This is a genomic window from Paenibacillus algorifonticola (genome assembly GCF_050481745.1).
In the GTDB taxonomy this organism is placed as follows: domain Bacteria; phylum Bacillota; class Bacilli; order Paenibacillales; family Paenibacillaceae; genus Pristimantibacillus; species Pristimantibacillus algorifonticola_A.
This window is the reverse complement of record NZ_JBCNGR010000045.1, coordinates 1-57671: the sequence shown is the minus strand read 5'-3', so window position 1 is coordinate 57671 and position 57671 is coordinate 1. Positions and strand designations below refer to the sequence as shown.

General features: G+C 47.4%; 43 protein-coding genes (1 of these 43 running past the window's edge). 5 read left to right on the top strand and 38 right to left on the bottom strand.

What is annotated here, in order from left to right; genetic code table 11:
- On the top strand, positions 1 to 83 hold the 3' portion of the coding sequence (locus tag ABEW34_RS29055; RefSeq protein WP_430164409.1) for an MraY family glycosyltransferase. The gene continues 853 nt to the left of window position 1, outside the view; 83 of the gene's 936 nt are visible here — the last part of the coding sequence; the start codon falls outside the window, past its left edge; its stop codon occupies positions 81 to 83.
- A 66-nt stretch (positions 84 to 149) separates the two neighbouring features.
- Here ABEW34_RS29055 and ABEW34_RS29050 read toward each other — a convergent pair whose 3' ends face one another.
- The 5 genes from ABEW34_RS29050 to ABEW34_RS29030 all read right to left on the bottom strand — a co-directional run bounded on the left by ABEW34_RS29050 (position 150) and on the right by ABEW34_RS29030 (position 8700).
- Positions 150 to 1460, bottom strand: coding sequence for an S-layer homology domain-containing protein (locus ABEW34_RS29050; protein WP_430164604.1), 1311 nt, complete (start codon positions 1458 to 1460; stop codon positions 150 to 152).
- Between the two features lie 30 nt (positions 1461 to 1490).
- Positions 1491 to 2108: a GNAT family N-acetyltransferase gene (locus ABEW34_RS29045; protein ID WP_430164406.1), complete on the bottom strand. Its 618-nt coding sequence runs from the start codon at positions 2106 to 2108 to the stop codon at positions 1491 to 1493.
- A gap of 281 nt (positions 2109 to 2389) precedes the next feature.
- The gene (locus ABEW34_RS29040; RefSeq protein ID WP_430164403.1) at positions 2390 to 6352 is read right to left on the bottom strand and encodes a S8 family serine peptidase; all 3963 of its coding nucleotides are present in this window, start codon (positions 6350 to 6352) and stop codon (positions 2390 to 2392) included.
- Between the two features lie 398 nt (positions 6353 to 6750).
- Positions 6751 to 7833: an LLM class flavin-dependent oxidoreductase gene (locus ABEW34_RS29035; protein WP_430164400.1), complete on the bottom strand. Its 1083-nt coding sequence runs from the start codon at positions 7831 to 7833 to the stop codon at positions 6751 to 6753.
- Positions 7834 to 7839: 6 nt separating this feature from the next.
- Positions 7840 to 8700 carry a VOC family protein gene (locus ABEW34_RS29030; RefSeq protein ID WP_430164397.1) on the bottom strand — a complete coding sequence of 287 codons (861 nt, stop codon included), beginning with the start codon at positions 8698 to 8700 and terminating at the stop codon, positions 7840 to 7842.
- Positions 8701 to 8900: 200 nt separating this feature from the next.
- Here ABEW34_RS29030 and ABEW34_RS29025 point away from each other — a divergent pair, with 200 nt between their 5' ends.
- Positions 8901 to 9437, top strand: a complete 537-nt coding sequence (locus ABEW34_RS29025; RefSeq protein WP_056042834.1) for a helix-turn-helix domain-containing protein — start codon at positions 8901 to 8903, stop codon at positions 9435 to 9437.
- 102 nt (positions 9438 to 9539) lie between these two features.
- Here ABEW34_RS29025 and ABEW34_RS29020 read toward each other — a convergent pair whose 3' ends face one another.
- From ABEW34_RS29020 to ABEW34_RS28980, 9 genes are all read right to left on the bottom strand, one after another.
- The gene (locus tag ABEW34_RS29020; protein ID WP_430164394.1) at positions 9540 to 11111 is read right to left on the bottom strand and encodes an ABC transporter substrate-binding protein; all 1572 of its coding nucleotides are present in this window, start codon (positions 11109 to 11111) and stop codon (positions 9540 to 9542) included.
- 69 nt (positions 11112 to 11180) lie between these two features.
- Entirely contained in the window at positions 11181 to 12113 is a 933-nt protein-coding gene (locus ABEW34_RS29015) for a carbohydrate ABC transporter permease (RefSeq protein WP_341281308.1), read from the bottom strand.
- A gap of 15 nt (positions 12114 to 12128) precedes the next feature.
- Positions 12129 to 13049: an ABC transporter permease gene (locus ABEW34_RS29010; RefSeq protein WP_430164391.1), complete on the bottom strand. Its 921-nt coding sequence runs from the start codon at positions 13047 to 13049 to the stop codon at positions 12129 to 12131.
- Between the two features lie 178 nt (positions 13050 to 13227).
- Positions 13228 to 14802, bottom strand: coding sequence for a response regulator (locus ABEW34_RS29005; RefSeq protein WP_430164388.1), 1575 nt, complete (start codon positions 14800 to 14802; stop codon positions 13228 to 13230).
- Between the two features lie 25 nt (positions 14803 to 14827).
- The gene (locus ABEW34_RS29000; protein ID WP_430164385.1) at positions 14828 to 16621 is read right to left on the bottom strand and encodes a sensor histidine kinase; all 1794 of its coding nucleotides are present in this window, start codon (positions 16619 to 16621) and stop codon (positions 14828 to 14830) included.
- A 177-nt stretch (positions 16622 to 16798) separates the two neighbouring features.
- Positions 16799 to 18760, bottom strand: a complete 1962-nt coding sequence (locus ABEW34_RS28995) for an ABC transporter substrate-binding protein (RefSeq protein WP_430164382.1) — start codon at positions 18758 to 18760, stop codon at positions 16799 to 16801.
- A gap of 28 nt (positions 18761 to 18788) precedes the next feature.
- Positions 18789 to 20846, bottom strand: coding sequence for an iron ABC transporter permease (locus tag ABEW34_RS28990; protein WP_430164380.1), 2058 nt, complete (start codon positions 20844 to 20846; stop codon positions 18789 to 18791).
- Between the two features lie 8 nt (positions 20847 to 20854).
- Entirely contained in the window at positions 20855 to 21880 is a 1026-nt protein-coding gene (locus ABEW34_RS28985) for an ABC transporter substrate-binding protein (protein ID WP_430164377.1), read from the bottom strand.
- A 278-nt stretch (positions 21881 to 22158) separates the two neighbouring features.
- Entirely contained in the window at positions 22159 to 24096 is a 1938-nt protein-coding gene (locus ABEW34_RS28980) for a glycoside hydrolase family 127 protein (protein ID WP_430164374.1), read from the bottom strand.
- A 130-nt stretch (positions 24097 to 24226) separates the two neighbouring features.
- On the opposite strand from ABEW34_RS28980, the gene ABEW34_RS28975 reads away from it, so the two are divergent.
- Positions 24227 to 25072 carry a helix-turn-helix transcriptional regulator gene (locus ABEW34_RS28975; RefSeq protein ID WP_430164371.1) on the top strand — a complete coding sequence of 282 codons (846 nt, stop codon included), beginning with the start codon at positions 24227 to 24229 and terminating at the stop codon, positions 25070 to 25072.
- A gap of 71 nt (positions 25073 to 25143) precedes the next feature.
- Here ABEW34_RS28975 and ABEW34_RS28970 read toward each other — a convergent pair whose 3' ends face one another.
- The 7 genes from ABEW34_RS28970 to ABEW34_RS28940 form a co-directional block, all read right to left on the bottom strand.
- Positions 25144 to 25614: a heme-degrading domain-containing protein gene (locus tag ABEW34_RS28970; protein ID WP_430164368.1), complete on the bottom strand. Its 471-nt coding sequence runs from the start codon at positions 25612 to 25614 to the stop codon at positions 25144 to 25146.
- A 42-nt stretch (positions 25615 to 25656) separates the two neighbouring features.
- Complete coding sequence (locus tag ABEW34_RS28965) at positions 25657 to 26685, bottom strand: Gfo/Idh/MocA family protein (RefSeq protein ID WP_430164365.1); 1029 nt, start codon at positions 26683 to 26685, stop codon at positions 25657 to 25659.
- Positions 26686 to 26761: 76 nt separating this feature from the next.
- Positions 26762 to 28381: a response regulator transcription factor gene (locus ABEW34_RS28960; protein ID WP_430164601.1), complete on the bottom strand. Its 1620-nt coding sequence runs from the start codon at positions 28379 to 28381 to the stop codon at positions 26762 to 26764.
- 7 nt (positions 28382 to 28388) lie between these two features.
- Entirely contained in the window at positions 28389 to 30119 is a 1731-nt protein-coding gene (locus ABEW34_RS28955; protein ID WP_430164362.1) for a sensor histidine kinase, read from the bottom strand.
- A 91-nt stretch (positions 30120 to 30210) separates the two neighbouring features.
- Positions 30211 to 31089, bottom strand: coding sequence for a carbohydrate ABC transporter permease (locus tag ABEW34_RS28950; RefSeq protein ID WP_430164359.1), 879 nt, complete (start codon positions 31087 to 31089; stop codon positions 30211 to 30213).
- Positions 31090 to 31200: 111 nt separating this feature from the next.
- The gene (locus ABEW34_RS28945; protein ID WP_430164598.1) at positions 31201 to 32091 is read right to left on the bottom strand and encodes an ABC transporter permease; all 891 of its coding nucleotides are present in this window, start codon (positions 32089 to 32091) and stop codon (positions 31201 to 31203) included.
- A gap of 98 nt (positions 32092 to 32189) precedes the next feature.
- Entirely contained in the window at positions 32190 to 33959 is a 1770-nt protein-coding gene (locus ABEW34_RS28940) for an extracellular solute-binding protein (protein WP_430164356.1), read from the bottom strand.
- A gap of 494 nt (positions 33960 to 34453) precedes the next feature.
- Between ABEW34_RS28940 and ABEW34_RS28935 the strand changes: the two genes are divergently transcribed.
- Positions 34454 to 36460 (top strand): M6 family metalloprotease domain-containing protein, encoded by a 2007-nt coding sequence (locus ABEW34_RS28935; protein WP_430164353.1) that lies wholly within the window; start codon positions 34454 to 34456, stop codon positions 36458 to 36460.
- A 213-nt stretch (positions 36461 to 36673) separates the two neighbouring features.
- Here ABEW34_RS28935 and ABEW34_RS28930 read toward each other — a convergent pair whose 3' ends face one another.
- The 9 genes from ABEW34_RS28930 to ABEW34_RS28890 form a co-directional block, all read right to left on the bottom strand.
- Complete coding sequence (locus ABEW34_RS28930) at positions 36674 to 37114, bottom strand: MarR family winged helix-turn-helix transcriptional regulator (RefSeq protein WP_056042866.1); 441 nt, start codon at positions 37112 to 37114, stop codon at positions 36674 to 36676.
- 258 nt (positions 37115 to 37372) lie between these two features.
- Entirely contained in the window at positions 37373 to 38395 is a 1023-nt protein-coding gene (locus ABEW34_RS28925; protein WP_430164350.1) for an NADH:flavin oxidoreductase/NADH oxidase, read from the bottom strand.
- 17 nt (positions 38396 to 38412) lie between these two features.
- Positions 38413 to 38757, bottom strand: a complete 345-nt coding sequence (locus ABEW34_RS28920; protein WP_430164347.1) for a rhodanese-like domain-containing protein — start codon at positions 38755 to 38757, stop codon at positions 38413 to 38415.
- A 47-nt stretch (positions 38758 to 38804) separates the two neighbouring features.
- Positions 38805 to 39449, bottom strand: coding sequence for an SDR family oxidoreductase (locus ABEW34_RS28915; protein WP_430164344.1), 645 nt, complete (start codon positions 39447 to 39449; stop codon positions 38805 to 38807).
- A 417-nt stretch (positions 39450 to 39866) separates the two neighbouring features.
- Positions 39867 to 41069, bottom strand: coding sequence for an S-layer homology domain-containing protein (locus ABEW34_RS28910; protein WP_430164341.1), 1203 nt, complete (start codon positions 41067 to 41069; stop codon positions 39867 to 39869).
- Between the two features lie 56 nt (positions 41070 to 41125).
- On the bottom strand, positions 41126 to 42475 hold the full coding sequence (locus ABEW34_RS28905) for a cohesin domain-containing protein (RefSeq protein ID WP_430164338.1): 1350 nt from the start codon (positions 42473 to 42475) through the stop codon (positions 41126 to 41128).
- A gap of 20 nt (positions 42476 to 42495) precedes the next feature.
- Complete coding sequence (locus ABEW34_RS28900; RefSeq protein WP_430164335.1) at positions 42496 to 42741, bottom strand: dockerin type I repeat-containing protein; 246 nt, start codon at positions 42739 to 42741, stop codon at positions 42496 to 42498.
- A 549-nt stretch (positions 42742 to 43290) separates the two neighbouring features.
- On the bottom strand, positions 43291 to 43509 hold the full coding sequence (locus tag ABEW34_RS28895) for a hypothetical protein (RefSeq protein WP_430164333.1): 219 nt from the start codon (positions 43507 to 43509) through the stop codon (positions 43291 to 43293).
- A gap of 56 nt (positions 43510 to 43565) precedes the next feature.
- The gene (locus ABEW34_RS28890; protein ID WP_056042876.1) at positions 43566 to 44009 is read right to left on the bottom strand and encodes a nuclear transport factor 2 family protein; all 444 of its coding nucleotides are present in this window, start codon (positions 44007 to 44009) and stop codon (positions 43566 to 43568) included.
- A 178-nt stretch (positions 44010 to 44187) separates the two neighbouring features.
- Here ABEW34_RS28890 and ABEW34_RS28885 point away from each other — a divergent pair, with 178 nt between their 5' ends.
- Positions 44188 to 44757: a TetR/AcrR family transcriptional regulator gene (locus ABEW34_RS28885; RefSeq protein WP_430164330.1), complete on the top strand. Its 570-nt coding sequence runs from the start codon at positions 44188 to 44190 to the stop codon at positions 44755 to 44757.
- A 121-nt stretch (positions 44758 to 44878) separates the two neighbouring features.
- Here ABEW34_RS28885 and ABEW34_RS28880 read toward each other — a convergent pair whose 3' ends face one another.
- The 8 genes from ABEW34_RS28880 to istB form a co-directional block, all read right to left on the bottom strand.
- The gene (locus tag ABEW34_RS28880) at positions 44879 to 46489 is read right to left on the bottom strand and encodes a glycoside hydrolase family 43 protein (RefSeq protein WP_430164327.1); all 1611 of its coding nucleotides are present in this window, start codon (positions 46487 to 46489) and stop codon (positions 44879 to 44881) included.
- Positions 46490 to 46511: 22 nt separating this feature from the next.
- Entirely contained in the window at positions 46512 to 48092 is a 1581-nt protein-coding gene (locus ABEW34_RS28875; RefSeq protein WP_430164324.1) for a response regulator transcription factor, read from the bottom strand.
- Positions 48080 to 49789: a sensor histidine kinase gene (locus ABEW34_RS28870; RefSeq protein WP_430164322.1), complete on the bottom strand. Its 1710-nt coding sequence runs from the start codon at positions 49787 to 49789 to the stop codon at positions 48080 to 48082. Before ABEW34_RS28870 ends, ABEW34_RS28875 begins: the two co-directional genes overlap by 13 nt.
- A 149-nt stretch (positions 49790 to 49938) precedes the next feature.
- Positions 49939 to 51294: an ABC transporter substrate-binding protein gene (locus tag ABEW34_RS28865; RefSeq protein ID WP_430164320.1), complete on the bottom strand. Its 1356-nt coding sequence runs from the start codon at positions 51292 to 51294 to the stop codon at positions 49939 to 49941.
- Positions 51295 to 51416: 122 nt separating this feature from the next.
- Positions 51417 to 52253 carry a carbohydrate ABC transporter permease gene (locus ABEW34_RS28860; RefSeq protein WP_430164318.1) on the bottom strand — a complete coding sequence of 279 codons (837 nt, stop codon included), beginning with the start codon at positions 52251 to 52253 and terminating at the stop codon, positions 51417 to 51419.
- A gap of 16 nt (positions 52254 to 52269) precedes the next feature.
- The gene (locus ABEW34_RS28855; protein WP_430164315.1) at positions 52270 to 53202 is read right to left on the bottom strand and encodes a carbohydrate ABC transporter permease; all 933 of its coding nucleotides are present in this window, start codon (positions 53200 to 53202) and stop codon (positions 52270 to 52272) included.
- 312 nt (positions 53203 to 53514) lie between these two features.
- Complete coding sequence (locus ABEW34_RS28850) at positions 53515 to 55830, bottom strand: glycoside hydrolase family 95 protein (RefSeq protein WP_430164312.1); 2316 nt, start codon at positions 55828 to 55830, stop codon at positions 53515 to 53517.
- A gap of 607 nt (positions 55831 to 56437) precedes the next feature.
- Positions 56438 to 57163, bottom strand: a complete 726-nt coding sequence (istB, locus tag ABEW34_RS28845; RefSeq protein ID WP_430164595.1) for an IS21-like element helper ATPase IstB — start codon at positions 57161 to 57163, stop codon at positions 56438 to 56440.
- Between the last annotated feature and the right edge of the window lie 508 nt (positions 57164 to 57671).

Sequence of the window (57671 nt, the reverse complement as noted above, 5' to 3'; positions counted from 1 at the left end):
CTACGCAAGTATTGTCGTTTCTGTTCCTGATTAGCGTATGCTTCTCGCTATTTTCGATTATTTTACTTATGATTCCGGTATAGCGCGCGTTATACAAAATCCCCCTGCCGCGTGGCAGGGGGATTTTTCATGGCTGCGTTGAATAGTGGCTATTCATTCAAGCGCTGCATTACGCGGTGCAGCAGCACGCTGACTTCTGCACGAATCGCATGGTCTCCTGGAGCAAAAAGCTTATCCGTTCTTCCTTGCAGCAGCTCCTGCTCGTACAAATACGCAATATCCTGCTCTGCCCAGTGACCGCTAATATCGCTGAACGGATGCCCGGCGGATGAGGCTTCTCCCTGCGCATCTGCTGGCTTGGGCTCATTTGACGGCGAGGCTTCGGCTGCTTCCCCAGTTGCAGGCTTTGCAGCTGCTGCGGAAGCAGCGGCCTCCGCAGCGCCGAGCGTCTTAAGCTGCCGCGACAGCACGGCAGCAATTTCCGCCCTTGTAATCGGCTGGTTCGGCAGAAAAGCGCTGCCTTGCGGCCGCTCTACACCTTGCAGCAGGCCACTTGCCGCAGCTGTCTCCACATAGTCGTATGACCAATCGCTTTTGCCCACATCGGTAAAAGCAGGGATAGACTGCTGCTTCATATCCAGCTCAAATGCCAGCACAGCAGCCTTCGCGAACTCTGCCCGCGTCATTAGGCGCCCCGGCTCAAAACCGCCAGCGGCCGTGCCTTGCATCACCTGCTCCAGCGCCAGCTCTCCGACAGCTGCGGAAGCCCATTTCAGCTTCGCAACCGCTTCATAATCCTTGAATTGCTTAAGGCGCTGCTCCACGGTCAATTGCGCGGCAGCTTTCGCAGGCGCTTGTCCAACGATTTTCGCTGCACCTTCCTTTATTGATCCGCCGCCAATGCTGACGACCGGTTCATTCACGCTATGCTGAATATTCAGCCCCGGATTATCCGGCAAAATAATAATCGATTTCGCCAAGCTGAAGCTCGCTGCTCCATCCTTCACCGCTTTGAAGGTCACACTGCCAAGCTTTCCATAGCCTGAAAATAATGCCGGGCCGCGCTGGGCCGTCGCCTCGGCAATCTGGATCAAGCCTGCAGCCGCATCAAGCTTGTTCAGCAGCTGCATGGGGCTCGCCGAAGCGGCAAATACCGCGGGCCGCAGCAGCGCCACTTCCCCTTTTTCAACTACAGGCGCTATTCGCTCAGAATCGTATTTCATATGTACCTCATAGCCTTGAACTCCGCCGTAGCTCCCCTTAAAGCCTTGCAGCCAGATGGCGACCTCGAACTCGTCACCAGCCTTCACCTGGCCCGCAGAAGGGACAATGCGAATTTGCGGCAGCTTGCCTGCCTCCACCTTCTCGGCTCCCGCGGCTGCAACCGTGCCAAGCCCAAGCCATGCCGCGGCCAGCAGGCTTGCCGCCATTAATGACAACCATTTTGAATGCAGACTCACTCTCAAATCTCATCTCTCCTGTCTCCTGTCTCAGCTTTTTACGCCATGTCCATCGCCTGCCCAATCTTTTTTATCAAGTTTATAATAGTTATATTTTTCGTCATCAATCTCGATCATACTCTGAAAGTTAAAACCACATTTATCTATTACTCTATTCGACGGAACGTTGTCTAATAAAGCAATAGCACTAAGCACCTCAACGTTCGTATTCTCAAATAAATAATTAGTCATTCCTTGTGAGGCTTGGGTTGTATAACCTTGACCTCTATGATCTTTCGAAATGGCATACATGATTTCTCGGTTTGGCGGTGGTAATTCGTCTTTCATTCCTGAACAACACCAACCGATAAATTCTCCTGTCTCTTTCAAAATAATCCCTAATCTAAGACGGAGATCACCAATGTCTTCACCTTTCGATACAGTATTGAAAAACTGTTTGTTCTCTGGAATTTCATAGTTGATAAACCAATCTTTCCGTTGCTCTTTAGATACGTTCCAGCCTGGCAAATATTCATGTATTTCAGGTTGCCAAGTGAGTGAATGAAAATGATCTAAATCAGTAGCCAAGAATTCTCTTAGAATTACATCCTTGCAGTCAATCGTAAAAACGTTTTCCTCTGGAACGGAACGAGTATTAGTGTCCATCATGTCTCTCCCTCTATAAACTGTACTACTGTCTATAATAACTCTCTAAGAGGATCTATTGCGAGGTTAAAATCACTATAATTGTTTTTTATTTAGCAACCATACCTATGCTGCATCCTGAAAATAAGGAGGGGAGCCGATGGCGCTCCCCTTCTATTTTTTCACGACCGTTTCATGATCGGCCACTTATTTCTTGTTTCTTCTCTCTTGTTTCTTGTTTCTTGTTTCTTGTTTCTTCTCTCTTGTATCTTGTATCTTGGCTTTTTCCTTTCACCTCTTGCCGCTTACAGCTTGAAGTTGCCTAAAACGAAGGAAATATCGAGCAGATCAATCGCGTTATCCCGGTTAATGTCCGCTGCGCTTGCTTGCGCATTTGCCCAGCTTGTGCTCCGCGACTTGCCGAACTGCTTGGCAACAAGCTGGAGATCGGCCAGATCGACTTTGCCGTCGCCATTCACGTCGCCCGCCAGAAGCGGTCCGACATTATGCGTCGTATCCTCGTCTGCCACCGTCACCGAAGCAGCCGAAGCCACATGGCCTGGCGCTACGACGCGCACCGTGTAATTGCCCGCAGGAACAAGCAGCGTATAGCTTCCATCCGCCTTCACTTCACCTACAGCTGCAACCTCTTTGCTTGCTGTAATGGCCTCTACCACAACTTTATGCACGCCATCGGCACCCTGGTACCAAGTCTCGCTGTAATTCACACCGCTGCCGAAAGCTTCCGCTGTTATTTTGCCTGTAATCCGATGTTCTGGCTCAGTTGGCCCCGCCGTCACCGTAACAGATGCGTCACTCACGCTGCTGTAGGAAATTTCTTGCGTATCGCTGTTTAATGCCCGTACATTGGACAATTTAAAATCCCGTTTTCCGGTGCTGCCACTGGAAAAATGGAACGTTGCCAGCGTCCCGGAGCCACTGTAGCCGCTATGATCTCCGGTCAAGGATACGACATAATCGCTCCTTGCAATGCCGTTGCCGAGATCGACAATCGCCTCATCTACGATGAGCGATCCGCCAGGATTCGCCTGCTGCTGATAGGTCGACAACGTAACGCTTGGCTCCACTGAGCCTTTCACCAGCGAGCTGTCATACGTCAAGCTGAATTGCGCCGCATATAAGCCCTTAACATGAGCAAAATTCACATCAATGTCAAAGGTTTCTCCTGTGCGTACACTAGACTTTGAAGCAACAGCCGCTAATGTGGCAGGCTGCTGAGCCGTGCTCTCATAACGGACAACAAAGGCTGGCTCAATGACGCCATTATCGGCGGCATCATACACATACACGTCAAACGTATTGCTTCCTTGGACAATTGGCACCGGAATCTCAAAACGCCCGTCTGCTGCAATCGTCGCATCATACTGCTGCAAATCGCCGTTTGCATCCTCAGCCATCGCAGCAGCGCCAACTGCCGAATAATCGCCGAACAAAGTAATGAGGCGGTCGCTAATAATTCGCCCGCTAATCACGCCCTCGCTGCCCGTAACGGCAATCGGCGGATCCGAGAGCTCCGCAACTGGAGCCTGCACATCCACGATAAATTCGGCCAGCTGGTCAAGCAAATAATCATCATTGCCAAGACCAACCCAAGGCACGACGACATATTGACCTTCACCAAGCTGCTGAGGGCCAAGTGCCGTCAATATTTCCCCGTCCCAGCCTTCAACAATGTAGCTGCCCGGGCTAATGCCTTGCGCGCTTTCCACAATGACCCCTTTCCAGGACAAATTGCTTCCCGAAACCGCATAAACATCTAGTGAAAAATACGGCAGCGTTGCATTTACTCGGAACGTCAGGTCGGTCGTATCCGCTGCACCGTCACCATTTGGCGAAAAGAGGAACGGATCAAGCGTGATTTCCGATACTTTTGCCGGAAGCTCCACGTCGCCCACATAGACAGCGAGTGGAAGCTGTATCGTCTGTCCTGCACCTTGAATGACGACCTCGCCCTCATAACGGCCAGCCGCTGCTGCTTCAGCTACATGCAGCGCTACATCGAAGGAAGCAGTACCTCCTGCCGCCACCGCGAACTGTTCCTCGCTAACGCTCAGCTCACCCGCGGCCTCGCCATACCATATCGTCGATACCGCATACGAGCTTCCTGCTCCGGAAATATCCTTCACTTGGATGGTTTTTGCCGAATCATTCCCGGCGGCCAGCGCTCCGAAAGATAAGCTGCCCGTCAAATAGGACGTAGCGGCCGCGCCTGCTACCGCAACCGTCGTTTCTTCCACGAGCGCTATCGCTTTGGCATTGGAGATTTGCTCCAAGTCAATCCGTCCAGCCCCTTGATCCATATGCGAATAGCGCTCGCCGCTGCGATCCGCCAGCTTCTTCGCATTGTTCATCAGCAGCCCTTTTACCTCAAACGGAGTAAGCCCCCGCTTCTTTTGAAGCAGCAGCGCCGCAGCGCCTGCAATATGCGGGCTTGCCATGCTCGTGCCCTGCTTGTTTTCATAAGCATCCGAATAATCGCCGCCATAAGCGGGTATGGATGAACGAATGGCTACACCTGGCGCCGTTATATCCGGCTTAATAGCCAGCCCCGGCAGCGATGGGCCGCGCGAGCTGAAATCTCCCATCATATCCTGCTCTACTACTGTACTGAAGTCGACCGTATACCCGCCTGCTTCAGCAGCCGAATCAACCTTCGCTTTGAGCGCAAGTCCATCCTCCTGCGAGATGCTAAGCGTTGGGACATAATCGACTCCAGCATTGAGCGTTCCGCTAAATTCGCCTGTCGCATTGTTATAAATAATAACAGCCGCAGCTCCGGCATTTAAGGCATTCAGCGCCTTTTCGCCAAAAGTAATGGAGCCGCGTGAAATGAGCGCCGCTTTCCCGGTTACCTCTTTGCCAATGAAATCTGCCGCTGTTCCAAAGCCAGCATAAACAAGCTCCAGTGCACTATTTTCCAAATGGCCCAGTTCCGGGGAATAGGCCATGTACGCACCATAAACGCGGCCTGCTCCAGCCCCTGTCAGCACTGGCACCGATAGTGGCGGCGAAGATGCACCGACGGAAATCGCCAGTTCCGCAGTAGCTGGAACACCAACCGTATACGGTTCTGGTCCGTCATTGCCGTTCGCCGCAACCGCCACGACGCCTGCCAGCATCACATTATTCAGCGCGACGGCGCTAGCCTCGAACTGATCATTAAAGTCATCACCCAGCGAAAGATTAATGACATCCATGCCATCAATAACCGATCGTTCCATCGCGGCAATGACGTTTTCGGTCGAGCCTTTGCCTTTCGGCCCCAGTACGCGGTAAGCATAAATATCTGCACCGTATGCGACGCCTTTCACCCAGCCGTTTTCGCTATCCGGGTTTCCCGGATCTCCGCGCCCTGCCACGGTACCTGCCACATGCGTGCCGTGGGAGGTTGCCGCTTCGGCATCATTCGGATCGGGAAGCGTCTCGTACGGATCATTGTCATTGTCGACAAAATCATAGCCGCCCTTATAAGCATCCTTCAAGCTTGGATGCAGATAGTCTATGCCAGTGTCAATAACTCCTACCTTAATGCCTTCTCCCGTTAGGCCGCTGTCCCAATAAGTCGGAGCGCCAATAAATGGAGCGCTCTCGTCCATTTTCGCCTCCATGCTTGGCAGCGGCTCTATAATGATTTCCGTATTCGGATAGATCGCCTTCACGCCAGGCAGCGCAAGCAGCTTGTCCACCTGATTGGCCGGAACCTGTAACGAGTAGCCATTGAAAATTTGCTGGTACTGGCGCCCGAGCTTCACATTCAACTTCCTCGCAGCAGCGGCAAAGCTGGATTGCTCCTGCTTCACAATCGTCTGATAGCTGGCAATGGACTTAGCCTGCCCTTGCTGCGCCTTGACGCTCTGTACGGCAATGGGATCAGAAACCAGCTCAACGATGACGCTGATCGTCTGGCCACTGTTCGAATGCGGTACATAATTTTTGAGCAATGGCGTTGTTCCCTCTGCTGTAGATCCCGCGGTTTCGGAGCCGCTCGCCGCTTCCAGCTTGAAGCGCTGCTCCCCCTGTGCGCCAAGCGAGCCTGCCAACTCCTTCTTGCCAGCTGAATCTATTTGCTGATAGGCCGATTTAGGCAGCTTCAGCTGCTGTGACAAAATGGAAGATTTAATGCTTTGCGGCGCTGTTTCCGCCCCCATAGCCCCTGCGGGGAACAATAAGGTGAGCAAAAGCGCCATTACGACTAAAATAGATAATGGCTTATTCCGACTTGTTTTGCGTTTGAACCACTGCTGCATGAAATCCCTCCTATTTTTCTTTGCCCTCTACTAAACTGCTAGCCGATCCTCCTTTCTATTTCACATCACAAATTTCCTTTTCATCCATAAATATGTATTTCTAAGTTCGCTAAAACCTATTGTAAAGGATCGTTTGCGAGAAAATTGTAGAATCGTCTGATTATTGAAAATGTTTTGGAGCACACAAGGTGAAACGGCTGTCGCCGTCCTTCGGCGGCGCGCTTCATTCCGAGAAATATAAGCCGATTATAAGTGTGAAACTTATAATCGGCTTATATTAAAAAAATCTGGAAAACGCTGTAAAGCAGCGTCTGCCAGATTGTCTATGAATCTATGAATGGCATACCGTTAAGTGCCAGCTTTCGGCAAAATCAGCACGGATGCGGATACAGTTCAAACTATGATTTCGTTTTTGTCGCTGCACGCACAATAGGTGCGACCTTCCCGGCTAAAAGCTCGATGCTTTCGGCAACTTTGGCATAAGGAATGCCGCCAATATCGAGTTGGGCAATAAAACGCTGATGCCCGAACAGCTCATGCTGACGAATCATTTTCTCAGCTATTTCCTCAGGGCTGCCGACGAACAAGGCCTGATCCGGCGCCGTCATATCGGCGAATTCCTCCTGTGTAATGCGGAAGTCGCTGCCGCGCTGGCGGTTCATATGCGACCAATAATTCGTGTAATAGGGGAAATATTCCGCACGCGCCTGCTGGCTATCCTTCGCGATATAACTGTGACCAGTGACGCCAACCTTCAAGCTCGCCGCATCAAAGCCCGACGCGATTCCCGTTTCGCGATAAAGATCGACGAGCGGCTTGAACCTGTCCGGTGAACCGCCAAGAATCGCCATGATCATACCGAGGCCAAACTCCCCTGCGCGCACGGCGCTCTGCGGCGATCCGCCAACGCCAACCCATACCGGAATTTGCGGCTGAATGGGACGCGGAGCAATCGCAGCGGCCCGAAGGGCAGGGCGATGCTTGCCATTCCAGGTTACCGTATCCTGGCGGCTGAGCTCGCCGAACAGCTCCAGATTTTCGCTAAACAGCTCATCATAATCGCTCAATTCATAGCCAAACAGCGGGAACGATTCGACGAAGGCTCCGCGTCCTGCAATAATTTCCGCGCGTCCATCAGATACTAAATCAAGCGTCGCATAATCCTCAAACAAGCGCACTGGATCAACCGTACTTAGCACGGTAGTCGCACTCGTCAGCCTGATGCGCTCCGTTTCCCGGGCAATAGCTGCCAGCATAACCGGCGTTGCCGAAACAACAAAATCATGGCGATGATGCTCTCCCAAGCCGAATATGTCGAGGCCTCCCTCATCCGCCAGCTTTGCCGCAGCAATAATGTCCTGAATCCGCTGCTTCGCACTTATCGTGTCCGATGTGTGGGGATCAGGCAATATATCGCCTAGTGTATAAATGCCAATTTCAATAGCGGCCTGCTCCTGTTGACCATCCGTCTGCTTCTCCATCTCCACTTACCTACCAATCGTCAGCAAACTGGATATGCCAGAAGGATCTGTGACCATCCAGCCATCTGCCTGCTTGCGGAATTGTATTTGCTTTTGCCCCAGTCTGGCCAGCACTTCGTCCATCGCTGCTTGATCAGGAAGCACAATCGTGTAGTAGTCCAGACCTGCTGCATTCGCTGGAGCCGCCGGAACACCGACGCCTGCCCATGTATTCAGGCCCAGGTGATGATGATAGCCGCCCGCCGAAATGAACAATGCGGAGCCGCCCATATTGAAAATAATATCAAAGCCTAATGTGTCGCAATAAAACTGCTGGGCTTGCGGCAGATGGCTTACATGCAAATGCACATGCCCGATGACCGTGTCCTCCGGCAGTCCGTTCCATACTTTGCCTTCGGAAGCATCCAGAAGCCCTTTAATGTCAACGGGATCAGTCGCCATCTTATAGCCGCCGCCCTCCAGCTTCTCCCATTGCTCACGCGGGCGATCGCGGTAAATCTCAATGCCATTGTTGTCTGGATCATTGAAATACAAAGCCTCGCTAACCAAATGGTCGCCCTGTCCAACGGCTACATTATGGTTTGCCAAATTCCGCAAAGCAAGCCCTAGCGCTTCGCGGCTCGGCAATAAAATCGCAAAATGATACAGTCCCGCAGCTGCACGCTCCGGCAAAACAACCGCACCCTGCTGCTCCTGCAATATGAGCAGCGGACGCTTGCCATCAGCCGTCAGCTGCACTTCGTTTCCGCTGCGAGAAAGCTCCTTAAAGCCAACAACCGCTTTATAAAAAAGGAGCGAGCGCTCCATATTACTTACTTTAAGCTTCACATAGCCAATATGTGCAGCCGGATGAATGGAAATAGTCATTGTCCATCGCCTCTTTATCTGATATATTTGTAATAATAATATATGTTTTATATGAGAAATATTATCATGCTCATGGTGGCAAGTCAATAAAACATTTGCTACTATGGGTGGAGCTTAATGGTACATTCACAAATCAACCAGCAAACCATCCCAGCTTAACGACATCGGTTAAGAGGCAACCAAGGTTTTAGGAGGTACTCATGGATATTGGCAATACGATTCGCACCATTCGCAAGAAGAAGCAGCTCTCCATCCAGCAGATTGCGGAGGCTACGGGACTATCGCAGGGCTTCCTGAGCCAAGTCGAAAATAACAAAACATCGCCATCTATTTCTACGCTGGATCATATTGCGGGTGCGCTGAACGTTCCACTCGCCTTCCTGCTGCTCAAAAAGGATGAGCGGATGCAGATTTTGCGCAAGGACGAGCGTCGGCACACCTTATACGGGGGCGGTAAGATGAAGGTCGAGCAGCTCAGCGAGCGCGGCAGCGTCAAAATGATGCTCGTCGAGCTTGAGCCCGGCGCCTCGACGGCAGAGGCGCACGCGCATGCGGGCGAGGAAATCCACTTCCTCCTCTCCGGCACGATCTATGTAGAGCAGGGAGACGAATCGGCGACCATCTACGCAGGCGATTCCTTTAGCTGGAAAGCCTGCATGCCCCACTATGCGAAAAATATTGGCGAGGATACAGCCATTGTGCTCATTTCCATTAATAACGATACACAACTGGTTTAGCCCATCCTATTCAAATTGATCTATTGAAAAAGCAAAAGCCCGCAGCCGGAGCATCTGTTGCCAGATGTCCTGCCTGCGGGCAGCTTATTGCATGAGCTGCTATTATTTTTTGGCTGCCAGAAAAGCATCGATTTGGCTTTGCACTTCAGCAATAATTTTATCAATGCCGGCTGCTTTCACCTGCTTGTTCAAATCCTCAAGGCCTTTATCTACATCCTTGATTGCGCCATACTCCAGCGGAATAGCAAAGCGGAGCATCACATTGCCAACATTCGCCACTTCCGTCTTCACCTTGCTGTTGTCAAAAACGAAGGTTTCCAGTGGGTAGTGGTAAACCTTTGCTTCCCAATCGTTCGTGAGCGCAGTTGCTTCCTCTGGGAAGGAGGCGTTGTCACGATTAAGCGGCGAGTTGAAGCCCCAGCTCGAGAAGCCTGTGAAGTTCACGCTTTTATCCGTCGTATCGTATTTATCGTCGCCAACGGCTGTGAAATGTACACCTGGGATTCCGTATTGCACCAAGTCATGAAGCTCTCTGTCATTTTGCATCAGGTCGACGAACATCAGCGCACGCTCCGGATTTTCGGAGGTTGCATGGATAGAAACACCGTTTTGCGTCGATACGGCATTCGATTTTTTCGTATTTGGCGTTATGTCCGCAAGCGCAAGCTCATAAGGCGATTTTTCCATGCGCATCAAGGCCATGAGTGAGCCGAGCGTTCCCATGTTATGCGTAATAGATGCGGTTTTGCCTTCCTTGAAATCCTGCTGATGGTCATTTTTATTGTTTAATACGTTTTTCGACCAGGCATTATTGTCAGCAAGGTCTTTGTAATAATACAGCAGATCCTTGAATTCCTGTGTTTCATAGACGTTAAACACTTTGCCCGCTTCATCCGTCAGCTTAAAGCCGATCGGCAGGTCGAAATCGAGCATGTTCCAGTCATTTTGCTGCTTGAGCAGGATGCGATCTAAATTATGCAGCTTCCAATCGCCGGTTTCCGGTGTGAATGGCGTAACGCCCTTCTCATTTTGAGCGACCGCTTTCAAATAGTTGGCATAGGCTTCCGGGCTGTCGATAGCAGGAAGATTGTATTTTTTACGCAGGTCCTCCCGGTACAAAATCAGCTTCTCTACCGATTCGCCTCTGTTTTGCGGAACCATATACAGCTTGCCGTTTACTTTCGCCTGATCCCAGCCTACCTTGTCCATCGCTTTCCACGTTTCCGGCATATATTTGGACAGCATATCGTCGGTCAGCTCCAGAAAGCCGCCTTTGAGTGCCTGATCGTTATAGCCCGCCCAGTTCGCAGAATAGATAAGGTCAAAGTCTTCATTCGCCGCCAGCTTCAGCGGATATTTTTGCGCCCAATCGGACCAATCTAGAAATTCAGCATCGACAGTCGCATTGATTTTTTCCTTGAGCTTTTTATTAATTTCTGCGAATACGGCATCATAATCAACCGGCTTCGGGCCGACAAACACCATTTTCAGCTTGACCTCTTTGGAAATATCTAAGCCGTCCTTTGTAGGCGACTGCGTTGCGGAAGAATTAGTACCTGATGCTGGGGCTGTGCTCGCTTCTGTTCCTGTATTGCCACCGTTGCCGCATGCACCAAGAACCATGGCTAAAGTTAGGGCTACCGCCGGTATAACGACTTTTTTCTTCTTTTGCATATTGAATTTCCCCCTTAAATGTAACTGTTGATATGCCCATCTATCTTGATAAACCAAGTTCCCTTGGGATTATCCTTTCACTGCGCCAATCGTCAAGCCTTTTACAAAGTACTTTTGGATGAAGGGATAGGCAAGCAGGATCGGACCGCTCGCTACAACCGTCATTGCCATCTTGAGGCCCTCTGTCGGCAGGCTTGTCGTCACGACAGCGCCTGAGCCCATCATCGCCTTGCGCATGCCATCCATGTTGCCCAGCATTTTGTACAAATAATATTGCAGCGGCATCAGCTTGTCGTCGGCAACGAACAGCAGGGCGTTATACCAATCGTTCCAATACCCAAGGGCAAGGAAGAGACCGATTGTGGCAAGAGCCGGCTTGGACAGAGGAAGAATAAGCTTCATAAAAATGAGGAAATCGCCGGCGCCATCGATTTTGGCAGATTCAACAATCGCTTCTGGAATGTTGCTCATAAACGATTTCATGACGATAATATAAAACACGTTCAGCAGCAGCGGCACAATCAGCGCCAGCGCCGTATCCTTCATATGGAGATAGTTGACGATGAGCAGGTACCAAGGCACAAGCCCGCCGCTGAACAGCGTCGTAAAGAAAAAGAAGAAGGAAAAAAAATTGCGCCACTTGAAATCTTTGCGTGACAGGCAATAGGCGGTCATAGCCGTCAGGAACAGGCCGATCGCTGTACCGATAACGGTAACGGAGATGGTTACCCCATACGCCCGAATCATTTGTTCGGGATATTTGAACAGGATTTTATAAGGCTCCACAGAGAAGGCAGTTGGGAAAAATTGATAACCCTCACGCACAATCGTGCTTTCCTCCGTAAACGAAGAGGATACGATCAGAATAAAAGGCAATATGCACAGAACCGACAGTACGGTTAAGGAAGTATAGCCGATAATGGCAAGAAGCTGGCGGTCGAGCTGACCGCTTTTCACAGACTTGACGGCTTTACTGCCGATATTAGCATCAGATACACTCATTTTCATGACCTCCCACTAGAATAAGGCGCGATCTTTGTCATACTTGCGAACGGCATAGTTAAACAGCATAATGGTGGTGAATCCGAGAACGGATTGGTAAACACCCGCAGCGGCTGACATGCCAATGTCATTCGAAGTGATGAGCGATCTGAATACGAACGTATCAATAACATCAGTAGACGAGAACAACACACCATTATTGCCGACCATATTGTAAAACATCCCAAAATCGCCTTTGAAAATATTGCCCACTGCCAGCAGCACCAATATAATGACGGTTGGATATAAATTAGGAATCGTTACCTTGAAAATACGCTGAAAAATATTCGCGCCATCGATTTCCGCGGCCTCATACATTTCGGTATCAATGCTCGTGATCGCCGCCAAATACATGATCGTACCGTAACCGAGCGTTTTCCATGCTGCGACCAGTACGAGAATAATTGGCCAATAGGCAGGCGTATTATAAATATCAATCGGCTCCAGCCCAATATTTCTCAGCAGGGAATTCACCGTTCCGATGTCAAAGCTGAGCAGGTTGTATGCAATCGCTCCCACGACAACCCATGAAATAAAGTAAGGCAGGAACAAAATCGACTGAGCGATTTTGCGGAACCATTTGCCCCCAACCTCGAACAGCAAGATCGCCGTGAAAATTTGCAGCACATTGTTGACTACAATAAAAGCGATATTATAGAGCGCCGTATTTCTTGTTATGCGCCACGCATCGCCCGATTCAAAGAAAAACCGAAAGTTGTCCAGCCCATTCCACGCGCTTCCGAAGATTCCGCCGGCATAATCATAATGCTTGAAAGCAATAATAATGCCCGCCATCGGTATATAAGCAAACAGTAGAAAAAACAAAACAGCTGGCAGCAGCATGAGCAAAATAGCCCGATATTTGATGACATCCTGTATAAATCCGTATCGCTTCATCTGTGCTCCCCTCTCTTCTCTTGTCTGCTTTCATTATAAGAAAAGCAGGGCGTCCGCATAATTAAGGGGAACAACTAAAACTTATACTAATTCAACGATTGCATAAATGGGCGGTTAAAAATAACCCGGAATCCGTCGGACCCCGGGCCATTACTATGACATAAACATAGATTTACGATTAAATGTTATGTTTTTTCCGATATTCTCCCGGCGACATGCCAATCTGCTGCTTGAATTGACGATTAAAATAAATAATATTTTTGTAGCCAGCCAGCTCGGCAATTTCATATATCTTCTTGGTCGGGTCCTCCAGCAGCTTGCACACATGCTTCATACGCAGCTCGCTTAGAAAATCGCTGAACAGCGTATTCGTCTCGGCTTTGAACAGCTGGCCCAAGTAGTTCGGCGTAAAATCAAAGTGGGCCGCCACCTCATTGAGCGTAATTTTCTGATCGAGCCGCTGCTCCACATACAGTGCGATTTCTTCGATCAGCTTCCGCTTCTGCCGCTGCTTCTTCAAATACAGCAGCTCGGACAGCTCGAAAAACCGCCTTCTCAGCCAGGAGAGAATGTCGTGCACCGTCTCGAATTGGAACAAGACAAACGGCTGATGGGAGTCCCATTTTAAAATTTCATATAAATGCTCGTTCATTTGCTGGAGATCCGCATGCAGCTTGGACGTAATCCGAATAATGAGGTCGTAGATGTCGTTTTTCCCGGTTAGCGGCTGGTCGCCGCTGAACAACTCCCGCAAGCAATCGTCGACCGTCGTCAGATCATATTCCAGCATCGCCCGCAGCATCCGGTCTACCGTCTCTTCGAGGCTGTACGCCATCGCTTCTTTAGGCGACCAGACCGCTGCATCGTGAATGAGCCTGTTTTTCCCAACAATCCATTTGATGCTGAGCGCTGCCTGTGCCTGCTGATAGGCGTCATGCAGCTTGGCAATGACCGTTGTATGCATGCCAGCGCCAATCGTAATCGAATAGGGAAAAGCTTCGTTAAACGCTTGCACCAGCTTTTCAAGCAGCGCTTTGCATTCCGCCTCCTGAACCGTCGCCAGCAGCACAAAATGATAATCATAGCTGGTCAGCAGCGTTCCAACCTGATGACGTTCAACAAAGTCACGAATAAACAACGCCATTGCCGCTGTTAAGGAACGGCGCTCATCCGCTGCCATTTTACCCAGCTTCCACTCCATATCGTCGATTTCAATAATCGCAACGGCTGCTCCGCCCTGCAGCAGCGGCATAAGGAAGCTGTGAAGATGCTGCTCTACCCGCCCCGAGGTCGGCTCGTTGAACCAGCGCAGCAGCAGCTCCTGATGCACCAGCGTCAGCGTCTCGGTCAGCGACTGGTTTTGCAGCCGCTCCTGCTCGATTTTGTTGCACAGCTCCAGCAGCATATCATGAAGCTCGGTATCATCAACCGGCTTAAGCAAATAGCCGGAGGCGTTCAGTTGAATCGCTTCCCTCGCATAGCTGAAATCCTGATGACCGCTTATAAAAACAAGATGGGCCATCGGGTTAATCGCCTTCGCCCTGCGGGCAAATTCCATCCCCGACATAATCGGCATGCGAATATCCGAGAGAATCAGGTCGATGCGCTTCTGCTCCATCATTTCCAGCGCCTCGAACCCGCTAGTAGCAACGGACACATCCTGCAATTGCAGGCGCTCATTGCCGACTACCCGTCGCCGGAGCCATTCCAAATCAATCGCCTCATCATCCACGAGCAATAAACTAATGTCCATCCCTGCACGCTCCCCTCTAAGCTGCCTATAGCCAAATTCCTTCTGCATCCTCCCGCATCTCGGCATTTTCGACCGGAAGAATAATTTGCACCGTTGTGCCCGCGCCATAATGGCTGCCAATCCGAATGCCAAAATCCGTGCCGTAACGCAGCTTGATTCGCTCTTCAACGTTTTTCAGACCATATTTATCCGATTTGGCGTCTTCCACTTTATCCGTTTGTCCCGCAGGAGCAGTCATAGGCAGGGACGTATTCGAGAGCATTTTCCTCAGCGTATCCGGCCGCATCCCGATGCCGGTATCAATAATTTTCAGCTCAATGCGGTCGCCCAGCTGCCTGCCCGTTATGCGAATGGCAATCGTTTTGCCAAACCAGGCATGCTTAAAAATATTTTCAACAAAGGGCTGTAAAATAAGCTTAATAATGGGCGTTTGCAAAATATCCGGCTCAATATCGTAATAAACCTCGAACGTGTCCGCATATTTTACCCGCTGAATGTCCAAATACGTCTTTACCTGCTCAAGCTCCTTCTCCAGCGTAATGTAGACATTGCCGCCATTCAGCGTTAAACGGTAAAACTTCGACAGCCCCTGAACCATCGCCGTCACCTTGTCCGTCTCGCCCAAATTAGCCAGACTGCCAATCGTCGAGAGCGTGTTATACAAAAAATGAGGGCTGATCTGCGCTTGCAGCACGTCCAGCTCCGCCTGCTTTTTCTGAATGCCCTGCACGTAGACATTTTTAATCAGCTCTTGGATGCTCGTTGCCATCTGATTAAAGGAATTGGCGATGTGGACAAACTCGTCATTGCCGGTAAAACCGATCCGCTTATGAAAATTCCCCTCTTGGAAGGAGCGGACCAAGGTGACGATTCGCTTCATCTTTTTGCCGGAAAGCCGGGCAACGATGTAGCCAATAAACACCATGACCAGAAAGCTGATTAAGCACACGGCGAAAATAACCTTTTGCATACGGCTGGCATCCTTGTTTAAATAGGCATGCGGCACAATCGTTTCAATCACGAATGGCGTTCCGGGTATGTCCTCTTTCACACTCAGGTAGGAGGCCGAATCAGAATGATCGCTTGTTATGCCGCGCGTATACATGACCTCGCCTGATTGGGTGTTTAGCAGCCGCAAGCTGATGCCTTGATCGATCGGGAACGTATCGAAGTTGCCAAGCAGCTCATCGAAGCGTGCCGTCACGCGCACATAGCCGATAATGGGAGCCATCCCGCTGGAGGACACCAGCTTGCGAAAATGCGAAACGTTTTCCAGCTTGCGGTCGGAACCCAACTGTATCCAAAGATTATCCTGATTGGATGCTTGAAGTGACTTGAACCAGTCCGTATGCTCGATCTGACGCACCGAGAGCACATAATAGTCTCTGCGCTGTATCGGCTTGTCCATATCATCGCCCGGCACCTCGTACATTTTCTCGTCTACGGTGTAGACGGCAAGCCTGATATTGTTCCCATACAGCTGGAGCGGCGCCCTCATCTGCGGGATAATGTCATCCTTCATTTTCAGCATTATTTCCAGCGGTTCGCCTGTGTTTTGCAGCGCATTCTGAAACGTTAAGCTGCTGAAAAGCGTGCTCGATATACGCTCAATTTCATCCATTTGGTATTCAATATTATTGCGCGTCTGCTCAAGCGCGGTGCGAATATTCGTCTCCGCCATCTCCGTTCGTGACTGCACGAGCATCGTATACGATATATAGCCGACTAGCACATCCGTCAGCAGCACTAGCGCCATATAGGGAATCATCATTTTATACGTAAATGGTATATACAGCTTGCTCAGCTTGAAGCTCTTCATCTGTCGTCCCCTTTCGTGTCATGCAGCGCTTATGTGCATCATTCTACAATACGGGAGGGAATTTTGATATGGCAATAAAATCACTATTCCTGCACTTATTTTAGCCTTAAAAGAAAATAACCCGTAAAGTGGAAACTCTTGGAGAGTCCACTTTACGGGTTGGATTTATTTGTTTATTTATTTCACAATACTTTCAAGCACATCATCAATCATTTGCGAGTTGGCAATCGTTCCTGTGTACAGCCAGCTGGCATTGTTGTCATACGCGTAGACATTGTTATTTTTCACCGCAGGAATGCCCTGCCAGATTGGATCGCTCAAAATTTCCTCTTTCGTCGCCTCCCTGCTATTCACAATGAACAGGTAATCGGCGTCCAGCTCGGCCAGCTTTTCCTTGGAAATTGCACTCCAATTCGCCTTCGCCGTAGAGGATATTTCCGCAACTACGTTCGGAACCGTCAAGCCCAGATCCCGATAAAGCAAATCGCCACTGGATAAGTTTTGGTTGACGACGTAGACATTTTTAGCCGTAACCCAGAGAACCGCAGCCGACTTGTCACCGATTGCTTGGTGCAGCTTATTCTTGGCATCCGTTGCTTTCGCTTCATAATCAGCCAGCACCTGCTTCGCTTCCTCACTCTTATTCAGCACTTCTCCTATCGTGAGCAGCTCCTGCCGCCAATCATTGTTGACATCGCTGCCTACTGTATAGGTTGGGGCAATTTTAGCATATTGCGCATACTTGTCCCCCATCACCATTTCCGCATTGTCGATAATAATAAGATCAGGCTGGTAGCTCATTACGACTTCATAGGGAAGCTCGGAGGGAATAGCAGGGATATTCGCCAGCTCCTTCTGCAAATAATTTTGCACCTTCCCCTCGCTTACTGACCACTGAGCAACTGGAATGACGCCTAGCGCCACCAAATGATCTTCCAAATAAGAGGCTATAACCCGTTTAGGATTAGCCGGAACCTTAACTTCATTGCCCAAACCGTCCTTCAGTATCCGCTCACTCGCTGTCTGTTCCGCTGAATGGCTGCTTGCGGCTGGCGCAGTCCCATTGGTCGCTGGAGAATTTGCCGAACTTCCACATGCACTGACCAATAGAGTCATCGCAAGCAGCATTATAATGGCCATTGATTGTTTGGAACCTCTGTTCATTCTTAATACCCCTTCGCCTCTGTTTTGATAATGATTATCACCAATAACAGTATGCCCGCTGCGCCTTCTCGACACAATAGGGTATCGGGACATCAATAATGGATTATATGGACGTTTTCGCGGGGCGCTCGCTTCCGTTTTATAATGGATCGGCGAAATGCCCGTATGCTTTTTAAAAATACGACTGAAAAAATAGACGTCTGGATATCCGACACCTGCGGCTATTTCCTGTAAAGTCCCCTCCGTGCTCGTCAGCAGCACTTTCGCCTTCTCGATACGAAGCTGGATGAGATAATCAATCGGACTATGTTGGATTTGATTTTTGAATAGGCGTGTTAAATGCCTTGGCGTGCAATCCAGCACATTCGCCAGCCGCTCCAGTGTAATGACTTCGGCATAATGCTCATGGATATACCTGATCGCCTGGGCGACCAGATCCGCTTTTATTACGGAAACCTCCTGCTCCTCAAGCTGCCGCAGCAATTCGTATATAAAATGGTAAAACAACGTTTTCACATGCAGCCCGGCAAGCTTGCCGTCCTTGTGAAACTCCTCGTCCAGCTGCTTCAGCTTCTCATAAAGGGATATTGGGAAAGCTGGCGTAACACCGTATTGCATGCGAAAAGGATTTTTCTCCAGCAGCCGCTGTTTGTCCGGCATATTCAGAAAAGGCTGAACCGTTTTATAGAGGAGGAGATAATATTCAAAAGGCTCTTCCACCTGGCGAATATCCAAATAAAAGCCTTTCCCGCCATGCAATATTTGAAATTTTTTGAATGCATATTCCCGATTGTCCAAAGCAACCGCCGCACTGCCTCTTAGCCCAAACAAAAACGCATTGGACGGCAGCCGGTAGGAACTAAGCGCTTCCCCTAGCTTCATTTTAATATGCCGAACATCCATCACTTTAATGGCACTATGCGTGAACCAGTAAAGCTGCTCGTCGACGTTTATCTTGTCGTTCGTGACTTCCACCCGATCTTCACTCCTTGCTCTAACGCTCCTAGAACTTCCTAACCACCGAGCGGTACATGAGGAACAGGAAATATGGACTGCCTATCAGCATAATAATTAGGCCTGATGGAATTTCTTTTGGTGCCATGATCGTTCTACCGAGTGTATCGGCAATGACGAGCAGCAAGCCGCCAAGCAGTCCTGACAAAATAATCGAGCGCCTCGTGTGATGCCCAATCATCATGCGCACGACATGCGGTGCCATAAGCCCGAGAAAGCCTATCGTACCTACGCTCGCAACAGCTCCAGCTGCTAGCAAAACGCCAATAACCATCGCCCAGAGCCGCGTTCCTCGAACCGGCAGACCTAGTCCTATCGAGCTTTCGTCGCCAAACGCCAGCAAATCGAATTTCCGGCCCAAATAGTAGGCAATCGGTAAAAGGATAAGCAGAAACAGTAGAATGCTATAAAATTGATTCCAGCCTCTCCCATAGGTCGTGCCCGTTAACCATATTAGGGCTGTACTGTTCCAAAGGCTCGCCTTGACAATCATCGCCTGTATGCCCGCAGAACCGATGGCCGATACCGCGATGCCAAGCAAAATAAGAACAGACGGATTTAAAGATTTGCGCCATGCCAAGAAAAATACAAAGGCTGCGGCAAGAACCCCTCCTGCAATTGCCGCAATCGGGAGAGCGAACATGGTTAAATTCGGCAGCGCAACCAAAACGATTAGCGCGCCAAACCCCGCCCCCGACGTTACGCCAATAATCGAGGCATCAGCCAACGGATTTCGGACGGCGCTTTGAATTAAGACACCGCTAATGGCAAGCGCAATTCCACCCCCAGCCGCAACGAGTGTACGCGGGAGCCTTAATTTCAGCAGCACCGAATAGGATGATTCTCCTCCACCGACGAGGCTGCCCAGCAAATCGGCGATCGGAATTCTCGTTCCTCCAAGCGACAAGCTTACGAGGATGATAACGATGAGCAGCACGGTCATGGATATCGCAGTCGGAGCGAAGCGCATACGCAGTGCTACCCCGCCGATGTTCATAGATGACTGCCCAGAGCCTGAACCGGATATATTTTTCATCTTGGTCAGTACGAGCCAAATGAGCCAAGGCGCTCCAATAATCGCCATGACCGCGCCAACCGGCATTTCCCCTAAATTGCTCCGCACCATACGGGCAAGCAAATCCGCCGCCGTAATGAGCAGCGCTCCCCACAATGCGCTGGCGGGAATAAGCAGGCGATGCTTGCGAATACCGCTAAGGCGGACAAGATGAGGGGCGACCAAGCCGACAAAGCCAATTGGACCAACTACACTGACTACAATCGCAGCCAGCAGTACCGAAAGGCCAAGCCCCATTGCCCGTGTTAATCCTACACGCTGTCCAAGCGAACGAGCAGTAGACTCATCGAGCTCCAAGGCATCAAACTGCCTTCCTGCGAGCATCGCGATTGCAAGCAAAGCAATAACGAATGGCCATGCATACTGGACGCCGCTCCAGTTCAGCTGAATCAGGGAACCCGAGCCCCATAAAAATAAATTTTGCGTTTCCGTCTGCTTAAAAATATGTAGAGCCGTTGTAAACGCCCCAAGCACCATGGATACGATCATGCCTGATAAGGCGAGTCTGATCGGTGTCGCCTTCCGGCCTCCGCTTAGAAAATAGGCTATGATTGCCGCCAGCAATCCCCCAGCCGCCGCCAGTAAAAATGGGAACTGCTGCTGCAGGGCAGGAAAAGCGACCACGCCAAGCACAACCATAAAGTAAGCCCCCGCATTGATACCTAATGTATCAGAAGCAGCGAGCGGATTTTTCGTTATCGTTTGCAGTAAAGCACCGGCCGCAGCGAGCGCAGCACCAGCCAAAATGCCAATAACCGTGCGCGGCATGCGGATATCCCAAAGCAGATTATGCTCCATTATATCTTGGCGGCCGAGCAAGCCTTCTAACACGGTGGCGGCCGGGATTTTAGCTTCCCCGAAGCAGAGACTTAAAATGGATAATACGAAAAGGGCGGCAACGCCGCCCCCAAATATTCCAATTACCCGCCAGGTCATTCCGATAGTAGCTTCATTTTTATGATTTTCGTTCATCGTGGCACTCATTTCGTTAATGTATTTACAACTTCATCAACGATCACTTTCGAGGAGATTGGACCGCCGAACACCCAGGTCGCGCTATCTAATCCGAAGAAACGATTTTCCTTAACAAAGGCAAGACCGTTCCAAACCGAGTTATCCTTTAGTTCTTTTGAAAAAATGTTATCATCCTTTTGAACGATGTAGAGTAGATTCGTATCCTGAACCGCAGGCAGCGCTTCAACCGTCGAAGTACTAAAACCGTAAACCTCAAAGTTTTCCGATTTCCAATCGTTTTTCAGGCCAATCCGATCCAGCGTTTGTACAGCAAGCGAGTTGTCAGTAAAAAGACGCAGCGTCGCTGCATTTTGGTAGCTGTACGCTTGTGTCAGCACGTAATTAAAGCCACCCTTACCTGCTTCCTCCAGCTTCGCCTTTGCAGCTGCATAATGCGCATCCAGGTCAGCTAGCACTTTAGTACCTTCCTCTGTTTTGCCAACAGCAGCTGCAATCGTTTTGAACACTTCTTCCATCTGGTCATATTGATTGGTGTCCCCTTCAAGCGGGTATAGACTAAAAATCAACGTTGGCGCAATGCCTTTCAATTGATCATAAATCGCTTCGTGGCTATCCGTATTCGCTATAATCAAATCGGGCTTCAAAGCCGCAATGGTCTCTAGATTCGGTGCGTCACGCATACCAACATCCGTCACGTTTTCATCCAGTGGCGCTTCTGATGTCACATACAGCTTATATTGTGCGTTATCGGCATTACCAACTGGCTGCACGCCAAGCGCAATCACGTCCTCCGTAAACGTCCACTCTAGTACGACAACCTTTTGTGCTGGCTTGTCCAGCTTAACCTCGCCTTTAGCATCCTTTAATACAATAGGTCCAGCGGCAGCGGACTCCCCGTTTGAATTTGCAGCTGCTGCATTGTCAGTTGCGGTTGCTTCTGCTGCCGAATTATTCGTAGTGTTAGATCCACAGCCCGCTGCAACCAGCATAACAACGATAACCATAATTAAACCCATTAGCCTTTTGTTCATTTTGTTAATCCCCCTATTATTCCAAAAATCAAAGCTATTCTACTGCGATAATGTTTATCACTATGTTGATAATGATTATCATAATTAGGTACAATAGCTATATTAGCTACCATTTTAACGAAAGTCAATGTTTAAATTTTTAACTTCCACTTTATCCGACCCGAATACAAAGAAGGACAGGATGCGTTCTCCCGTCCTTCTCGCTATCTTGTATCCATGCCGCAAATGATATTAATCCTGCATATTATACCTTCATCTTTTCATCTGTTTCAGCTATTTCAGCTCTGCAGCCAGACGCTCATTTCGCCAGGCAGGCGATTGCCCCATAAATAATAAGGAATCGACTTGAAGCGAACCGCTTTCCTTTGCTTCGTATAAGGGCGGTATGGCTTACCATCTGACCATGAAGCTGGGTCTGTCATTACTCCATCACCTTCTACAATAAGGCAGCCTCCAAGAAGATTTTGATCGGCATACTCCGTCAAATTCGGCTCCTCGGCCAATGCAAGCGAGGTAATCGGAGCCCTATTATCGGCTTCCTCTAGGCAATAGACGAGCGGACCACGCTGAATGGCTACTTTACCAGCATCTGCCCGAATGAACGGGTGGGCAGCAATCAGCTTTGCCTCCATCGGTAGAAGCCACTGCAATGTATCGCCATCTAACCAATTTCGCTCTACCTTTGCATAGCCATTTTCAATACGATAGGGCTGCGTTTCACCATTCACTTTCAACGTCGGCTGCTCGCTTTGAAACCAATCCGGTATGCGTAATGCGATTTCAAACGCAGCACTTGCTTCGCCCTCTGGGAGCGAAACCGACAATTCTATATGACCGTTCCAAGGAAGCTCAGAGCGTTGATGCAAGTTGACGTTGATGCCATCAAGCTCAAGGGCAGCTTGGCTACCGATAAACAAATGGGTATACACCGTCCTGCCATCGTCAGACACGTCGTAAATATAATCATTTAGCGAAGCTAGCAGCCGGGCGACGTTAGGGGGACAGCAGGAGCATCCGAACCATTTTTGCCGAACCGGCTTGACGTGATGTTTGCCTGGATTTTTGCTGCTTGCTTCAGGCCACACCTCTAGCGGATTAACATAAAAGAAATGTTTGCCGTCCTTGGACATGCTGCCAAGCACATTGTTGTACAGCGCTCTCTCCATCACATCCGCATACTCGCTTTTGGCTTCAAGCTGCAGCATCCGGCGCGCCCAGAAAATCAAGCCGATAGAGGCGCAGGTTTCCGCATAAACTGAATCGTTAGGAAGATCGTAGTCGAACGTGAAAGCTTCTCCGTGATGCGTTGAGCCAATTCCCCCGGTAATATACATTTGTTTACTTGTTGTATTCGACCACAGTCGCTCGCAAGCTTCGCGCAGCCCCGCGTCTTCAGTCAAGCGGGCGAGGTCAGCCATCGCCGTGTACATATAGACGGCTCGAACGGAGTGGCCGACCGCAGCCGTTTGCTCACGTACAGGAAGATGGCATTGGTATACTTCCAGATTAGGCATCCCTTGCGACCAAATATTTGTTCTGCCGCCGCGTTTCCATTCCTCTATAAAATAGTTTGGCTCGCTTCCACGTTCATCAATGAAGTAGCGGCTCAGGTTCAAGTAGCGCTCTTCTCCCGTTACTCCGTACAGCTTCACCAAGGCCAATTCAATTTCCTGATGCCCGCAATAAGCCCTAATCTGGCCCGGTTCGGTTCCAAACAAACTCGCAATCAGGTCAGCGAAACGGCAAGACAGGTCAAGCAATTTGCGCTTGCCTGTCGCTTCGTAATAAGCAACGGCTGCTTCAATTAAATGGCCTGCGCAATAGAGCTCATGGGCTTCGTAAAGATTCGTCCATTGTTTTCCAGGTTCTTTGATCGTAAAATAGGTGTTCAAATAGCCGTTGTTTTGTTGCGCTTGACCAATCAGGTCAATGGCCTCATCGGCAATACGCTCCAGCTCAGGATCGGGGTGGCGGCGAAGCGAATAGGCAACAGCCTCCAGCCATTTGTACAGATCGCTATCTTGAAAGACCCAGCCGCCAAATTCCCCTTTCGCAAGTCCAGCAGCAATTTTAAAATTTCGAATGGCATAGCTCGGCTCGGCACCTTCTATCCTGTCGTTCAGCGCTTCCCACTGATAGGGGATAACCGTTTGGCGAACGAGCTCGGAATAGGGGTTCCAAAAATCATCTTGGATATGAATCTGTTTTTTTTGCATAGATATCCACCTCGAAATTATAAAATTTGACTCTCTATAACATCGAGTATATGCTTTTTATAACTGTCATAATAGAAACGGATTGACCTTTTTTCTATAAAAAATAACACAAAATAATGAGGGTATTCATTTGAATGACGAGTTCATGGTTTCGCTGCAAACCCCACCCCTTCCTTATTATTGGGAAGCTGGCCGCTCGAACTTCCGCGCAGGAGATCGCCATCCGGATCGAAAGCATTTTAGGCTTTTCGATCTGCTGATCGTGGTTAATGGAGTACTGCACATTGGCGAAAATGGGATTGAATGGTCGCTTGGAGCAGGCGATGCGTTATTGCTGCTGCCAGAAGGAGAGCATTATTCGGTCAAGCCTTGCACGCAGGAAACGTCTTTTTACTGGGTTCATTTCGAGCATGAGCTCTGGCGTCAAGCTCCCCCGATTGCCCAGCCAGAAGCAACAGCCCCGTCTTCACCATTCGATCATCCAAAATTAATACGTATACCTAAGCAAACTGCGCTGCCTAATCCCCAAATCGCGTTTAATCTATTGAGTCAGCTTCTGGAGCTGCGGGTCGGCGAAGCCTTCTGGGAGAAGCAGCATTTGCTGTTCCAACTGCTCGCTTTGCTGGAACACGGAAGTTCAGGTATGGCTAGCACACCGGCAACACGTCTGGCTGAGAAGACTGCTGCTTATCTGCAGCGCAACTACCAAGAGGAAATCACCAATGAAACGCTGGCATTGGAGCTGCATTTTCACCCTAACTACATTGTTCGTTGTATGAAAATGAAATATGGTGTCACGCCCGTTCATTACTTGCTGCAATTTCGGATGGAGCGGGCGAAGCAGCTTCTCATCTCGACGGAATGGTCCATCGATCGCATAGCTGAAGAAGTCGGCTTTCGATATGCTCCTTACTTCTCCACCTGCTTCAAACGCAGTGTTGGAATGACTCCACTCCACTTTCGCAAGAAATATTAGACAAAAAAATAACAACCGATCATCCATAATGATCGGTTGTTATTTTGAAAGCAGCATTCCTGTCAGAGTATTCATTTCGGATAATGGCTTACCCCCAATAAGGCACTTAAACAACTTATTATACGCTCATGCTCATCGACATCTGAGGTACCCGTTACAGCTATGGCGCCTATAAAACCAACTCCCCTTACGACGATTGGGAATCCGCCTCCTGCCGCTACATAGTCGGCAGGACTTAAATGGAGCGCTTGCTCCAGTGTTACGCCTTGCTCCTTCAGCTTCAATTGAATGCCCAATGTACTTTGATTGAGTCTATAAACCGTATTTTTCTTCTTCCGAAGCCACTCATCGTTGTCTACAGTTGTCCCCTCTAATGCAGCGTGGAATATTTGCTGACCGCATTTAGATATATCCACTGCGATAGACTTTCCATCACTTCTGGCTTTGTTTAACAGCCATAAACCTATTTCTATCCCCAAGTCATGACTAAATGTATCAAATTGAAATAACATTTCCTGTTTGGCAATTATCTCATAATTCATCGTCCATTCCTCCATCCCTTTACTTCAAACCCGCCTCGCCCCTTAATCTTCAAAAGGATATTTAAGCCCCCATTGACGTCGCAATTCATCACATTGCTTCATAATCGCTAGGCTTTGATCCCATGTCATCATTGGCGATTGCTTCAGATTTCCCCTTAAACATTCATTCACATGCGCAATCTCAAATTGAAAGCCATCATCTTGAATGCCTTCGACATTTTGAGGCACTTTTTCTTCATAGGACGTCATCTTGCCATCCTTCATCACATGGATTACGGTGGGCTTCCAAAAGGACGGCACTTCAATATGGCCCCCAGTACCGTAGATCATGGCAGTATCGACCATATTCGTTCTCACACCACTGCTCATGACGACAAGCTCGCCTTTATCATACTTGGCAATATAGCTTGCTTGCTCGTCAACCTGTATATGGTATTCATCAGAATCAATAGTAGCGAACCCTGTAAGTGCAACGGGGTTTTTCCCTAATACGGCTTCGGCAAAATGAAGATTATAAATTCCCGTATCCAGCAGGCCGCCACCAGCAAGCTCCGGATTCATCCATCGTTTATCTCGGTATTCGCCCGGCATCCTAAAAGAAAAGGCGATATTCATCGCTCTAACTTCACCGATGCCCTCATCATTTAATAATGACCTTATCTTGTTCATCATCGGAAAAAATCTTGTCCACACGCCCTCCATGAAAAACACATTATTTTTCTTGGCACATGCCAATACTTCAATTAATTCACCTGCATTGACACATACCGGCTTTTCTACCAATACTGATTTTCCGTGCTCCATCGCCATAATTGCCATTTTTTTATGTGCGGGATGCGGGACGGGAATATAGACAACATCAATATCTTCTCTTTCTAACAAAGCCTCATACTCTAGTGCTAAGGGAATTTCGTGCTTTAGAGCCATCTTCTGCGCGCTTTCTATTGTTCTAGAGGATATAGCGACAATTTCCACATCATTCAGCTGTTTAGCACCACTAATCCATCTGTCTACAATACTCCCTGACCCTAATAAACCCCATCTTATTTTTCTTTCCATCGTTATACCCATTCCTTTCGTTTCTCCCAGGACACAAAACGGAATGAAACTCGCAGCCTGGAGATGATAGAAGCTGCTGATTCCTAAGTCAGGATATCCCCGTTCGATCGCGATATTCCTGAGGGGTCATATTCGAAAAGGCCTTAAACAGCTTAATGAAATGCGGCACTGCCTGATAACCAATGATTCGGGCGATTTCGTAAATCTTCTTGTCGCTGCTGCGCAGCAAATACGCCGCCAATTCCATTCGATATCGCAAAATATATTCGCTCAAATTGTTTCCCGTCTCTGCCCGGTATGCTCTCGACAAGTAGGCGGGATGCAGACCGATTTGCGCCGCAAGCGTCTGCAGCGATAAATTGTCGTTCATGTTTTGCTCGACGAATTTATGGACTTTGTCAACTAATCCCGCCTGCTTCACAGATGAATTTTCCAATTGCTCTCTCAGGCAGCGGAATATGAAAAATGCCCACTTCTCCAACTGCTTAAGAGAAGGAGCGGCCGGCATGAGACCAAAGGAGGATGACCCGAACTCGCTTAGCAGCTTTCCTTTTTTGTGCGCCATGTACTGATAGGCGTTAGCAATGGCGAAATACGCTTCATTGGCATGCTCGGGAGGATAGTCGACGCTTTTCAGTTCATCGAATATCTCGATTAACTTCTCCTCCGCATGCAGCCAGTTCCCCGTGTCGAGCAAATGAATGAGGAGTGGAGGTCGATAGAGCGACGTCAGCGTTCCAATCCGAACCTGATCGAGTATGCCCGTGATTCGCAAAAATAGGCCTTGCCTCCCCTCTTCTACCCGCCTCATGCCATCGATGACTGATCGATACAGTCCAGGAACGCCTTCGGGAAAAGACATTCCGCTTACGGCCAGCGCGATAGAAACGCTGCCATTTAAGAGGGCTTCCGCCTTTTTCTTCAGCATAGCCACCCGGACGTCCATCGTAATCCGATCGATTGCCGTCGTTTCTTGGGTCTGTCCGTTCGTATCCGCCTTCCCTTTGGCTGATACGACAAAGACGAGATATTCGTTATGATCTCGGCAGAACCACAAGTGAAAGACATCCCTAAACAATTCCTCTGCCATATTGGTGACCGCATATTCGATGAGTTCTCTATCCATGCTTTCATATTCTTGCAGCCTGCCCTCCAGCCGGACGATGAACAATCCTACTTCCTTATTCAGGGAGAAAGGCAAATCGAGCAGGAAAAGCTTCCGTTCCAGCTCCGCGTAAGGGACGCTGTTATCGTGCAACAGCCGATTCAGCAGCTCGTTGCGCAGCGTAGGCAAATTTTCCCTGAAGGCGTATACGTCGCGCTGCTGCTGCTGTTGCTGCCTCATCTCGCAGGTAATTTCTTCGGATAATTTGCCCAGCATCTCCCGAAGCTGTTCGGGATTTACCGGCTTCATTAAGTAGCCAGACGTATTATACGGTACAACACCTTGCGCATATTCGAAATCGGCATACCCCGAAATCACGATGATTTTGACTTTGCGGCCCATTTCACGTATCTCTCGAATGAGCTCAATTCCGTTCATCTCTGGCATCCGTATATCCGTAATGATGATATGAATGTTTTGTTCCCGATAAAGCTTTAAAGCCTCCTCACCCGTATGGGCTTTATGAATATGCCTGATTCTAAGTTCATCCTTAGGAATGGTAGCGGCTATGCTGTCAACCTGGGAGGGAATATCGTCTACGATCAGAACTTCAAATATCGGAATCGCCTCCGTTCTTAATCATTAATCCCACGCGAAGCCCACCCAAAGAGGAATGTTCGATCAGAAGCCCTGAGGATTGTCCGAAGTAATGCCTTAGACGTTGATGAACGTTCCTTAGCCCAAGGCTGTGATCCGCGCTTGATTTCAACTGCAAGGAGTGCCTTAAAGCATTCAATTCAGCTTGCTGCATTCCGACGCCGTTGTCTTCTACGATGAGTTCCCAGCCTTCCTCGGTCTGTTTGCCGGTTATGACGATTTCGAAGTTCCCCCTCTTGCCTTCCATTCCATGTATGATCGCATTCTCGACAAGCGGCTGAAACAGCAATCGGGGCATAAGCAAAGAAAGCATGCCTGCTTCGATCTGTTCGTGAAATTGCAGGCGCTCGGACTGCATCCGGTGGATTTCCAAATAATTGCGAATCAATTCCATCTCTTCGGCCAAAGAAGTCAATTGCTGCTCCGTCCTGGTCGTATAACGGTAATACTGGCTCAAGTGCTGGGTGAAGGCGACAATCGCTTTCGTCCGTTCAAGCTGAGCCATGCTTTGGATATATGCGAAGTTGTTATACAGAAAATGCGGATTGATTTGCGCCTGCAAATGCTTGAGGGACGACTCTTTGGCCTGAAGCTGCTCCGTGTACACTTTATCGATTAGTGTCTGAATATCGTGGGACATCAGGTTAAACTGCTCGATCAAATAATAAAACTCATTGTTCGATATATGCTTGACCTGATGCCCGTATTCGCCCCGCCGGAGCGACTTCACCGCCCGAATTAAATCGTAGATCGGCTTCTGCACGTTGCGGTACAAAAGCGCGGCGGCGGCAACACCAAGAACCAGCAATAGCAAGCCTGCGGCATAAAACATTTTCTTGCTATGATCGATGGGCTCCAGCACTTTTTGCATCGGTTGGAAATCAATCAAATACCATCCGAGCGAGGCTGACGCCACATAATTGACAAGATACGGTTCATTGTGAAAAGTCAATTTGACTGACCCTTCGGTCGGATTCTGCGCTTTGATTTTATCAAATTGCTTGGCCATCGCATGGATCAGACCGGGCTCTGACTCCCGTGGCATAATCGGCTCGAAGCCCGGACAATAGAGAAACGGCTCTCCAACGCTGCCTTGCTTAAAACGATCCAGCATTTTAACCAGATTTTCCGACGAGAATGAGACTTCAACATACAAATTCGGATTTTCTGGCTTGGCGTTCGATTCGAAAGGAGTTATTAAATCCCGCACAAATGCGTTCTCCGGTCCCCGCTCCGTAACGATCCTGCGATAATCCCAGCGCTGCTGGCTCGAATTTCTGAAGTAATCCGCATCGTGCTGCTGCAAATAATTCGTAGAAACCATTACGTCCGAAACCGGGGAATACACGGTGAAATCGTTTACCCATTGGAAAGTGGTAGACTGCATATCCAGCTTCTGCAGCAGAAGCGTCTTCGATTGCAGCATGGAATAGGAGGGCTCGGAAGAAGAACGGAGCTGCAGCTGCAGCGCATCCGGATCGGATGCAACGACAAAGGCAGCTCGCCATAAACGATCTGCTTCGACGTCCATCTGCTCCACAAAAAAACGGATTCGATTCATGTTGACTTGAAGCAGCTCCTGCTCAACAACGCCGGTACTGATCTTATTCGACGAATTATACATCATAACGACAGGGATGAGCATGAGAATGATCACGATCATGACTTTCGTGAATATATTCATTCTGCCTCCCATAACGCTTCTGTTGTATAACATAGGTCTCCTCCAATTCAATTCCATCTTCTCTGCTGGTCAGATTTAACCCAGGATTAAACTAGGACTTCACCGAGCCCAGCACAATTCCTTTCACAAAATACTTTTGCAAAAATGGATATACGAGCAAAATCGGCAATGCGCCGATAAAAATTTGTGCTGTTTTAATTGTGCGATTGGAGAAATTTGCTACACTTTCCGATGTTACACCAATCCGCGACATATTGTCACTAACAATCATGGAATGCAAATAAGTGGCGAGCGGATACCCATCCGGATTGGTCATATAGATGACGCCGTCAAACCATGAATTCCAATGAGATACCATTGAAAATAAAGATAATGTCGCAATGGACGGCATCGATACGGGCAAATAAACGCTCCAAAGCACTCTCAAATGACCGGCTCCATCGATATGGGCAGCCTCTTCCAGCTCCTGCGGAATCGTCCGGAAGAAATTTAGCATCAAAATCATATTCCACACGCTGACGGCCGAAGGCAATATCAACGCCCAAATGGTATCGATCAGATGCAGCTTGCTGACCAATATATACGAGGGGATCAGACCACCCGAGAACAGCATCGTGAATACGAAAATCCAAATGTAAATTTGACGCCCCGGGAATTTATAGCTGGATTTCGATAAGCTGTAAGAAGCCATCGTGACCACAACCATTGAAAGGATTGTGCCTAACACGGTCCGCTCTACGCCAATCCACATGGCTTTAAGAAATTTGCCGTTGGCTAGCGTCTGGACATAGGCATCCGTCGTAAAGCCGACTGGCCAAAAATTGACGATATTCGCTGTTGCCGCAGCCCGTGAGCTGAAGGATACCGCAAGCACATGGACAAGAGGAAGAATGCAAATGAGCGCCAGCAGGCAGAGAAAGACGGTGTTCAGTATCGTAAATACGGTGTAGCCTCTAGAGCGGTAGTGCATGGTCGACCTCCTCAAGCGTAAACGGTTGAAGCCGTCTTGTGGTGGCAAAGCAACCGTTTCGCGATGAAATATAAGTCTATTTATAGGTGTGAAGCTTATATTTTTTATTTTTTAAAAAATCCGGTAATTAGCTAGTTTATATGCCAATCTGTAGCTGATGACGATCAGGATGAAGCCGATTAACGATTTGAATAGTCCAACCGCCGTTCCGAAGCTGAACTGTCCGTTGTTCAGTCCTTCCCGGTAAACGAAGGTATCAATGATATCCCCGTGCGAATACACGAGCGGATTGTACAAGTTCAAAATTTGATCGAAGCCGGCATCCAAAATCCGACCTAGCGATAGCGTCGCTACCACGATCACAATCGGCATAATAAGAGGAATGGATATGGATTTGACTTGCTGCCAACGGGTAGCCCCGTCGATTTCGGCCGCTTCGTATAAAGCCGGATTGATGCCAATTAGAGTCGCCAAGAAGATAATGGCAGAGAAACCGAATTCTTTCCACACGTCGCTAAGGATGACCGTAAATCGGAACCACGGGCCGTTGCCTAAGAAAAAGATGCTGTCTATGCCGAACGAATGAAGGACACGATTAACGATTCCGCCCTCCGTTGATAGAATATCAAGCATAATGCCGCCCAAGATGACCCATGACAAAAAGTGCGGCAAATAGACAAGCGTCTGTACAACTCTCTTGAAAAACATCTTCCTGACTTCATTGAGCAACAGAGCAAAAATAATAGGAATGAATAAATTCATGAACATCTTAAATGCGGCGATAATTAACGTATTCCATATGACCTGCTTGCCGTCCGGATACGTAAACAGATACCGGAAATGATCCAGGCCTACCCAAGTCGACCCTTTGATGCCAAGCCAGGGTTGATAATCTTGGAAGGCAATAACTACTCCAAACAACGGAATATATTGAAACACGATGCATAATAGTAAGGCCGGCAACAATAGCATGTGGAACGGCCATGTTTTTCTCCAGTACATTGCCACTTCGTACCCTTCCTTTCATTGGAAAAACGGAAAGGAGACCGGCAGCAAATGCTGCCCTCTCCTCCGTCCTCCATTCCTGTTGTCAGCTCGCGTTACTGGTTTTCCGCATACCACGCGTTGACTTCATCCGTAATTTTCTGGCCGCCATTATCCAGCCATTCTTTGACGAATTCATCGAAATACTCGATCGGCTGATCGCCGTAAATGATTTTGAGGTAGCTCTCAGTAGCAAGCTTCTTCAGCAATTCGCCTTTTGATTTCATCGTCGGCGTCATTGGGCCGGTAAAATAGTTTTTGCCCTCTGTGATGCCTTGGTTAATCCGTACGCCCTGACCATCGATTTGTTTCTTCTTCATTTGTTTAACGTCAAATTCTTTGGAGCTTAGGGGCTCAGCGTCAGGGTCGGCCAAAAACTTCTTGACTGGAGCCTCGTTGGAGTAAGGGATCGTCACGCTTGAGCCGAGAATATTCGTCATCATGAATCTCATATCCATACTTCTTCCATCTTTAAGCGGCCATTGGTCTGCCGGAACGCCCGCTGCTTCGTAATCGCCCTTGATGAGCTTGCCGTTGTATTTCACATAATCGTATCCTTCATAGTAACCGTCTTTCCAACGCGGATCGAAGAACGGATCGCCTTCTTGCTCCAATTGCTTTGCAAACATTTTGTTGAAATAAGCAAACCATACTTCAATATCCTTGAAGTCTTTATTAAATACGGTGAAGCCCGAAACCAACATTTTCTCCGCACGACCTACCAAGCCATCCGGACCGGCTGGAAGCGGATATGGCTCAAAGTCGGCTTTTGGATCGTTCTTGGTCGCATCGCTTAGCGGCCAGTCACCCATCCAGGCCGGACCGAACATAATGCCGGCTTTGCCGCTGGCAACCAATTCGGAGGATTTTGATGGATCCTTGATTCCGGCTTCCTTGTCCATATAACCTTTGCTCATCCAATCCTTCATCGTTTGCAAATACAATTTGGCGTCTGGATTAATCGCGCCATAGGTCAGCTTGCCGTCCTCCCCCTTATTCCAGAAGCTGCGGATATCGGAGGTATTGATCATTTGGGTGGTAAGAGCTGCAACAATGGCGTCCGTCTGCCCCATCCAAGTCCACGGTCCTTCTTTAAGCGGAACAGCCAGACCGATCGTATCGTTCTTTCCGTTTTTATCGGGGTCATTCTCCGTAAATTGCTTAAGCACGTTTTCGAACTCGGCCAGCGTCTTAGGCGGCTGAAGACCTAGATTATCAAGCCAGTCTTTGCGAATCCACATCACGGTGCCTTCGTCACCCATGAAGAAGGATGGCAAACCATAAATTTTGCCGTCTTTTTTGACTTCACCTAGTGTGTATCCATAATTTTTCAATAGTTCCTTATAGCCTGGATGCGCATATTTCTCAATAGCTTCGTCCAGAGACATTAGTTTATTAGCTGAAAGCAAGCTTTGAAGCGGCTCCCCCTGGGCTCTGAAAGCATCAGGAAGCTTGGCGCCACTGGAAAGCAGGAGGCGAAGCTTCGTATCGTAATCTTCCGGTTTCGTTACAATAAAATCGAATTTCACATTGATGCCCATATTTTCTTTCATCCAGCGAAGATTCATGTTGTCTTCCATCGACTCGCCGGGCTTGAACGCATTGCCCCTCGAAGCGCCATCATCGACAATGGCAGTCGTAATCGTAACCGGAGGGTCAAACTTCTGTTCCCAAGTACCCGCCCCGGAAGAAGCGCTTTCAGCTGTGCTTGCTGGGCTGCCAGACGGCTCTTGATTATTATTGCTCGAACATGCGGCTAAAGTCGGCAATACTCCAATCGCAATAGAAAGCGCTAACAACTTTGCAAACTTAACATAACGACCCATGTTTTACCCCATTTCTATATATTGATGGTACAAGGAGCTGCGAGGAAATTAGCGGTACTTTATTTCGTTGCAGTCTCATAGCCAATTATAGGGTCATAGAGCGGCTGTTTATATATTCCGTTTTTAACATCATATCAAAAATCGTACATTCATCCTTCCGCTTAGACTTTCTTTGATAATTCTAAACGGAACCCTGCTATCGTTCGAAATCGAGTAGGAGCTGTCCCAAAAGCATGAAGTTTGCTGGAGAGATTGCTCCCTTTCAATCCCCATTCCGCTATTCATCTGCCCGACATTAAGATAATTACATAAATTTAGTAGATATATAAAAAACTAGACACATTGTTAAAATTTGCTTATATTGTGATAGGGAGGATTTTGGTAAGGTTATCGACAGAATACTCCTCTCACCTTTGAAGAGGGGGCGATCTTTATGAATTTATAATGAAAACAATTCTATCATTTTCCAAAGAAAATCTAAAGGAGGAATATTTATGAAAAATAGTTTCAAATTCCTGTTCACATCCGTTTTTTCTTTGATTTGTGTTTTGTGCATTCATACGAGCGTTTTTGCCGCACCAGCATTCAATGGGGTTGTCGAAATGGAGCAACCGTCAGGCGAGTCGTTTCAAGCTACGATGCATGGAGATGAATGGTTCCATTGGGCAAGTACAAACGATGGCGACGTGCTTATACAAGATTCGAACGGGTATTGGAATTACGCTGAACTTACATCAAACGACCTGAAATCGACGGGAGAAAAATATAAAATTGACCAGAAGCCTGCAAAAGCGGTAAATGAGAACCATTTAACCACATGGGTAAACAATTACAATCCTCAAGCTCAGAAAAAACAGGAGCTGATAAATGAGCTGCAAAAGGAATCCTCATCTTCTCTTGAACGTTCAGAATCGAAAGAGTTTACGGGATCCCTACAAAATATTGACGGAACTGTCACTTCAATTTCAGGAACCAAAAAATTACTAGTTTTGTTAATTGAGTTTACAAATATTGATATCGCATATAGCGACAACGATTGGAGCAACAAATTCTTTTCAACAAATCAAAAGTCAATTAAAGATTACTATAATGAAGTGAGTAATGGAAAAGTGCAGCTCACTCCAGCATCCGAATTATATGGCACACAAAATGATGGGGTAGTAAAGGTGAAACTAAACTACGATCATCCGGATATTTCGGGAAAAAGCATGGGAACAGTTATAACAGATGCACTGGCTAAAGCTGATCTTGCGGTGAATTATGCTAGCTTCGATACCAATAATGATCAGGTCATCGATTCCAAAGATGGTTTCTACATTGTAACGATTCTTGCTGGCAATGAAGAGGCTAGTGGTGATCCAGTACCAAATGTTTGGGCACATCAGTCGTTTGCACCCGACTCCAATCACGATGGTGTTACAGTATCAGGTATGTATACGGCGCAAGGTGAAATACAATATGGTCATATGGCAACGATTGGTCTCCTTGCTCATGAACTAGGCCATTCCTTTGGTCTTCCAGATCTCTATGGTTCTAATAATCATGTCGGTGAGCTAAGCATAATGGCTAATGGATCCTGGACTAGTCTTCCAGGAGAAGATTATGGAGCTACACCCACTCATATGGATGCCTGGTCAAAAGTAAAATTAGGGTTTGTAACACCTGTTGTAGTAAATACAACAAACAATGTTACGCTGCATAGCATCCTTAATAACTATAATGTTATAAAAATTCCTTTAGCGGATAATTCCTATTTTCTAGTTGAGAATCGCCAAAAAGTTGGATATGATGCAAGCTTGCCAACCGTTTCTGGCGGCATCGCGATTTGGCATATTGATGAATCCATGAATAATATCCAAAATGATCCTCACCCTTTTATTGATATAGAGCAATCCGTCAGCGAATACCAGGACCCGTTCTATTACACGAATAATAATCATGCTGCTTCCTTTGGTCCAGGCACCAATCCGAATAGTAATACCTACACTGGAAATAATTCGGGAGTTACAATTACGACGACAAGCACAAGTAATTCCGCCATGAATACGACAGTAACAGTAGGAGCAGCCAATCTGATTCCGCAAACGAATTGGACGCTAAAATATGTAGACAGCGATGAATTGTACAATGAAGCCCTGAAAGCCTTTGATGGAAACAACAGCACGTTTTGGCACACAAAATGGTCCCCAGTAGCTCCAATGCCGCACGAGATTCAAATTGATCTGGGTGCATCCTATACCCTCTCCAAATTCAGCTATCTGCCAAGACAAGATGGCCAAGTGAACGGAACGATCAAGGACTATGAGTTCTACGTCAGCACTGATGGGGTAAACTGGGGAACCTTTGCAGCCTCAGGTGCCTTTGCAAATGATACCACTTTGAAAGAAGTCAGCTTTGCAGCCAAGACAGGTCGATATATTAGACTGCGTGCCTTAAGTGAGGTAAACAATAACCCGTGGGCAAGTATGGCTGAACTTAATGTATTTGGAGTGACGCAATAATGTATTTGTGAGGGCAGCTATTGAAATGATTGTACGCTAATGCTACTACAAAAGGTTATCATCTGCTGAGAGGTTCGTTCAGCATTTGATAACCTTTTTAAAAACAGCATATATGGAAAGGAACCCGTCTACTCAAATTCTGTTTCTTACATCTTAATGTGATTTTAGAGTTTACCGTATAGAAGTTGTTCGTTTTACACGCATTAAAATGGTTTAATCATTTGTTGGGCGTTGCTGAATCAAAGTGTGAAGTTCTTTTTGAAATTCGTCCGCCAGACAAGCCGTTTGAATGATTTCATTAAAAGTCAGCAAAGCTCTTTGGAGTTTAGACTCGCCAAGCTCTGTTAAACAAGTATAAACGCCTCTTCGATCATCTTCACAAACATGACGTTGTAAAGCGCCGCAATTTTTGGCTTCCATTCTAACTACCAATCTGGATATGGCACTTTGACTCAAACCGACCATGTCTTGCAGTTGCTGCAATCTCAGCTGTTTATCACTTGTTTGAGACAGAAAATACAGGACATAAAATTCCTTTAATGACAAACTGTATTTCTCCTCTAAAGCACTCTCCAGCTTATTATTAATCTTTGCCTGAATGTCACTAAAACTCAGCCAATTATCTAAAAGTTTGTTATCGGTGTTGGTATTCATCAAGTTTTCACCTGTTCTATTTCATAGTATTTAGTCCATAGGTCGATCAACTTGAACATTTGTTCAGCTGCATATCGTTATTATAACCTTAACCTTGTATCCGTACCAGAGCTTTCATTATTATAGCCTTATATGCTGGGGATATAAGATGTCACTATGCATTTTACTATTTATAGAGGGTGTGAAATGACAAACCGATAACGCACATTGTACGTTCAAGCTAGCGCTGTCGTCATCTTTCTTCTATTCGTTCAGCACTTAGAATCCAGAAGAATACTGTTTAGGGATATCGGTTTCTTTGCCCAGCTTTGATGCGGCTTCCAATGCCCAATAAGGGTTTCTCAGCATTCCTCTGCCAACAGCAACTAAATCAGCATCTTCATTGCCAATGATGGCGTTAGCCAACGTTGGATCATCGAGTCTTCCTACAGCGATCACTGGAATATCAAGAGCTTGTTTGATATCTCTAGCCAATGGCACTTGATAAGCTGCGTGAGTTCCTGGTCTGCCCCATGCAGTAATAGGCCCCTCACCACCGGATGAAATATCGAACATGTCCACCCCTGCTTTTTGATATTCTTTGGCAAACGCGATGCTTTCCTGAATACCGTATCCGCCCTCAACGTATTCCTTGGCTGAAATACGCATTAAGAGAGGCATATCTTCTGGCATCTCGGCCTTCGCCGCCTGAATAATTTCCCGACCAAAGCGGTTCAGGTCTTTTCCATATTCGTCATCCCGTTTGTTCGTAAGTGGGGAGTGGAATTGATGAATCAAATAGCCATGTGCCCCATGAAGCTCAATCGTATCGAAACCTGCCTTCACCGCGCGAGCAACAGCAGTCCGGAATTTCTCTACCAATCCTTTAACCTCTTCGGTTGCAAGTGCGCGCGGCTGCTTTGAATTTTCATCAAACGCAATCGCAGATGGCGCAACAGGAACTTCGGCATCTTCTGCCTTGCGTCCAGCGTGGGCAATCTGAATCCCGACTTTGGCACCGTAGCTATGGCATGCATCTACGATTCGTTTCAGCGCCGGAATCTGCTCGTCAGACCATAAACCTAGATCAAAGTCGGAAATACGCCCATCCGGCTCTACATCTGTCATTTCAATCATAATAAAGCCAGCTCCGCCTACTGCACGGCTAACATAATGCATGTAATGCCATTCTGTAGCGATACCATCTTTTTGATCAACCGAGTACTGACACATTGGCGGCATTACAATGCGATTTTTCAATTCCAAACCTTTGAATGTATAGGGACTAAATAAATCTTTCATGAGAAAGACTCCTCTCGTTATTTAACTACATATAGAAATTCAAAGCCTCGCTTTCGCAAAATTCGCGCAGCTTTTTTTGATTTAAATGCCCTAGTAGACAATATGATGACATTATCCTCACGGACAAGATGCTTTTTCCAAACGTAAGGAAGGCGGCCTAGCGAGATATTGATCGTCCCAGCTGTAGGATCGGCCAAATACTCGAGTGAATCTCGGATATCAATCACTTTATATTCACGAAATTCATCCCGCCGTTTCAAAAAATCTTGATAATCGATATGTTTAAGGTTTGGCAAGGGCCATAACTGACGTATAAAAACGAACATTACAATTATAACGGCTAAAAAAATCAACCAGAACATTCCGAAGCCCTCTCTTATCCCATTCGGATTTATACGGCAGAAGCTTTTTAGACTTTTTTCAATGCATCGACAATCAGATCGTCACCAGCAATCAAGTCAAACGCCCGCTTGTAGGTATGCTTATCATCCAATGCGGCCAAAATAGCATGAGCTACATCTTCACGAGGAATACTGCCAGAAGTGATATTCTCAGCAGCAAATACTTTTCCTGTACCCGGTTCATTCAAAAGAATGCCTGGACGTAATATCGTGTATGTCAACTTGCTGCTTTCCAGCAGTCTGTCTGCATAATGCTTTGCTGCGTAATATGGAACAATCTCAGTGTGCCAGTTCTCACGGTTATTCGCCTGAATGGCACTGATCATAATAAATCTGCCAATGCCTGCTTTTTCAGCCGCTTCAATCGTTTTCACAGCACCATCCAAGTCAATCAACAGTGTTTTATCATGACCTGTCTTGCCTCCTGAGCCCGCGGTAAACACAATGGCGTCACAGCCCTCAGCGGCTGCGGCAATGGAATCGACCGTTCCTTCCAAATCTGCAAGCACTGTTTCGACGCCCTGCTTCTCATAGGCATCGGCTTGTTCTTTTTTTCGTACCATCGCCCGGACGGTGTGCTCTTGGCTTGCTTTCAACAGTTGAATAAGGCGCTGTCCGATTTGTCCATTCGATCCGACTACTAACACCTTCATATTCAAACCCTCCTCGTTATGAAATATTGCCAGTCTATTGCGATAGCTCCTACGGATACCAGCAATGCTTGAGTATTGTGGGTAAAGGACGCTTTTGTGCGCAAACGATCTGTGATCCGTTAACAACATGATCCGTACGCCAAATCGAATAAAAGCATGCGCATGCATTTAATTTAGCGTAAAAAACAAATGATGTCAAGTCATGTATACCATTCATATAATCGTCATTAATTGAAAATAAGCTTCAGACTTTTTACCTCTCGGTTTTAGTTGTCTTGTATCCAGTCTCACGAATTTCTAAATTCACACTAAGATCTCGCAGCGCCTGCTAACTAAAAATAACCAAATCTTAATCCTTTTTATCTTAGAAGTCATTTAAAGCTGCTAGCTTCACTAAATGATAAGTTGATTGCTTTATTAATTGGCGAGAGACTGCTCTCCGCCATCCGAGCTCCGGGTATAGCGGTGATCCGTGGACGCCTCCTGAATGTGTCCGAATGCCCAATGACTTGCCGGAACATCCTTCCAGGCGGCTTTCTCGCCCGTGAGTGGACCGCGCTCCAGCACGCGGTTCAAAATGACGACCGCTTCTGCGTGCGTCAGCGAGTCGTTCGGTCGGAACAGACCGTTGCCAGAGCCGGACATGATGCCAGCTGTGCTTACTCGTCCGATCGCTTCAGACGCCCAGAGGCTGTCAGTATCCTTGAACGATGCTTTAGCATCACCCGCTGCCATTCCGTTTTTCAGCAAGCGATCAACAACCACTGCCATTTCCGCACGGGTAATCAGCTTGTCGGGCATGAAGCGACCGTCGGAGCCCTTCATGTAGCCCTGTGCCGTCGCTTGCGCAATCGGTTGCTTCGCCCAAACGGCGGACGGCAGATCGGAGTAAGCAGCATCCGCTGCTCCTGTAGCGGTACCCGGCATCGCTCTGGATAGCAGCGCCGCCATCTCCACACGCCGAACTGCTTGATTCGGACGGAATGTACCGTCGCTGTACCCTTGAATGTAAGCTGCATGAGACGCACTATCCACGTTCAACTTCACGATGGAAAAGGTGCTGAACTTCCTGATGGTAAATCGGATGCCCGGCTTGTCCGTTCCGTTGTAGCCGACCTGTTCACCCTTCACCCATTCCTTCGTACCGTCGCTATGCTCGATGAAAACGCCCAGCTTCTCCAGCTCCGCCTTTGGCAAATCCTCCCCTACCGGCAGCTCAAGGGTTACCTCGCGGCTGCTCATGCTCGTCTCGACCGTCATCGGCCGACCAATCAGCTGCAAGCCGTCCGCCGTCGCTAGTCGGAGAAGTGTTGGCTCCTCTTTGAGGCTCGCTTCCACCTTCTTGCGTTCGACAGCTGCCTTGATCGGTACGATATGGAAATATACTTCCTCCTGCAAGCCTTGCAAGGAGCGGCTCGGTATGAGGATGCCGCCGTTGTTGGTCCAGATTTGCAAATCAACGCCTTGCGCGGCAAACTGCTTCGCAGCCTCTGCCGGCAGCTTAATAATCAAATCGGATACCTCGTCCTTCTTGTTAGGAATGACGATTCTGGCCGTAGACGAGCCGGCTTCCTTCAATTGCTTAAGCGCCTGCTCCGCCTGTGCCCACGTCAATGTCACTTCGTCTTTCTTGCTGCCATCTGCAAGGGTCGTTCTTGCAATAGTCGTGTTGGCGACTACACCGCCCTTACCGCTGCCATCGCTAAGGAGATGACCTCCGTCCCGCTGCCTGGCGTGGCGTTAAAATTCGTCGGTGCTCCAGGAACCGAAACAGGAGCGACTGCCTCCGAAGCCGGGCTCAGACCGGATGCGCCGGAAAGATTGACCGACTTAACCGCAAATACGTAGGATGTACCGTTAGCCAGTCCTTCTGCAGTATACGCATTGGTGCTAACCCCACCAGCGATTTCTACCCAATCGTTGACGTCGTCAGGCCCAGCTTCTCCCTCATAAAGGTATACTTTATACGCCTCCGCCATCGGCACGACTGGCCAAGTCAGCCCGATCTTGCCATCACCCGGAGTCGCAGTGACCAATGCCGGAGCTGCGGGCGGAACGACGACGGAAACTTTGCCGTTTGCGACCGTATTGTTCATCTCCACGGCATGCACGTATGTAAACGTCAGCTCCCGCACGTCATTCGGCGTCTCGATAGTCAGCGCGTGATCGCCGATCGTCGCGTCATCTTCAACTGCGAACTTGATCGTGAAGAGGGTCTGAGCATCCTGAGAAGCCGGAATCGGGCTATCTCCGCCCGTCAGATCCAGCCAAGAAACAATCAACCAGCCGTCAGTATTGTCATAGTTCGACATGAAGCCTTGTTCCACGATCCCATCGTAGCTTATCGCGTCCGGATCGGACTTAATCCGTATGCCATAGGAGGCAACCTCCTTATCAAGCTTCGCCTTCACCGGCACGGAGACGATGCCGTCCTCCCCTGGCTTGATGGACGCCGAGCCGATTTCAATGGCCGCATTTCCTGATGGAGAGACGGTCACCCTCCCGCTCACGAGATCGGCAGATACTGGATTGACGTCCTCGTAAAGCTGGCCCTGAACGACCGTAAGGGAGGAGTCGCCTGCCGGCACGCCTTCCTTGATCTTGAACCGCAGCGTGAACAGCTCGCTGGAGTCTTCTATAAAACCGGTAAGCGTCAACCTCAGTTTCAGACTTCCGGTTGTTGCTTTGTCTACGAGCAAAAGTGCGTTGGAGTCGATCGCTCGGACCAGCCCGCTAATGGCTGCTTCATCACCTGCCACCGGCTCAAGCACGTTCGGATCGTAATTAATCGCAATATCCGACCGGTAGACATACAGATCGGAGCTATTCGAGTCGAAGAAAACGGGCACATCGATATAAGTCCCCGGCGCTCCGGCCACTGTACCGACACGCACAGAGGGCGTGCCCGACGGGGCAGCGGACGCTTTCGGAAGTGCCGGCAGCAGCAGCACCAGCACCAGCACCAAAGCAAGGATAGCGCTGAACTTGCCGCGCAGTCCAGATCGGTTAACATAAGAGTCGTTCAATGTATTCACCTCAAGGTTTCTTAGGTTGCATTGCCCATATAGATGTTCATGATCAAGGCAGCATCTGCTTCGGTCACTTCACCGTCATCATCCATGTCGAGCGCTTCGAGCTGATCTGCCGTCAACGTGATTTTGCCTTTCAGATGCTTGGTGATGAGCAGCGCGTCCGCAGGCGTTACCGCGCCGTCCCCATTAGCATCTCCCTTCAGCGCTATGATAAGCTCGACCTTGCCGGCCGTCTCGGAATACGCTCCGCCAGAATCCATACGTCGGTCAGGTTGAGCCAGGGCTGCAGCGTCGGGCGATTGTAGTATGAAGCGCCGTTATAGGAAGTACGATAGATCTTCGTCTTGTTCATAACTACGTAAAACATCTCTCCGACGAAATCTACCGCGATTTCTCCCGTCGAGTAGCCTTCCTCTGGAAACATGTTAAAGACGGATTCCAGGTCGACGAAGTAGCCCCCAGATTTCCAAACTTTACCATCAAAGTGAAGCGCGTAGCCAAGCTCTCCTTGCCCGGTGCTGCCTCGGCTTGATCCTCTTGATATCTTGCGGTGAATTGAGGTACAGGGGACCAACCGCGGCATTCGCCTCGGGGGACGGTAGCGCCAATTCGGCCCTGCTTGCCGGCATAAAAAATGCACCCCCTAGAATTTCAGCGGATAAACCAGGGGTTTATTCCAATGTCTATTCTAAGGGGTGCACTTCAAAGTTGGCCAAGTCATTCTTGTCGTTAGTATACGTGGCTGCCATTTTCAAATGGTCTCAGTGATGTTCGGGGGACATCTAATCAAATATAGCTAAAAAATGTTCTTACTTAAGCTCATAGTAAACATCCGGTACGGGCGTTTGTTTGAAAATGGATTGTTGCCTCAAGTAGGCTTTCCCATTTACCTGAACTTCAAGCTCATTGAAGCTTTCAATGAGACCCCAACCAACCATTTTATCCTGATTAAGAACAATCACGAAATAACCCATAAAAATCGCATTATCAAACTCGAAATCAGAGTTAAGTGTTGTATTTACAATCATAATTTTGCACTCCTCTCTTTTAAACAAGGTATTCCCGTCTTTTGGTAATATTTTGCTTAGCTTTGTAAAACCTTTGCTTCAACAAAAATGTATTTTGATGTGCGCTCCTTAATGAGCCACTTTTCATTTTGGCGTACATATACATCATGATATTGAACACTATAATCAGTGAGGACTTCTGTGCCCTCCTCACCGTCACGCAACATTTTTATATGAGAAAATACGACTCCCGTTGCAGTATCTCCATCCACGTTTACAACATGCTGCCCGTTCAGAGAGAAGTATCGTTTCACAAGTGAAACGTGACCGTTGAACTCCTCCTCCAGTTGTGCGGTGCCAGAAACATTAGACACCAATTGGTCACTCATATATATTTTAAATTGGGTATCTGGTGTAAATAATAGCATTTGATCCGAAATTCTTTTCTCATCGGTTAAAGTTGCATAAGCATCCACAAGTTCTCTTAATTCAAGTTTTGCTTGGAGCGTTTCTAGTGACATGATGTTATCCTCCTGGTAATTTGGATTAGAGTAAGTAATCCAACACTTGTTGAACAACTTATTCTTATTGCTTATTATATAAGGTATATCGATTCGTTCAATTGTTAATCATTCGGTTTTTGTTCGATATTCAACAGAAGATCGTGTTTTGTTGTATTTTTTCAGGGAGGTTATGCAATTGGAAGGTAAAGTTGACAGAAGAATTACAAGAACAAAAGAGGCAATTTTTCAATCCTTTATTACTTTGGTCTCTGAGAAGGACTTTGAAAGCATTACGATCAACGATATCGCAGATCGGGCTAATATCAATAGAGGCACCGTATATTTTCATTTTGATGATAAATACGACCTTCTGAACAAATGCATAGACGAAAACCTAAATAAAATGATCTCGGCTACGACTGAAACAAATGCAAGCGGGGAGACTGTCGATTTGATAAAATCCTCCTTTTTGCCCGTTATGAATTATTTTGCAGAGAACCATCGATTTTATGCATCTATGCTTGCGAATAAAGGAATACCTATATTTCGTGAACGGATGCTAGAACTCGTTACGAGTCACATCAAACTCAACATTGATATGGGTGGCAATAATCAGAATTACAGCAAGGAGCTAGTGACTCAATTTATGGGCTCGGCATTTGTAGGGGTAATCGAATGGTGGATTCTCAATAACATGCCACAATCTCCTATTGAGGCCGCTGATCAGTTATGGGGTTTGTTGAAACGGAATCAAGTCATCAATTAATTTAATTGAAGTCATGCTGCTCATGGCACGACTTCATTTCCAAAAATTTCTGAGTAGCTACTATCAAATGATACACAAACAAAAAAGCTCCCGATACGAATCGGCAGCCTCTTTGTTTATTTCACAAATCCAGTGCGCTAACTGTAAACCAGCCAAATTCAGCCCATCCAGGTGGTACCTGTTCCTTAATGGCGCTTGTCGTCTGATCTTTTACAACATCCGATTTAGCATATACGCCTATTTTTGCTCCTACCCATTTGCTGACTGTTGCTTGAAATAAAGGTGCGTTCAGAGCCTCGAAGTGCTCCCCATCTAAACTATATCCAAAGGAGCAGCGAGCTCCAGGATGGACGTCTGCCCGCAACACAACTTGATTTGCTTCAATAGGAGCTTCCCAAATCACCGTTTCCTGATCCTCGTTTCCGTATACCAGCTGCAATTTTCTTGTATTCATAGATTTGCTGCAGCAAACACGAAAAGCAGCATACTGGTATCCAAACACAATTAATCCGGCCTCCACTCCAGCTGGAGCAGCTGAAATGTCCAGTAAGGTAGAGACTCTGAACGAAGGCGCCGGAAACTTCTGCAACAACAAATGCGGGGCATGAAACAATGTATCTTCCCTATTCAGTCGCGGCTGGGCAAACAATCTTAGCCAGCCCGGCCGCTGCGACAGAGAGTACCAGGTGTCAGACGGATTGGCCTGCCACTGCCATTGCACGCCAAGAGCGGATGCTGCAAAATGATCAGATGCAGTCGGCACTTCGCAAGGATACTCCCTTCCTACATCAGGTTTGCGGTACCGTTCGAGCGGTTCTCCCACACCATTACCATCCACAGCATTCCCCATAACCGGCCAGCCATCGACCCATGCAACAGGCTGCATATGCACAATTCTGCCGTAAGCACCTTTATCCTGAAAATGCAGAAACCATGATTCCCCGGATTCTAATTCTACCCATCCCCCCTGATGAGGGCCATTCACCTGTGATGCTCCCTGAATAAGCACAACACGCTCCTCATACGGACCGTAAGGACTGGTAGCCCGAAATACGGCTTGCCAGCCGTTCTCCACACCACCAGCAGGAGCAAACACATAATAGTACCCTTGCCTCTTGTACATTTTTGGGCCTTCCAGTGTGGGATGCCGCTGAGAATCGTGGAAGATAATCTGGCCTTCGCCTAACAGTCTTTTCCCATCAGGCGACATAGGGCGCAGACACAAGCGATGCTTAAGGCCGCTGCGGCTTTTGGCAAATGCGTGAATCAAATAGGCTTGTCCATCCTCATCCCAGAAAGGGCAAGTATCAATGAGGCCTTGACCCGCGTGTACAAGATGCAGCTCCGACCATTCTCCTGCTGGGTCCTCGGCGGTCGTCATAAAAATACCTACATCAGGGTCACCATAAAAAATCCAATACCGGTTGTCATGATACCGGAGGCTCGGTGCCCATACGCCATTCCCATGCTGAGGTCTGTCGTAACCTTCCAGCGGCATACGCTGCAGGGCATGATTGATAAGACGCCAGTTTACCAAATCCTTTGAATGCAGAATCGGAAGTCCTGGAATATGTCCAAAGCTGGAAGCCGTCATGTAGAAATCTTCACCTACCCGAATGACATCAGGATCAGAATAGTCAGCGTGCAGTATAGGGTTTCTGTAAGTCCCGTCCCCCAGATCAGCAGTCCACGGTTCCAACCCATATTTCGGTTTGATAGGTTCCTTCATCATTTTCGTTTCCTCCATTGTTCAGCTATTTTTGTTTGAACTCGCTTGGGCTCATGCCCGTGTACTTTTTAAATACTTTAGAAAAATACGCACGGTCTGAGTATCCCAGCATATAAGCTACATTCTCTGCCGTTTCATTTTGTCCACCGAGCAATCGTTTGGCCTCCTCCATTTTCAGAAGATGAACATGATCCGTAAAATTCAAACCGGCCAGTTTCTTGAAATATCGCGAGAAGTAGTTTGGGTTAAGATGCAGATATTGCGCAATATCAATAGAAGTCACATTTTTGTAGATATACTGATAAATAAAAGCGTTTATTACCTTAAGATCAGGATTTGTGTTCTGATTGTCTGTGTAAGCCGAGCGCTTCTTCTCCATAAAGTCGTCTGAAAAAACACTAATAATCACAAGGGCCTCTCCTAAATTCAACGCTTGCTTTATCTCCTGTTGCAGTCGCTCATCCATTGTCCCCTTTAATTGATATACCGCCTGCTGCAGCATGCGGATCAGCAAATCCTGAACTTGTTTAGCTTCCGGTTTTTTTTCACGAATAAGCTTTTCGATGGTGCTTGCATATATGAGGACAAGGGAGCTGTTAAACTCGCTTAATGCGGCTGCCCATTTCTGACAATAGGGTTCAATAGCAGTTAAGTCTATATCGTCTCTTGTTTCAGCTTGGCTTTCAGGCCCATCAATTGTAATCAACCACGCAGATTCGTAATACGAGCTTTGCTGTTTCCTGATCATTTCATCAACCTTCGACTTCAGTTGAGCCAGTCCAACGGGCTGAAGGGAGATTAAGAAACAGCAATTAATTTTTAGAAATTCCAAAATTTTCTCATGAATGTGGTTGAGATGCCCACTGACAGCTAATTGTTCATCTGAGTTGCCGGAGAGGTTAGCAATAAACCATAACTGCAGCCCTTCGGCTTGAATCGGAGTAATCCCGGTTCCTTCCGTTAGTTCTTTGGCTATGTTGTACGCTGCATATTTGACCAGCTCCAGGTTGTTCCGATGATAAACGTTCAGCATGGAGCCTATATCAAGATGGCATAAAATAACCATATAATTAGGATATACCCACTCGATCCCGAGTCTTTCTCCTTGCTTTAATAATGACTCGGGCTCAGAAGCCTTAAGAATTTCAAGAAAGAAACGCTGGATTAATAGATCCTTATTCCGCTCAACATCGCTTTTATAGGCTATCTTCTCCAGTTCAGTTTGGGCAGATTTCATTTTTGCAACCGCTTTTTCGACACTTTGAATAATTTTATCAGGGCTTAATTCGTCTTTGACGATATAATCATCCGCTTCAATACTCATTGCTTCTTTAAGATAATGAAAATCCTCATGGCAAGTTAAAAAAATAATCCGCAGCTCGGGATATACAGACCGGAAATATTGAGCGAGCTCTATACCGTTTCCATCAGGTAATCCAATATCCGTAAGCAGGATGTCCGGATACTCTTTCATAAATAATTCCTTGGCTTCACTAACTGAAAAAGCTGCAGCACAGACCGACAGATCATGACTTTCCCAGGGGACAAGCCTTTGCAAATATTCAACAACCGGCACATCATCGTCAATTAGCATCACTTTGGCCATGTTACATTTCCTTTCCAACTATTCATTCCGGGTATCCGTAAAATACATACAAAACCCTTGGGGTCATTTGGCGCAACCGTAAAAGATGTTCCCTCACCATAACTGAGAAATAAACGCCTTTTCACATTGTGAAGACCTACGCCTTTTTCATCTGTCGACTGTTCTCCTGAAATCAGCTTTCCACTCAGCTCCTGTAATTCCTCTTCACTGATCCCGCTGCCGTTGTCCTCCACCCGGATTTCTATCATGTGATTAACCGCCTCGACAATTACACGAATGCAGGGATTTGTAATATTCCGTTTTATTCCATGAACGATACTGTTCTCTACCAGGGGCTGAAGCAGCAGTCTTGGTACAATTAATTGGCGGTATTGTTCAGGCAAGACGATATCGAGCTTAATGTTTATCCGGTTTCGCAGCCGCATAATGGACAAATATTCTGTTAACAGATTACATTCCTCATATAAAAACAAAGGCTCATTTACCCGCAAATGGGCCCGCAATAAAATCATTAAGGAATCAATATTCTCACTATTTGAGAAATCTCCCTCCAAGGCCAGATTGCATTTAATCGAATTTAAGGTGTTAAGCAGAAAATGCGGTTGAATCTGAGAAAAAAGAGCATACAATTCGATCGTTCGCTTCTCTTCTTGTTCCTCCTCAATTTTTCTCATTAAGGAATGAATATTATTGAGCATATGATTAACCGCGCTGCCGAGCTGAGCGATTTCGTCTTGCCCCTTCACACTGTAGCGGACCGAAGTATTCCCTTCTCCATATTGCTTAACCACGCGCATCAGCTTTCCTATCGGACGATTAAGCCCCCTGGCAATCACAAAAGATATAAAGAGAAATATAAATAAAACAATCAGTATTCCCATCAGTAAAAAGGAAAAGCGCTGTATAATCTCGCCTGTAACCTCTTTTATATCCACTTCAAAGGTCAGCTTCCATGGCGTACCTGCTACCTCTGCCTGCTCCAGCATCCAGCCTTTTTGCGCATCTGCCGGCAGATGCGGGGCACTCCCTTCCATCCCGGCTATGAGCAGATTCTCCTCGCTATACAGCGAGAATTTCCCATTTGTTGTATTTTCAAATAATTGGTTGAAATAAGACTCGGGAATCCCGATAAATAAGGTGCCCAATATTCGGTTTTGTACAGGATCGTAAACGGACTTTTTGCAATAATAATAGTATTGTTCTGATGCCCTTTTCTGCATTATCTCAGGCAACTCTGACCGGAACCATTGCACGACTCCGGAAGCTGCCTCGGCTGTAGTCATGTGCTCGAACTGCTTATCCATTTTTAGCAGCTTAATATCTTCAGTTGTTAGAGAACCGACAAGTGGATAGTCCGCTTCATTAATAAAAAAAGTATCAACATGCAGCAGCGAGAGTTTGCCCACTAGAATAGTCATGCTCTCATTTAAATCCGTATAATTTTGATAATCCTCAAAATGATCAAAGTGCTGCAATTGATTAAGCTTTCTTAAATCGTCAAATATACCGTTAGCCTGAGGTGTCGTAAATTGATTTACCGTATACAAAATATCATTTGCGGTTTTAGATAGATCATTTGCCATTATGCCAGTGATCCCCTTCATATTTGCATGTGCATTAACTTCGCTGGACTGTTTGTTAGCAAAATAGGAGAACCCTGAAATGAACAGCAACGGGATAATCAAAAACAGCAGCAATGCTGCCTGAATCCTCCGGTAAAACGATATCCGATACAACCACCTCATGCTGTATTCCCCCAAAGTCTGCTTTCTTCTGATACTACACGAGGACTATCTAAAGAAAAATAGGGGAATCGAAATAAATTCGATCTCCCCTTTCGTTATGGTTATGGATTAGCGGCAATTATTTTTTGACCTTCATCCATCATGTATTTCTCTGCTTGCTCATAAGTGGAGTTATCGAGTAAATATTTATTGATTCCTGCTTCAGCCACTTTCTTCAATTGCTGCTGGTAAGCTACACTCACAGTTGAAGAGCCTGCCGTATGCACACGTTCATCGAACAGTACACTTGAGAGCACTTGATTATCCACCAAATCTGATTTATCACCAATAATCTTCGCCAGAACCGCTTTTCCATCTGCCTTCTTCCAGCCAGGGATTCTTCCCGACAGTTCGGCTCCTTCCATCGTTGCGAATTTGATGAACTCAAATGCAGCTTCTTTCTGCTTGGAGTTTTTATGCATGGTCAGAAAGCTACCGCTTATGCTTGTCAACCCAGGTTCTGCAGCCTCAGAGGAACGAGGCAATGGTGCAAAGGTGATCTTAAAATCTCTAGGATAGCTTTCTGTGTTTAAAAAAGCTTCATCCAATGCGTAGCCTGCAATAGGAAGCATGCTGGTAGTTCCATTCATAAAATCAGTAGCCCAGTGCTGCTTAGCAGCAAGTACATCAGCGAGAGGTTTTACCGATTTGTCTTCTACCTCCATCGCCCGGCGTAAATTAAACCAATATTCAAAGGAAGGATCATCGAAGAGCAGGGTACCATCTTCTTTTAGCTGAGGATTTTTGAAATCCGTGTAAGCAATCAGATTAGCGTATTCTCCAAAGGTATGAAAGTAGGTACCGTAGCGGTTTTCACCGCTCGCTGCAAGCTTTTTGGAATATTCTCTAAAGTCATCCCATGTCCAGTCAAAACCGGGAACCGCAAGGCCCGCTTCCTTCAGATGGGTTTCATTTAAGGCAACAAACCAGAAGCTGGCATCTGTCATCGCAGCATAGTGCTTGCCTTCAAAAATCGGGTTGCGGTAATATTCATTGTCAGGATTGATATTGCTTGCTGTAAAGAATTCATCTAAAGGATATAACATCCCATTACCCGCACGCTCTAGCACAAAGCCTTCGTTGTTGAGCAGAACGACATCCACCTCTTCACCTGATGCTGAGAGAACATCAAGCTTTTGAAGCATTTCTCTGGAGTCATTATTTTGTACAAGTGCCACATGCTCTACATTAATATGATCATTCTGTTCATTAAAAGCGGCCACCAGCTTCATCATCGGTTCTCCCGGGTCGCCTTTAGCATTGGTATACAATTTAATCGTAACCTTTTCAGCTGACGAATTTTGTCCGGCTTGATTTTCCGGCTTACTGGTGCCGCTTTCGTTTTTCCCGGCATTATTGCCGCAAGCGGCCAAAATCAACATTAAGCTCAGGAATAGAAAGATAGATGCCTTCTTCATGCGCTGTATCCCCTTTTTCTTATATAGAATGTGCTGCATCTTTATCATACTCATTTGTAAGCGTTTTACCGTGTAACCTGATGTGCTCTTTTTCGTGTGTAATTCCATTACATCCTGTTCTGCTATCCTTTTACACCGCCGACTGTAATGCCGTTAATCACTTGTTTTTGCAGGGCAATAAACACAATAATCAGCGGAATAATCGCCGAAACTGCGGCCATCATCATTAGTGAAACGTTGTTTGAATATTCCTGACGGAAGAACTGAATGCCGAGTGGCAGCGGATATAGCTCCTTCGTAAACAGAAAGATGAGCGGGTTCTGGTAATCGTTCCAGGTCCAGATAAACTTAATAATTCCTGCTGTGGCCAATATAGGTTTGCTAAGAGGCAATAAAATTTGGGCATAAATCCGAACGTAGCCTGCACCGTCAATCTTGGCCGATTCCATAAATTCATTGTGAACCCCTACCATAAACTGACGCATTAAGAACGTAAAGTACATGGAAAACATCAGCATGACGATAATGCCAGTATGCGTATTATATAAACCCATCCATTTTATCATAATAAATCTGGGAACCAGTGTCGCTTGTTCAGGAATAATCATAAAGGACATCATCATTCCAAACATCAAGCCTTTCCCGGGTGCTCTCAACTTGGCAAAAGAGAACGCGGCCATAGACGAAAAAAGAAGGGTAAATACGGTAGCGATAACAGAAAGCTTTAGGGAATTCCAATAAAATAGACCGAATGGGACATTCTCAAGCCACACCTTGTGAAAATTACTAATCCAATTCCAGTCCGTTGGAATCCATTGAATAGGGTATACCATGACATCTCGTTCAAATTTGGCGGAGGCAGAGAGCATCCATACCAGTGGAATAATAAAGAAGATAGACAAGCCGCCAAGCACAACAGTTACGATTATACGGCTCCAATCCCATTTTCTAGCCTTCATTCGTTCACCCCCTCTTCTAAGCTCTTTTTTCTTTCGCTTGAAAAATCCATGTGACTGAGGTCACCAAAATTACGAGTAAAAAAAGAATCCATGACATGGCTGAAGCATATCCCATATTAAAGTTAATGAAACCTTCTTCATAGATCCGGTATACAATTACAGTTGATGCATCGTTTGGTCCGCCATCGGTTAAAAACTTAATCAAATCAAACACTTTAAAGGAGCTTATTATCGTTGTAATGGTCAGGAATAACGTGGTTGGCGCTAATAGAGGCATCGTAATAAACCAAAATTTCTGGATTCCGTTTGCTCCGTCTATGTCGGCTGCTTCATATAGATCCTCCGAAATTTGAGTCAAGCCCGCCATAAAAATAATCATCTGGTATCCGAGTGCCTGCCAGATCGCAATGACCATAATGGCTATAATTGCGTAATGGGAGTCCACAAGCCATTTCGGCGGGTGCTCCAGGCCTATTTGCATCAAAAAGCGATTGATCGGCCCGCTTGACGGATGGTACAAGGCTGCCCACACGGCAGCGACCGCGACGGTAGAGCAAATATAAGGAATAAAAAACAACACTTTAAACAAATCCTTGGCATAGGCCTTGGTATGAATAATAACAGCCATAATCATTGCTGCTATTAGACCAACTGGAACCGTTATAGCCGTAAAAAAGATATTATTCTGAAGCGCCTTTAGAAATTTAGAATCCTCTGCCAATCGTGTGAAATTGTCAAACCCGACCCATTTCATCCCCTCAAACCCGTTCACCAGATTCCAGTCGGTAAAGCTTAGAAATAACGAAAAGATAAGCGGGAAGATAGCCAATATGATAATGCCTATCGCTTCCGGTGCTAGAAAGATCCACCCGATAACGCCCTCTTTCCGGCGTTGATTCCACCATTTCCTCTGAGGTCGATCTGTATTTCGTTTGATCGCCATGGACATCTTGATCCTACCTCCTGATTGTTGTTATTCACATAGGATCATTATAGGAATATATAGTGCGAGTGACTGCTTGTAATTTACACCTTTTTGCCGTGTATAATTTCTTATCTCACAAAGATCCCATGCATACAAAAAAGCCAAACAACGATTCCCTCCTACACAAGCGTAAACGGCTGAAGCCGCCCTCTGGCGGCAAAGCTACCGTTACGTGTAGAAATATAGAGAAAGGATCGAAAAATCACATCCTTTCTCTATATTTGAGAAATCGCTGTTTGGCTTATTGATTATAGAAGCTTGAGGTTATATATAAGGCTATAAATGAATTTCCTCACTTGAGGAGAAGGTATAGGTCTGTCCTACTTCAGCCATAAATTCCACTCTCTCGAGACCTGGCCCGCTTATTCTGAATAGGCCAGCTTCTGTGCACTCTACTCTGGCCTCTACAACCTTCAATTCCGACCACTGCAAGCTTATAGTGAATCCTCCACGCGCTCTAAGACCGCGGACGAATCCACTATCCCAGGCTGCCGGCAGTGCTGGCAGGAGCAGAATTTCTTCCGTATGACTTTGCAACAGCATCTCGGCGATACCTGCAGCTCCACCAAAATTACCGTCTATTTGAAACGGCGGATGATTGTCGAACAAATTAGGCAGTGTCGAATGATCTAATAATGCCACAACATTGGAGAGGGCTTTCTCCCCATCCTGAAGACGCGCCCAGAAATTAATGATCCAGGCACGGCTCCATCCCGTATGCCCGCCGCCAGCGCTCAGCCTGCGCTCCAGTGTTACACGGGATGCAGCCGCAAGCTCTGGCGTCTGCTCCAGGTTAAACTCGTCGCCAGGATAGAGGGCAAACAGATGGGAAATATGACGGTGACCCGGTTCCGGCTCCTCATAATCCTCCATCCATTCCTGAACCTGTCCATATTTGCCGATCTGTGGCCTCGGCAGCCGTTCCAGCGTGGTGGCAAGTTCTTCTGCGAACGGTTGATCCCGGTTCAGAATTTCACTGCTGCTTATGCAAGCGCCGAACAGCGCCCTAATGATTTGAAAATCCATAGAAGCTCCTACACAGAGTACACCGCTCTCCCCTCCGGGCAAGGTATAACGGTTCTCAGGAGATACGGAAGGACAGGTGACCAGCCTCCCTTCTGTATCTTCTATTAAATAATCCAGTAAAAACTCTGCCGACTCCTTCATCGTCTCATAGGCCTGTTCCAGAAAGCTGCGATCCTTTCCAAAACGATAATGCTCCCAAAGATGCAGGCAGAGCCATGCTGCGCCCATCGGCCAGAAGGAAGCCGGCAAATAAGTATCCTGCGGGGCGGTATCCGCCCAGATGTCTGTATTATGATGGGCTGTAAAGCCACGGCAGCCATACATGACTCTAGCTGTGTGGCGGCCAGGCTCTCTCATCCGCTCAATCAGCTCAAATAAAGGCTCGTGACACTCTGCTAAATTACAATTTTCCGCCAGCCAGTAGTTCATCTGAGTGTTAATGTTGATCGTAAATTTACTGTCCCATGGCGGCAGAAAGCTGTCATTCCAGATTCCCTGCAAATTGGCAGGCAAAGAACCGGGACGGCTGGAGGAGATCAGCAGATAGCGCCCATACTGAAAGTACAGGGCGACTAAACCATTATCCACCTTCCCTTCTTTGACCCTACTTAGCCTTTCATCAGTTGGCAGCTGCTCCATTACCCCATCAATTCCCGCGAGCCCCAGCTCCACCCGATCATATAGGGCTCTATAATCCTGAGTATGCTTTACGAGTAATTCATTATAGGACAGCTTCTCCAGTGTACCCAAATGTGATTTGCAGTGTGTCTCGGGGTCGCTGTATCGAAAGGTAGTGGCTGCCATAAGCAATAGAGTTACACTGTCCGCCTTCTCAATAAGGAGATGTTCACCAACCGTCCGGCAGCTTCCCCCTTCAAGGACGGCCTTTAGCACTACCCGGAACAAACTTCCCCCTTCTCCTCCGCATTCGCCTCTCATGACCAGTCCATCATGACCCCATTTTTCTGTCTTCTCCATATACTTCCACCGATTGCGGTTGAATCGGGCCTTCAGTGAGATAGCACCTGGTTTATCAGCCGTAAACCGCAGCACAATCGTCTGGTCGGGATGGCTAGCAAACAGTTCTCGAGAGCAGTTTACATCACCTAGACGATAGCCGACCCGGGCCACTCCGTCAGACAGATCCAGCTCCCGCCGATAATCCGCAGCCTCTTGGTCATGTCCGCCCATCGTAAGGAGCAGGTCACCGAGCGGCAAATAATGCCGCTGGGCTTCCGGCAGACCCGGCATTGTCAGTGCTGCAAGCTCCTCGGCCTCCTTCAGGCGTCCTTGCATCAGCAGCTCCCGCAGCTGCGGCAAATGAGGAAGCGCGTCCTCATTATTTCTATCCCGTGGTCCGCCGTACCATACCGTATCCTCATTTAGCTGAATCTTCTCTTCATATATTCCACCGAAGATCATCGCACCAAATCGGCCATTACCAATAGGAAGTGCCTCATTCCACTCTGAGGCAGGCTCTTTATACCACAACTTTTTCTTTTGTTCGTTATTCAACAAAATCCCTCCCTTGTAAATATGGTTGTCTCCGATTATGTATATAGACATTATATAAATAAACGGGATAGAAATACGCTTGTAATTTACACTTGTTACCGTGTATAAACCTCTCTTTTCAGAAGCATACTGCCTTTTCAATCCTTAAATGAGTCTGCTATAGCCTCCATTAAAATGACTCTTTCATTCTAATTTAAGCTTCTTAAACAAAGAATGTAGAAAATTAACTTATGCATGAACAATTCTATCCTCTTGTATGCTGCACTGAGCCGAAACGCGAAAAAACCTGATCGATCAACGTTCTTGATCGTATCAGGGCATATTTAAGTCTCATTTATGTTTTTTTTGCAAATTAGTGCTCTCTGTTTAGAAAAATAAATATTGTACTTTAGAACGCTATATCAGTCTAAGCTGTTCCATGATAAATAGATACTGATCAGTACTTGGAAAAAGAACACCATAGAAACCTTCCGATTTCTCCGCAGCTTCACTCCATATGTGACGAAGAAAATAGCGATAGCTAATTTAGAAATGCTTTGGTAGTAGCCCTGCTCTGAAAAGGATGAACTGCTGAATGATCATTAATTTTTGTTTTTTGCAAGTGAAAAATGCAGAGTTTTGCTGCGAAAAGTGCCAAGTACACTTGCCAGCTAAAACCTTACTGTGGAATACGTTCCATCGCTTGCTTGAGCCGAAAACTCTCGCCGGTGAAGGAGAGAATGTGGGCATGGTGTACCAGACGGTCGACCAGGGCCGACGTGAGCTTGGTCGACCCAAAAATCGAGGTCCATTGGCCGAACTCCAGATTGGAGGTTACGATCACGCTTTGCTGTTCATAGCAATCGGCAATCACGTTAAACAACAGCTCCGAGCCCGTCTGGCTAAACGGTACATAGCCGACCTCGTCCAGGATGAGCAGATCTACCTTCTTCAGCTTCTCCCGAAAGCGGCTGAGCGCGCCAGCCGCAAATTTTTCTTGCAGGACCGCCACCAGATCCGAGGCCCGGTAAAATTGCACAGCCTGTCCTCGCCTGCAGGCTTCCACTCCGAGTGCTGTAGCCATGTGGGTTTTCCCCGTCCCCACCGCGCCCATCAGCAGCAAATTCTCCCTGCAGGGCAGCCAGGTCATCTCCCGTAGTACATCCAGCGTATGCCCACCAGGAAACGTAATGTGGTCATCCACATACCCATCAAATGTCTTCAAGTGGGGAAATCCCGCCTGCTGCACGAGCTTCCCCAGTTTAGCCCTGCGCCGTCCTTCCTTCTCGGCCACAAGCAGCCGTTCGACGAGTTCGTTCATCTGTTCGTCCTGCTGCTGTGCGACGTAATCCACCACATGGGCCAGTCTGAGCTGTCGGCACAATTCCGTCAGATCGGGTTTCATTTCATCCCCCACCCCCATCAAGCAGCCATAACGCTGAAGCGTTTCGGTTTCCTGAGTCCCGGGTGGAGAAAGCGTCTCTGCCCAAGTAGCCGGAATGTCCCGGCCTGCTTGCTCTAAGCCCAGTGCTGCCGTCAACTGAGTAACGGTTGCTTCATCGCCCGCCTCCTCAAGCACACGCTGGATTCTTCAATCGACTGGAACAGCTCGCTGCTTCGTTGCGAAGGAATATCTGCTCCATAGGGATGAATATGCATCCGCTGCCAGTGGGGAAAGCGGCTAAGGGAGTTATTCTCTTCCAGGATTGAGCAGATGAAAAAGGCTTATGCACAGGTTTACAGCAAATTTTAACGCATCCATTGAGCTAACGGGCAGATTAACGCAACAGTATTCTGGAGCAGTGTGCCTTAGATTCAACTACGGATGGACGGAGCACCTTAGAGTTAGCAAAAGAAGGGGCTGTCCAGAAAGTCAGTGAAAGCTGACTTCTGGACGCCCCGTTTTTTTTGAA

Coding starts and splice junctions, on each gene's coding strand:
- ABEW34_RS28920 (WP_430164347.1), bottom strand. CDS start 38,757: ATGTTCTGGTTGATTTTTTTAGCCGTTATAATTGTAATGTTCGTTTTT.
- ABEW34_RS28935 (WP_430164353.1), top strand. CDS start 34,454: ATGAAAAATAGTTTCAAATTCCTGTTCACATCCGTTTTTTCTTTGATT.
- ABEW34_RS28895 (WP_430164333.1), bottom strand. CDS start 43,509: ATGATTGTAAATACAACACTTAACTCTGATTTCGAGTTTGATAATGCG.
- ABEW34_RS29010 (WP_430164391.1), bottom strand. CDS start 13,049: ATGAAGCGATACGGATTTATACAGGATGTCATCAAATATCGGGCTATT.
- ABEW34_RS28865 (WP_430164320.1), bottom strand. CDS start 51,294: ATGAAGAAGGCATCTATCTTTCTATTCCTGAGCTTAATGTTGATTTTG.
- ABEW34_RS28915 (WP_430164344.1), bottom strand. CDS start 39,449: ATGAAGGTGTTAGTAGTCGGATCGAATGGACAAATCGGACAGCGCCTT.
- ABEW34_RS28985 (WP_430164377.1), bottom strand. CDS start 21,880: ATGAACAAAAGGCTAATGGGTTTAATTATGGTTATCGTTGTTATGCTG.
- ABEW34_RS28950 (WP_430164359.1), bottom strand. CDS start 31,089: ATGCACTACCGCTCTAGAGGCTACACCGTATTTACGATACTGAACACC.
- ABEW34_RS28990 (WP_430164380.1), bottom strand. CDS start 20,846: ATGAACGAAAATCATAAAAATGAAGCTACTATCGGAATGACCTGGCGG.
- ABEW34_RS28955 (WP_430164362.1), bottom strand. CDS start 30,119: ATGAATATATTCACGAAAGTCATGATCGTGATCATTCTCATGCTCATC.
- ABEW34_RS29005 (WP_430164388.1), bottom strand. CDS start 14,802: ATGGACATTAGTTTATTGCTCGTGGATGATGAGGCGATTGATTTGGAA.
- ABEW34_RS28900 (WP_430164335.1), bottom strand. CDS start 42,741: ATGGATTCTGGCGGAGCGTATTCCGAGACGGCCGGCAAGGTCGAGCTT.
- ABEW34_RS28930 (WP_056042866.1), bottom strand. CDS start 37,114: ATGAATACCAACACCGATAACAAACTTTTAGATAATTGGCTGAGTTTT.
- ABEW34_RS28965 (WP_430164365.1), bottom strand. CDS start 26,685: ATGGGTATAACGATGGAAAGAAAAATAAGATGGGGTTTATTAGGGTCA.
- ABEW34_RS29025 (WP_056042834.1), top strand. CDS start 8,901: ATGGATATTGGCAATACGATTCGCACCATTCGCAAGAAGAAGCAGCTC.
- ABEW34_RS29015 (WP_341281308.1), bottom strand. CDS start 12,113: ATGAGTGTATCTGATGCTAATATCGGCAGTAAAGCCGTCAAGTCTGTG.
- ABEW34_RS28980 (WP_430164374.1), bottom strand. CDS start 24,096: ATGCAAAAAAAACAGATTCATATCCAAGATGATTTTTGGAACCCCTAT.
- ABEW34_RS29035 (WP_430164400.1), bottom strand. CDS start 7,833: ATGGAGAAGCAGACGGATGGTCAACAGGAGCAGGCCGCTATTGAAATT.
- ABEW34_RS28970 (WP_430164368.1), bottom strand. CDS start 25,614: ATGAATTATGAGATAATTGCCAAACAGGAAATGTTATTTCAATTTGAT.
- ABEW34_RS28855 (WP_430164315.1), bottom strand. CDS start 53,202: ATGTCCATGGCGATCAAACGAAATACAGATCGACCTCAGAGGAAATGG.
- ABEW34_RS28925 (WP_430164350.1), bottom strand. CDS start 38,395: ATGAAAGATTTATTTAGTCCCTATACATTCAAAGGTTTGGAATTGAAA.
- ABEW34_RS28850 (WP_430164312.1), bottom strand. CDS start 55,830: ATGTCTATATACATAATCGGAGACAACCATATTTACAAGGGAGGGATT.
- ABEW34_RS28875 (WP_430164324.1), bottom strand. CDS start 48,092: ATGGCCAAAGTGATGCTAATTGACGATGATGTGCCGGTTGTTGAATAT.
- ABEW34_RS29040 (WP_430164403.1), bottom strand. CDS start 6,352: ATGCAGCAGTGGTTCAAACGCAAAACAAGTCGGAATAAGCCATTATCT.
- ABEW34_RS28890 (WP_056042876.1), bottom strand. CDS start 44,009: ATGTCACTAGAAACGCTCCAAGCAAAACTTGAATTAAGAGAACTTGTG.
- ABEW34_RS29030 (WP_430164397.1), bottom strand. CDS start 8,700: ATGACTATTTCCATTCATCCGGCTGCACATATTGGCTATGTGAAGCTT.
- ABEW34_RS28860 (WP_430164318.1), bottom strand. CDS start 52,253: ATGAAGGCTAGAAAATGGGATTGGAGCCGTATAATCGTAACTGTTGTG.
- istB (WP_430164595.1), bottom strand. CDS start 57,163: ATGAAACCCGATCTGACGGAATTGTGCCGACAGCTCAGACTGGCCCAT.
- ABEW34_RS29045 (WP_430164406.1), bottom strand. CDS start 2,108: ATGATGGACACTAATACTCGTTCCGTTCCAGAGGAAAACGTTTTTACG.
- ABEW34_RS28940 (WP_430164356.1), bottom strand. CDS start 33,959: ATGGGTCGTTATGTTAAGTTTGCAAAGTTGTTAGCGCTTTCTATTGCG.
- ABEW34_RS28880 (WP_430164327.1), bottom strand. CDS start 46,489: ATGATGAAGGAACCTATCAAACCGAAATATGGGTTGGAACCGTGGACT.
- ABEW34_RS29020 (WP_430164394.1), bottom strand. CDS start 11,111: ATGCAAAAGAAGAAAAAAGTCGTTATACCGGCGGTAGCCCTAACTTTA.
- ABEW34_RS28945 (WP_430164598.1), bottom strand. CDS start 32,091: ATGTACTGGAGAAAAACATGGCCGTTCCACATGCTATTGTTGCCGGCC.
- ABEW34_RS29000 (WP_430164385.1), bottom strand. CDS start 16,621: ATGAAGAGCTTCAAGCTGAGCAAGCTGTATATACCATTTACGTATAAA.